Source organism: Empedobacter sp. GD03797 (assembly GCF_029842105.1).
Taxonomy (GTDB): Bacteria; Bacteroidota; Bacteroidia; order Flavobacteriales; family Weeksellaceae; genus Empedobacter; species Empedobacter falsenii_C.
This window is the reverse complement of the sequence record NZ_JAOCFS010000001.1, coordinates 115,344-171,677: the sequence shown is the minus strand read 5'-3', so window position 1 is coordinate 171,677 and position 56,334 is coordinate 115,344. Positions and strand designations below refer to the sequence as shown.

Sequence of the window (56,334 nt, the reverse complement as noted above, 5' to 3'; positions counted from 1 at the left end):
GCCAAGCCGATTAAGATTAATCCCGACATATAATCGGGGGAATTTCTAAAAAACAAAATCGCCAGTCCAAACATCAAAACCGTACCAACAATCCAGTTTAAAACCAAGGAAATCAGCATTAATTTTTTGTCTGAAAATGCCTTTGGAAGCAGCGAATAATCGACTTTTGCGAGCGGTGGAAACATCATCAAAAGCAATCCCATCGCCAACGGAATATTGGTAGATCCAACCGAAACTTGGCTAATGGCGTTCGAGATATTTGGAAAAAAATGTCCCAAGCCAACGCCAATTGCCATCGCCAGAAAAATCCATAAACTAAGGTAACGATTGAGGTATTTTAGTTTTGTTTGCATTTAGTAGCGATTGATTTTTGAGAAAACATAAAACATTTCAGTAGCGATTTCCAAACTGCGTTTTGCGTATAATTCCGTTTGAGACGAGGTATTGTCGGCGATTTTTGGATCTTCGTAGGTAATCGGAATTCTTTTTTCGGCACCTGCAATAAATGGACATCCGCCGTCCGCTTCCGAGCAAGTCATCACCGCCGCAAAGTTGGAAGCGGGATTAAAAGCATGGTCGTATCGCTTCGAAAAACCGATAATCGGCAATGCATTTTCGTCAAATTTTAGGACATAAACTGGATTTTCGTCCTTTGAAATCTTTGCAATAGAAAAGCCTTGCTCAGTAAGTGTTTCAACGATTTTTGGAAAAAGCGCCGTCGTTTCGGTTCCGCCCGAAAAGCAATTCACTTTTGGAATTTGGAAGTGTGCTGCAAAAACCTGTGCCCAAACCTGCGCCAGATGGCTTCGTCGCGAATTGTGCGTGCAAATGAATTGAATATTGACGCTTTCTTTTTGATTTATTTTCTGTTGAATATAATCGATTAATGGCTGTAAAATTTCCTTTCGATCTTCGTTTAGATTCTTCGCAGAAGCAATGCTGGTAATAGTTTCGGCTAAATTTTGATACATGATTTTGAGTTTAGCAACATCCAGAATTTAGTGTGCAGTTAGTAGTATTGAGATCAGATAAATTCACTTTTTGTTTTTGAACGGGAATGCCGCAAGCATCGCCAGCCAAGCAAGCCGTTTGTTTATTTTTTAGTAAAAAATGCTCGCCATTAAAATCCAAATCGTATTTCCCGATGGTTTCACTTTGGTATTCCACCTCGATTTCGGCGTCTTCGATACCCAGTTTTTCCTCAGACAATTGAATGATGTTTAGCAATTTTGTGGGTTTCAAACGATGATCAAAATCGTTGGCATTCCACAACTGAAAATTGATTGTTTTTTCATGTCGGATTTTTCCACCACAATCGATAAAATCTTTAGTGATAATACCGACTTCCGTCACATGAAAATGCTCGGGAACAAAATTTCCATTTTCCAACTGAAACTGTACATTGCCCAATTGAGGCAAGATTTCTTTAATTTTTGATAGTTTCATACAATTTAATTTTATTATTTATATATTGCAATATTACGATATTGAAAGTCAAAAAAAATGCCTTCAACAGCATTGGTTGGTGCTTACATTTTGATTAAAAAATACATCAAAATCCTGTTGAATTTGTTTCCATTTTTCTTCATCAATGCAATAGCAAACGGATTTTCCTTCGATGGAACCTTTAATAATTCCTATATTTTTTAGCTCTTTTAAATGCTGAGAAATCGTTGCTTGCGCCAATCCCAATTCTTCTACCAAATCGTTGCAAATACAACTTTTCTGATTGATAATATGCTGTAAAATCGCCACACGAGCTGGATGTCCCAAAACTTTGAAAAAGCCTGCAAGTTTGTTTTGTTCTTCCGAAAAAATATCCGATTTGGTAACGCCCATTTGTTTTTATTTAACATTGCAATATTACGATGATAAATTTAAAATGCAAAGTGTTTTGTTTGTTTTTTTTGAAATTTAGTTTGAGAATGGCTGTAGCAAATCGTTTATAAATTCAATTTATAAAACTGACAATCAACTATTTATATATAATTTCCACTTTTAAATATTTTTTCTATTTTTGCAACATCTTATACTAAGTGCGCATATCACAACCTCGTTTCTCAGAGGTTTTAACGATTACTTTTTGTAGTCGCGACTTTTTATTTCTATAAATTAATCTTAAAGTGTTTTGCACTAATCTTAGTATGAAAAAACATAATTTAATAAGTTCTGCTATTGAACTTTTCTACAATAAAGCATCCGAAGAAGATAGACTTTCAAAAGGAATGGGCGTTTTCGAATTTGAGCGCATAAAATATTTGATCAGTTTGTATCTTAAAAATTCTTCCACAATTCTTGATATTGGCGGTGGTACAGGCAAATATTCGGAATGGTTGTCCAAACTAAATCACAACGTTTACTTGGTAGAACCTGTTGATAAACACCTAAAAATTGCCCAAAGTAGGTCGCAAAAATTAAAAAACAAGTTCAAAGTCATAAAAGGCGAAACAAGAAATTTGGACTTTCCTAATAATTTTGCAGATTTAGTCATACTTCACGGACCTTTGTATCATTTACAAAACGCCGAAGACCGCATTCTTGTCATTAACGAAGCTAAAAGGGTTTTGAAGAAAAATGGAATTATTTTGGGTTTTGGTATTAATTCTACAGCTTCCACTTTAGTAGGTCTTTTAAATGGATTGATCTACAAACCGCCGTTTTTTGACATGTGTAAATCCGAATTAAAATCAGGTATTCATACGCCTCCAGACGATTTTCCGTGGTTGTTAGCTGAGGCTTTTTATCATAAACCAAGGATTTTGAAAGACGAATTCTTGCAATGCAATTTTAAAATTGATAAAATGTTTGCGGTTGAGGGTTTTATTTGGCTTGACAAAGATTATTATTCTAACATGCTCAATCCTAAGCGAAGAAGTGTTTTAAATGATTTATTGATGGCAACAGAAAATGATGAAACCTTGCTGCCCTTTAGCCCCCACATGATGATTGCGGCTATTAAATAACATATTTTACAAAATTTAAATAGCAAGCGAGGTTCTCTTTTTGGAAAAACCTCGCTTGCTTTTGAAATCAATATTTTATTGGCAATTTCCGTCCAAACTGCAAGATTGCCCTTCAATAATTTCTAAACTATTGGTAGGATTTTCCCTTTGCCATTCTTCAAATGCTTTGGTTATGGTACTAAGGAAAACTTCGGGTGGTTGTGCTCCAGAAATCGCATACTTCTCATTAATCAGGAAAAACGGAACACCGTTTACACCTATTTTTCGGGCTTCGTCGATGTCTTTTTCTATTGCTTCGGAAAAGCTTTTATTTTCTAAAACCAAACGCAATTCCGTTTTATCCAAACCAATTTTTTCGCCTAATTGTAACAAGGTTTCGGTATTAGCAGTGTCTTGTCCATTGATGAAAAAAGCTTCAAACAAAACTTCCTCTGCCTGCTGTCCCAACATTTTTGTTTTAGCAAATTGAATTAGTTGATGCGCTTTATGAGAATTGACCAAAACCGAATGATCAAAATCGAAATGTAAACCAACATTTTTTGCGGTATGCGTAATTCCTGCAATCATTCCGTTGACCTGCTCCAACGCCAAACCTTTTCGCTTCACCAAATAATCGGCGTAACTATCTTCGGCTGTTTCGGGAAGATGAGGATCCAAAACAAAACTTTTCCATGTAATTTCCAATTGATTTCGTTGCGGAAATTGCGCCAATGCAAGTTCCAAATTTCGTTTTCCGATATAACAAAACGGACAAACAACGTCGCTCCAAATTTCTATTTTCATCATTATTTATCGTATTTGTGAAAAACTTTTGAGACAATCTTCCAATCATCACCTTCCTTGATTAAAGAATGAAATTCGGTGAAATTATCGCCCGTTGCATTAGCTTCTACTTCATTTCGTACAACTGCTGTCGTGGTTGTTTTATCCAAAATACTAACATGCGAAATAATGTTGGGCGCTGCACCTGCATGCTTTACCGAGGTGTGCAGATTTTCGATAGAACCTTCCACAAAATGTCCGTTCCAATAGCCATACATCACCGTATCTTTCGTGAAAACGTCATTAAAAATCGTTGTATCACCTGTTCTAAAACCTTCTGTATAGGTTTTCATCGTGTTGATAATTGTTTCGTAATCCGTGATGGAATTCGCGTTTTTATTTTCCATTTGTTTCAATTAATGTTAAACTTTATTTTTCTGTACTGCAAAGGTAAAGCAGCTTTTAGCCGACTACTTTTCCCAACAGTCCAAGTTTCTTTTCTAAAAAGTCCAAATGGATTAAAATGCCCAAAAACTACAAATGATGGCGATAAGAAGATGGCGAAATGCCGTATAAATCCTTGAAAATGCGAGAAAAATGTGAAACGTTTTCGAAACCAACAGTATAACAAATATCACTAATGGACATCGCCGTTGTCTCCAGCAAATCTTTCGCTTTTGCCAATCTTTTCTCTCGAATTAATTGTGCGGGCGGCATATTGAAGATATTTTGAAAATCTCTTTTGAACGCCGAAAGGCTTCTACCAGACAGATACGCAAGTTCTTGGAGGGAAGCTGGTGAGGTATAATTGGCTTCAATCACCGACTGAATGTCCACACGAATTGGTTGATCGAATTGCAATAGTTGTGCATACATCGGTTGCGAGCCAATAGCAATGTTATAAAGCATTTCCATCATTTTGATGTGGATTTGTCCCTCCTGAACAGGATAAGTTCCCGACAAATACATTTTCACAGATTGGGCGAAATGAATTTGACATTCGGGCATCGGAAAAATGGCAGAATTGGCTTCTGCATCTGGCTTTGCAATTGGTTTCATATTCGATGATGTCAAAAAAGATTTTAGCACAGCATCTTTAATGCTTACAATAATGCAATCGTAGGTTGGACCGCTGTTGGCAGATTTTTCAAATTTTAGGAAAGTCGCTTTTTTGAATAGAATCATTTCATTTTTCTTCAATTCAAAAACATCTTTGCCATGCGTTAATTTCAAACTGCCATCCAACAAAAAGAAAAGACTATGTTCTTCCAGAAAGAAGCTGCCATGTTGCGCCGTATTGCTGCATTGCTCCATAACCGAATAACCATCAAAATCCAGCCGCACTTTCGACGAATTTTCATCCAAAGGCGTGGTAGAAATTTTAATTATTTTGTTTGCATTTTCCACTAAAATTCGGTTTAAATTTCCGTTGAAGCATTTTTATTAATCAACACATTTCGGTATTCTATGCCCCATTCTGCAAGCTCCACGATGATGTGCTCCAAAGTACGCCCGAAATCCGTAATTTCATACTCCACAGTGATCGGTTTGGTTTGTTTTACGCTTCTTGTTATCAGAAGATTCATTTCCAAATCTTGCAATTCTTTCGATAGCATTTTTGCGCCAATGCCCGTTACTTCACGCTTTAAATCACTAAAACGCATTTTCCCAAATACGATAAGCGCCGACAAAATATGGAATTTCCATTTGCCAGAAAGTATGCTCATTGCATCATTCATCCCCACCATTCTCAGGCTGCATTGGGTTGGATTCAGAACTTTTTTTTCGTCTTTCAAAATGCATAATTTATAGTTGATAAAGGTAACAAATTTCCGATTTGGTTTCCTACAACACACCAGTTTCCTGTTGGAAACCAATAGTATAAATCGCAAATGACTCCTCTAATTTTGCAATCAAATATTCTGAAAAAGTTTCGGAAAATTCTCATTAAAATAATAGAAAATGATATTAATAACGGGAGCAACAGGCGCTTTGGGACAACAAACCATCAAGCATTTACTAAAGTTAAAAGATGCGAAAGAAATCACAGTTTTGGTTCGAAACGAAAGTAAAGCACAAACTTTTATCGACCAAGGAATCAACGTGAAAATTGGGAGTTACGAAGACATAAATTCTCTGGAACAAGCCATGCAAGGCATCGACCAATTGCTTTTGATTCCGTCGCCAAGCGGAACAATTTTTAGCGAAAACAAAAATGTAATTGATACCGCAAAAAAACACGGCGTAAAACATATTCTCTACACCAGTCTTTTGGTGAAAAATATCGAAAAATCTCCGCTGAAAGCTTTACTACAGCAGCATTTGGATACCGAAAACTATGCAAAGGAAAGTGGAATTCCGTACACCATCTTGAAAAATACGATGTATGCGGATGCAATTCCTCTTTTTGTGGGCAACGATGTTTTGGAAAACGGAGTTTATCTTCATGCTGCGGATGGAAAAGTTCCGTTTGCGCTGAGACGCGAATTGGGTGAAGCGGCTGCCAATGCACTTTTGGACGAAAAACATTTGAACAAAGAATATGAATTGACAGCTTCTGAGTATTACACTTACGCCGATGTTGCCGATGCCTTGTCTGAATTATCGGGAAAGCAAGTGCCTTTTTATGCGCAAACTACGGTTGAAGAATACGAAAATCATTTAAGAAAAAAAGGCGTTCATGAAGGTGAACTGTTTGCTATTTCTGGATTTGTAACCGACAAGCGAAATGCTATATTTCAGCTATTGTCTAACGATTTAGAACATCTTTTGTGTAGAAAACCTTTACCGTTAAAAGAAAGTTTGCGGGAGATTTATAACTTTTAAAACGAATTTTATTTGAGGAAAAAGCTTGTCTATTATTTTAGGCAAGCTTTTTAGTTGAGATGATTTTTTGAGGAAAAATTATTTTTTAATTTTGTTCTTTATTGAGATACGAATTATGGTAAAATATTCGGAAGAAACGGATAACTTAAGATTGGCAAGTCCTATCAAGAATGATTATTACACGGTTTTAATCTGTTCGGAGGGAAATGCTAAGATTAAAATTGGTTTTCATCATTTTGAAATTACTTCTGGAACAATCACAATTTTGCCTCCCGATATACTCATTTCTACTCAAAATGTTTCTGATAATTTCAAAGTAAAACAAGTCCTTTTTACAAAGGTGTTTTTGCAGAAAATCATCCTGAAAGAGGGAATTATTGACGAATTACTTTTGCTAAATACCAAATATCCGCCGATGTATGAACTCAACGAAAGTTTTAATTCGGTGAAGGAAAAGTTTGTCCAAATAAAAAGGGAATTAAACTCAAAATACGCTTATCATTTAGATATTATTCGTTTAATCATCATGGAGATTTTGTACGAATATAACAGGGCTTGTGAGTATTGTTTGTTGGGATTTGAGAAAACCATGAACCGAAATTATCAGCTGACCTACGAATTTAAAAAATTGGTTGATGAGCATTTTACAACGTGGAATTCTATTGGACAATACGCCTCGCATCTCGGAATTTCGGCAAAACATTTAACAGAAGTGATTAAAGAAGAAACGGGAAATACGGCTTTGCAGATTATCCACGAACGGATATTGTTGGAAAGTCAATATCTTCTAAAACATACGACTCGCTCCATTAAAGAATGTGCCGACCAATTGGGCTTTGAAACCACTTCTTATTTTTCACGATTTTTTAAACGCTATTTGATGATGTCGCCCAACGATTACAGAAAAAGCAAGTAAAATGAAGAAATTTCCTGTGATTTTTATCGCAAAGGCGCAAGATTTTCAAACAATGTAAATTAATTAAGGCGCAAGAAAATCAAAGATTTTCCTTTTTTTCAATCGTATAATTTATCGAAGATAAATTCTTTGCGCCTTAATAAAACGTAGTATTTATTGGTTTTTAGCGCCTTTGCGTTAAAAAATATAATGCAAAACAGATTAGATATATCCTCTCAAATCACATAATCCGTAAAAATTGAATCTTTTACCGAAGATTCGATATTGCGCTAATCTCCGGCTCCACCGAATTTTGCATTATTATTTTAATGCAATTTTATATGAACAAAAATGATACAACCTGGAAGGATCTTTTCTCGAACGGAAACGGATTAAAAGCCACAACATTGGCTTTGGGTGTGATGTTACACGCAACAAATGTGTATTTGGCAACAACGATAATGCCGTCAATCATTAAGGAAATCGGCGGTTTGGAATATTACGCCTGGAATACCACCATTTTTATCGTTGCATCGGTCATTGGCTCGGTAGTTTCGGCAAATCAAATGGGGAAATCGGGTCCTCGAAAAGCCTATCAAATCGGGATTTTATTATTTTCGGTGGGCGTTTTACTGTGTAGTTTGGCGCCAACCATGTATGTATTGTTGCTTGGACGCTTTATTCAGGGATTTGGTGGCGGATTGTTATTCGCTTTATCCTATGCGATGATTAGATTGATTTTCGCTGAAAAATTATGGTCCAGAGCAATGGCTTTAATTTCGGGAATGTGGGGCGTGGCAGCATTTTCGGGACCTTTTATTGGCGGAATTTTCGCAGAACATGGACATTGGAGAATGGCGTTTGGCGTGCTATTGATTTTTTGCGTTTTCTTATTCATCCTATCTTCCAAAACTTTACCCAAAACAAAGCCTGAAGAAAAGGTTTCACAAATCCCTTATCTCAAACTTTTGCTCTTGGGATTGGCAGCTTTAACGGTTTCTATTGGTAGTATTCAGAAAAATATAGTCGGAAGTCTCATCGGAATTTGTATTGCCTTTCTTTTATTACTGATTTTAGTTATTTCGGAGAAAAATTCCAAAAACCGTTTACTCCCAACTGGTGCTTATAAAATAACTTCGCAATTGGGCACCATTTACAGCATTATGGCATTGCTAACCATTGCCACATCCATCGAAATTTATGTACCTTATTTTGCACAGATTATCGACGGACTTTCGCCTTTGGAATCAGGCTATCTTACGGTATTAATTGCCATTGGATGGACATTATCTTCCATTCTATTTTCTGGAATTAAAGGAAATCGAGTAAACAAAATCATCCTTTTTGGTGCATTTGTAATGTTGATTGGCATGCTTGGACTTTGCTATTTTTCGATTGCAACTTTACACACATTCACGATGAAACTCATTATAGAATGTACATTCCTGCTACTCATCGGCATCGGCATCGGAATGGGATGGCCACATTTACTGACAAAAGTATTTTCGCTCTCGCCAAAAGGTGAAGAAGACCTTACCTCATCGTCAGTAATGACTGTACAACTGATTGCAACATCCTTCGGTGCAGCGATTGCAGGACTTGTTACCAACTTTGGCGGAATCACCAAACCTGGTGGAATTAGCGGCACAACACAAGCTTCGATTTATCTTTACGCTTCCTTTGCTGTCGCTCCTTTGCTTGCAATTATCCTTTGTTTGATGTTGAAAAAGTCGAAGTAGAATATTTTCAAATCAATTTAATGTAAAAGGCTTGTCTAATATTTTAGGCAAGCTTTTTTTATGATTAATAATTAAACGCATTTTAATTATTTTAATAGACGTTTTCACTAGCTATGAAATTAAATATCACATTTACAAATATTTATTTTTTTTCTTGTACTTTTTTTCTCAATAAAACATTAAAACTCAAGCATTCATTTTAAATAAAAAATTATTTCGCACTTGCGTTTTGCAATTTTATTTATATATTTGCGATTGCAATTTAAAAGTACAAAACAAATGAATACAACAAATTCAATATTTAACAAAACTCTAAAAATCGGAGATTTAGAACTTCCCAACAGAATCGTAATGCCGCCGCTTACAAGGATGCGTGCCAACAAGGATTTTGCAGCAAATGATATGATGGCAGAATATTATGCGCAACGTGCCGACGCTGGACTTATTATCGCAGAAGCGAGCCAAATCAGCCAACAAGCGCAAGGTTATCCAACAACGCCGGCTATTTATAATCAAGAGCATATCGATGGTTGGAAAAAAGTAACCAACGCCGTTCACCAAAATAATGGACGTATCTTTTTGCAATTGTGGCATGTGGGACGCATTTCTCATTCGGCATTTCAGGTGAATAATAGCTTGCCTGTTGCACCTTCGGCTATTCCTGCGATTGGAAACGCATTTTTGCCAGATTGGGGTCGTGTACCTTACGAAACGCCGCATGCATTGAGCATTCCAGAAATCAAGCAAATCATTGAAGATTATCGTCAAGCTGCGATTAATGCGATGGAAGCAGGTTTTGATGGTATCGAAATCCATGCTGCAAACGGCTATCTTATGGAACAATTTTTCAGAAGTGTTTCTAATGTTCGCGATGACGAATATGGTGGAAGTATCGAGAATCGTACACGTATTTTGTTCGAAGTTTTGGATGCTGTATTGAGTGTTGTTCCAAACAAAAAAGTAGGTGTGCGCATTTCGCCGTTCTTTACAGGAACAATCGGCTTAGATCCTCAAACTTTCGAGTTATACGACTACATCGTTAATAAATTGGAAAAATACAATCTTGCTTATTTGCACATCATCGAATCTCAAGAACCGCAGAATTTACAATCGGAAAGCGAAGTCGAAACCTATGTTGAAAGCCTATTGGTAGCACATTACCGTAAATTGTTTAGCAATCCAATTATCACAGCAGGTGGATTTGATCGCGATATTGCAATAAAAACTTTGGAGAAAAATTATGCCGATGCCATCGCTTTTGGGAAAGCTTTTATTTCGACGCCAGATTTAACAAATCGATTGCTTAATGATGTAGAAATTAATCCTTTGGACGATGCAACAGTTTATGGCGGTACCGAAAAAGGTTATACGGATTATGCAACTTTAGCTATTTCGTAGTTAAATTGTGATTTAGTTAATATTTTCTCTTCTAAAAATTGAAACTATTATATTTGCAATTGTAATACGCAAGTAAATGAGCACAACTAAAAATAGATCATCTTGTCCTATTAGCTGCACTTTGGACACTATTGGCGACAAATGGAGCATTCTTATTTTGAGGGATATGATGTTTTCGGATAAAATGACGTTCGGGGATTTTTTGGCATCAAACGAAAAAATTGCATCCAATATTTTGACAGATAAACTTAAAAATTTGGAATGTGCCGAACTTATTTTTAAACATAAAGTTTCGGGAAAAGCTCGTGTAGGCTATACTTTGACCGAAAAAGGAATTAGCCTACTTCCTTTGGTTATGGAATTTGTAAAATGGGGGAATCATCAGAAAGCCGACGAAACACAGCCTGCCAAAAAGACCAATTACAACAAAACCATAGAAAAGATGACGACTCATTTAATGGAACGTTTGAAAATGTATCAGCCCGAGACTTCGGTTTAAATATAGAAAAGTGATTAAATACAAAAGACCTTCGCAATAGCTCGCGGAGGTCTTTTACTTCAAGTTTCTATTTCTCTAATTCTGCATATTCATCCCTCAATTTTTTCGGCAACTTTTTAACGACTTCCTGTACCGAATGTTTAATCCACGTTTTCAAGGTTTCGTCATCCATATCGCCGTTTAGCATAATCGTATTCCAATATTTTTTGTTGAAATGCCAAGCTGCCTCAACACTTTCGTAACGTTCACGAAGTTCGATAGCTTCCTCGGGATTGCATTTTAGCGAAACTTTAAGCTCAGCATCATTTAACGGAATCACCGCAAACCATTTGTCATAAACCCGAAACATCAGATATTCATTCTTAAAAGGCATATCTTCCGTCGCCAAAGGAATGGACAAACAATACTCGCGAAGTTCTTCGATGTTCATAAAAGGTGGTTTTAATTTTTTTAATCTTTGGTATTCGCGATAATCACAGCAAATGAATCCATATAATCTCGCCAATGCACTATTTTCCTGTTTTTTATCGTCACTATGGAACAAAACCTATTGTCATAAGGCTTCCCCGTTGCTGGAATCGTACCGTGAACAGCATATTCCAAAGTGACAATTCCTTGCGCTTGGTCTTTGTAAACATGTAAACCATCTGCTGAATCGAGCTGGGTTTCGTAACCGCCAAACCAATCCATATAGGCTTGCCTCCCTTCTATTCTATTGGGAAAATTCGGGAAATTGTACAAAAACTCGAACACAGCGTTTTCATCCACAGCATCCCAAAAATGTTCGCCATCCACTTCGCCTTTTAAACCTTGCATCACGATATTGTAAAACGCATCTGCATTTTTACGAAAAGCGGGATGATTTCTATCGACTTGATTACTAATTGTATTTTCTGACATGAGATTTATGTTTTAAATAGGAGTTTAAAATTAGAAAAAAACTGCTTTTCAACAAAATCAAAAAGGCTAAAAAAAGTTTGATTTTTGTAAGTTTGCGAATCAACAAAATTCACGATAAATGAAAAAAGAAATCCAAATTGATGGTTCCAAAATTCAGGATTTGACGAGTTTGTATAAAGAGTTTAATGACAAATTGATGCCTAATGAAGATTGGGAATTGGGCGAAAGTTTGGATGCTTTGGACGACTTGTTGTACGGCGGTTTTGGTGAAATTAATGGCAACGAAGCCATTCGTTTTGTCTGGACAGATTTTGAACGAATGAAAGAACTTTTCGGTTATGACTTTACCTTGAATTTCTACCAAAACAAACTGAAATATCCTGAAGTTTTCAATGTAGAGTTAATTCAAAACTCTATCGAAGAACTGCAAAATGGAAACGGAAAAACCTATTTCGAAATTATTTTAGAAATCATTGAAAGTCATTCTAATATTGAGTTGGTGACAAAATAAATGTTCAAAGTAAAATTAAATTATTTTTATCTATTTAAAAATCAGTGCTTTGCAATCTGTTATTGAATTTACTTTCGTTTAAATTTCAAATTCAAAAATACTTATTTTAGCAATTGCTTAAATAATAAAATTAACTACATTTGCCTTATGGAAAAAATTTCGTGTATAAGGCAGCAAGCGGATGCTCAGCAAATCAACCGTTGCAAAGAAAAGGTTTCGGAACTGGATGATACTTTTGATTATTTGTCGCAAGGTTTGGAGTTAATTGGCAACAATGTTAGATTGAAAATTCTTTTTTTATTGAATGAGGAAAAACGTTTGTGCGTCTGCGATTTGAGCGATATTTTGGGAATGACAGTTTCAGCAATTTCTCAACATTTACGAAAATTAAAAGACCGAAAACTCATCGAAACCGAAAGAGAAGCGCAGACCATTTTCTATTCTTTGACCAATGAATACGATAAAATTTTGCAACCCATTTTCAAAATTCTTGATAAATCCGAAATCCTCGAATCAATATGAAATCAGAAAATAAACTTTTAGGCGCTGGACTTTTAACGGCGATTGCTGCCTCGCTTTGTTGTATCACGCCTGTTCTTGCGCTTTTCGCAGGTGCCAGCGGTGTGGCTTCGACTTTTTCGTGGCTTCAACCTGCCAGACCTTATTTTATTGCAATCACCGTTCTGGTGCTGGCTTTTGCGTGGTATCAGAAATTAAAACCGAAGAAAGAAATCGATTGTAATTGTGAAACCGAGGAGAAACCAAAATTTTTGCAATCCAAAGCTTTTCTTGCAATCATCTGTGTTTTCGCAGTTTTAATGCTCAGTTTTCCGCTTTATGCCAATATATTTTATCCCAAAACGGAAAAAGAAATCGTTGTTGTTGAAAAGTCTAATCTGAAAACGGTTGAATTTGGAATTAGCGGTATGACTTGCGATGCGTGTGGCGACCATGTTAATCATGAAGTGAACCAGTTGCAAGGTATCGTAAAATCTGCTGCTTCGTATGAAAACGGGAATGCCATTGTGGAGTTTGATGAGTCCAAAACGACAATCGCCGAAATAGAAAAAGCCATCAATTCTACGGGCTACAAAGTGACTAACAAAACGGAAAAATAAATGGAAATTATATTAAATTCAACAATTACATGTCCTAATTGTGGACACAAAAAGGAAGAAATAATGCCGACAAATGCATGTCAATATTTTTACGAATGCGAAAAATGCAAGTCGGTTTTAAAACCAAAACAAGGCGATTGCTGCGTTTATTGTAGCTATGGCACGGCAAAATGTCCGCCAATACAGGAAAACAAGAAATGTTGCTGATTCCTAACAACTTGCAAAATTTGTCTTTAAAATTATTAAAGACATTTTTTTTGAAATAAAATATACCGATTGGTATATTGTTTGTAACTTTGCCATGTGAAATCGTTTAAGTATCAATTTAAAACTTTGGCATTATGGCAAATAATTTGAAAATAGAAAAATCCTTGCTTCCTTTTAATTCGTTTTTAAAAGCGGATTCCAGCTATGAGTTTATTGATGGCTACAGCACCGATTTTGCAGATGCAAAAGACGAAATTAACATTAAAAAGATTGCTAAATTATTTTTCACTTCCGAGCCAAATTGGGTAAAAACTTTAATGAAACTTAGAGATAAAGCAGTTGGAAAATTAGGATTGAAAACCACGGGAACGACTTCTGGTAAAGCACAAGATTTGAAAAATTTCAATGCTGAAATAGGTCAAAATGTTGGTTTGTTTAAAGTTTTTCATGAATCGGAAAATGAAGTGGTTTTGGGCGAAGATGATAAACATTTGAATTTTCGGGTTTCCCTTTTTATAGAACCAACGCAGTCAGAAAAGAAGAAATTGAGTATTTCGACTTCGGTGAAGTTTAATAATCTCTTGGGTAAAGCTTATTTTATTCCAGTAAAGCCCATTCACAAGCTGATTGTCCCATCGATGTTGGGTCGAATGGTGAATCAAATTCAATCTTTATAAAACACAATTGGATTTTAGAAATTTAAGACAAAATCATGAGTAAAGCAGAAAAAACAAGACAATTTATCATCGAAAAAACAGCGCCTATTTTCAATACAAAAGGATACGCTGCGACTTCGTTGTCGGATATTACCGAAGCGACTGGATTGACGAAAGGCAGTATTTATGGCAATTTCGAGAATAAAGAGGAAGTTGTCATCGAGGCTCTTCGTTACAATGTTTCGAAGCGCAGTGGTGGTTTGGACGAAGTTATTTCTGCCTCCCAAAATCCGTTGGACGCTTTAATCGGTATGCTGGAATATCATCGTGAAAAGTTGATGCAAGTCTTGAAAACCGGTGGTTGTCCAATGTTGAATGCGGCAACGGAAGCCGACAATCATTTGGAATTCCTAAAAAAAACGGTACAGCGACAGTTTCAAGGTTGGCAAAAGAAATTCATTCAGGTCATTGAAGATGGTCAAACGCAAGGTTTTTTCAAAAAAGACATTTCGGCAGATAATTATGCTAAGGAATTCATTATGATAATTGAAGGAGGCATACTATTGTCAGGCACTATGAATGATAAAAAGTATATGGATTTGGCGGTTGACCGCGGTATAAAAATCATTGAAACCGAAATTAAAATTTAAAAATTTTTTAAACATAAATATACCATTTGGTATTTAACAATATTTTCATCCCTAAAAAGATGATGTAATTAAAAACAAAAAGACAATGGAACATTTTGATATCACCGTAATTGGTTCGGGTCCTGGCGGTTATGTAGCGGCAATTCGCAGCGCTCAATTGGGTTACAAAACTGCAATTATCGAAAAATATGACACGCTGGGCGGCACGTGTACCAACGTTGGATGTATTCCCTCAAAGGCTTTGCTGGATAGTACGCATCATTTTTCGGACGCTTTGCACAAATTCAAAGTGCAAGGAATTGAAGTTGGCGAGGTACAATTAAATTTTAAACAAATGTACGACCGCAAAGCTGACGTTGTTCTGAAAAACACCCAAGGTTTGGAGTTTTTGATGAAGAAAAATAACATTACCAAATTACACGGTACAGCCAGTTTTATCAATAATAATCAAGTGAAAATTTTGGACGCTTCTGGTGTAGAAACTCAAATTTCAAGTGATAAATTTATCATCGCAACAGGTTCTAAACCCTCATCCATTCCTGGTATTGAAATCGATAAAAAGCGTATCATCACATCAACCGAAGCTTTGGCATTGACCGATCAACCAAAAGAAATCATCATTATTGGCGGTGGCGTTATTGGTGTAGAAATGGCTTCTATTTTTAACAGAATTGGCACCAAAGTTACCATTTTGGAATACGCTGATTATCTGATTGCGACAATGGACCACGAGTTGGGCAAAACTTTGCAAAAAATATTGAAGAAAGAAGGCGTTGAAATTCAGTTGCAACAATCAGTCTATAAAGTTGAAAATCAAGGCGATTCGGCAAAAGTTTGGTTTAAAGATAAAAACGGAACCGAGCTAACTTTACAAGCAGATTATGTATTGATGGCAGTTGGTAGACGACCTTTCACACAAGGTTTAGGTTTGGAAAATACAAATGTAAAACTGACAGAAAGAGGTTTCATCCAAGTCAACGAAAAACTACAAACCGAAGCTGCTAATATTTATGCCATTGGCGACGTTATCGGCGGTGCAATGTTGGCGCACAAAGCCGAAGAAGAAGGCGTTTTTGTTGCCGAAACCATCAACGGACAAAAACCGCACATCCATTATAATCGTATTCCTGGCGTGGTGTACACTTGGCCAGAAGTGGCTTCTGTTGGCGCAACTGAGGAAGAATTGAAACGTGATGGAATCGCTTACAACGTAGGAAAATTTCCGTTTTCGGCAAGTGCCAGAGCTCGTGCTTCAATGGATTTGGATGGTTTTGCTAAAGTTTTGGTTGATCCAAAATATGGCGAAGTTTTAGGCGCTCACATCATCGGCGCTCGTGCGGCTGACCTTATCGCATCTGCCGTTGTGGCGATGGAATACGAAGTTACTGCCAAAGATATGTTCACGATGTCGTATGCGCATCCAACCTATTCCGAAGTTGTGAAAGAGGCTTATATGCTGGCTTCCGGACAAGCTGCGATTAATATTTAAATTTAAAAATTCAACTAAAATCTTGAATTTCAATCATAAACATAACAACAAAATGACACCAATAGAATTATTACAATCGTATAAAGGCAAAGTTTTCGATATTTCGCCGTCACCTTTCACAAAATGGTTGGCACCAACGGTTATCGACGCTTCCGAAGGCAGAATTATATTCGAATTTACCGTTCGTCCAGAATGGCTGAATCCGATGCACAATATCCACGGTGGCGTTACAGCTGCCATTATCGACGATGTCATCGGAACCATGATGTTTTCTTTGGGCGAAGACAGTTTTTATACGACCATCAACAACACCATCGATTATTTTTCGGTGGCAAAAGCAGGTGACAAAATTACAGCCGAAACCAAAATTATCAAGAAAGGCAAGCAATTTGTGCACGCTGAATGCGAAATCTGGAACCCCGATCATACGAGAATGATCGCCCGCGGAACCTCTAATTTATTTAAAACCTCATTACAGAAATGAAACGTGTTGTAGTAACTGGTCTTGGGACTATTAGCCCTTTGGGAAATGATATTGAAGGTTTTTGGTCGAACATAAAGGCTGGAAAAAGTGCTGGGCAAAAGCTTTCACGCTTTGATGCATCTAAATTTCGGTCGCAAGTAGCGTGTGAAATTCAGGATTTTGATGCGTCCAAATATTTGGATAAAGCGGAAGTAAAACGCACCGATCTTTTCACTCAATATGCCTTGTACAGCGCATCACAAGCGATGGAAGACGCCAATTTTGATTTGAGTAAAATTGATCCTTTTGACTTTGGTGTTATTTGGGGCGTTGGTCAAGGTGGAATGCAAACCTTTGAAAATGAAGTTGAAAACTACGTAAATGGTGATTATAACCCACGTTTTAATCCGTTTTTTATTCCAAAATTGTTGATTAATATGGCATCGGGAATGATTTCGATGAAATATGGTTTGCAAGGAATCAACTATACACCAGTTTCGGCTTGTGCAACGGGAAATACCGCGATAATGGACGCTTTCAACTACATTCGATTGGGAAAAGCTAAAGTTTTTGTGACAGGCGGCTCTGAAGCGGGCATTACACCTGCCTCTTTTGGCGGATTTTCTGCCATGAAAGCCATGAGCCAACGAAACGACGACCCCAAAACAGCAAGTCGACCTTTTGACAAAAACCGTGACGGCTTCGTTATGGGCGAAGGTGCAGGCGCTTTGATTTTGGAAGAATACGAACACGCAAAAGCTCGTGGTGCAAAGATTTATGCCGAATTGGTGGGCGCAGCGATGACTGCGGATGCTTATCACATGACCTCGCCGCATCCTGAAGGATTAGGTGCAGCTAAATCTATGGAATTGGCAATTGAAGAAGCAGGTTTGAAACCTAAAGATGTCGATTATCTCAATCTTCATGCGACTTCTACGCCAGTTGGAGATATTGCCGAACTAAATGCCGTGCAGAAAGTTTTTGGTAACGACCATCAATTGCATGTGAGTTCCACAAAATCCATGACTGGGCATTTATTGGGTGCTGCGGCAGCGATAGAAGCAATTATTGCCATAAAAAGTATCAACGAAAATATTATTCCTGCAACCATCAATGTTGAAGAATTGGACGACGAAATCCCTGCGGACATCAATGTTGTCATCAATCAACCTTTGGAAAAACCCGTGAAAGTTGCGATGAGCAATGCTTTTGGTTTCGGTGGACATAATTCGACAGTGATTTTTAAAGAGTTTGTTGAGTAAGTAAAAATAAATAATTGTATTAACTAGCTTGCAAGTAGTTTTGATGAAGTTTAAATAGTATACAAAACAAAAAACCACGGAAAATAAAATTCTCCGTGGTTATATAATTCTTCTGAAAGAAAATTTACAAATTCATACCGCCAGAAACCTCGATGCGTTGACCTGTAATCCAACGTGCATCATCGCTGCATAGGAACGCAACTACACCGCCGATATCATCAGGCAAACCAACTCTTCCCAAAGCTGTCACTTGCGCCACATGGTCGTTAATTTCTTTATTGTCACGCACTCTGCCACCACCAAAATCTGTTGCAATTGCACCTGGCGCAACGGTATTTGCAGTAATTCCACGAGAACCTAATTCTTTTGCTAGATAACGCGTTAAAACTTCTACAGCGCCTTTCATTGCAGCATAGGCAGAAGATCCAAGATTAGAAAAACGAGCCAGACCAGTTGAAATATTCACTATTCTACCGCCATCATTTAAGAAAGGTAGAGCTTTCTGCGTCAGGAAAAATACGCCTTTGTAATGAATGTTCACTGCATTGTCGAATTGCTCTTCCGTAGTTTCTGCAAAAGGTGCGTACAAAGCTGTCCCTGCATTATTGACCAAATAATCAAAATTCGGTTTTCCTGTTTTCTCGGTTAAATGATTCGTAACTTCCATTATAAAAGCATCGAAAGATTTTACATTTCCAGCATCCAACTGAAACGCGGCAGCATTTTGTCCTAAATTTTGGATTTCAGCGACCACTTTGTCCGCTTCTTCCTTGTTGCTATTGTAAGTCAAAACCACGTCTACACCTTTCTTAGCTAAACTTAAAGCCATATTTTTGCCTAAACCGCGACTTCCACCAGTTACCAAAGCAATCTTATTTTCTGTACTCATATTTTTGTTTTATTTAATGATGCAAAGTTGCACGAAAATCAGCAATTCAATATTGCGTGAATCAATGAATGATTTGTAAAATTCAAATCATTTAGTTTCGATAAGCCAAAGGTGTTAATTGTGTATGTTTTTTGAAAAAGTTAGAGAAATGTGCTACCTCTTCAAAACCTAAACTGTATGCGATTTCAGAAACATTCCAATTGGTTTGTTTCAATAAATATTTAGCTTCCTGAACAATGCGATTGCCAATAACTTCTGTCGTTGTTTTGCCAATGCTTTCTTTTAAAACTTTGTTCAAATGATTGACATGAACCGATAATCTTTCCGCGAAATCCTTTGCTGTCCGAAGATTCAGTTTTTGATTGGTAGATTCAATCGGAAATTGTCGCTCCAATAATTCAATAAAAAGTGAAGTTACCCTTGCAGCCGCATTATGCGAAGAATTTTGCTCGTCTAAAGGTTGCAGTTTTTGTCCGTAATGAATCAATTCCAAAACATAATTTCGGATTAAATCATATTTGAAACGATAATCGGAATGCAGTTCTTGTTGCATCTTTCGGAAAATTTGCAATACTTCTTCTGCCTTTTCATCGTCAATTTGAAATATCGGATAAGCACCCGTTTGGAAAATGGGTAAATCGTCCAACACAACCCCCGTTTTATTCCGCACTAAAAAATCATCCGTAAAAACACAGAAAAACCCCGACTGATGCTCATCTTGTGGTAACCAGTGATACGGAATTTTGGGTGTTGCAAAAAGCAAAGCATTCTTTTTGATTTCGAAAGTTTTATCTGCATATTCCGCTAAATTATGCCCACGAATCATACTGATTTTGTAGTACATCCGTTTGTTGTAAGGCATCAATTGTGTGCGACGCGTTTCGTTAAAAGTTTCGGCGATATCAAAAATATTGAAATGCCCAATATCCTTAGAAATATCGGGTGGCAAAAAACTATAGATATTTTGCCCCGTTGCATTAGACATTTCCTGATAAAATTGGTCGATGCTGGTTTTCTTTTCCATGACAAAATTTGCAAGAATCAAATGTACGCAAAACTTTCAATCGATATTTATTGCGTTTAAATCTTTGCTAAATCTGAAATAGCATTCACGATTTTTTCATTCAAAGGCAGTGGAATTTCGTGTCCCATTCCTTCAATTTTTAAAAACTCTGATCCTTTGATTCGAGCGTGCAAATCCTCTGCACAAGCCAAAGGAAAAATTGGGTCTTCGGTTCCCTGAATAATCAAAGTCCGTGCATTTATTTTTTCAAAACGTTCAGGATTAAAACCAGTCAAAGTCATCGCCGTAATATGTCCTAAAGTTTGCGCTGGAGCAGCACGCTGATTTTCCTCGACAAGCGTTTGCCATTCTGCATCTTCATCAAATGGAATCAAACTTCCCGAAATTCGTTTGGCAAACTTCAAACGGTTTTCACGAAAAGCTTCTTTATCCATTTTAAAATCTGGTGCTTTTTGCATCATCATTTGCATAACATCTGGCGCAGTTTGCGGAAGTTCGGGATTTAATGAAGTGGACATAATGATTGTCGCACTAAAAACTCTTTCAGGAAATTCGGCTGCCAAAACCTGAGCAATAATTCCACCCATTGAACGACCGACGATATGGGCTTTCTCAATATTCAAGGCGTCCAACAATCCTATTGCATCTTTTGCCATATCCAAAAGTGAGTACGCATTTTCAGGAATTATTCCTTGCTGTAAAAGTTGCATTAATTGTCCAAGGTCCGAAACTTTATGTTCGATAAAAGTACTTTTCCCAGCATCGCGATTATCAAATCGAATCACACGAAATCCTTTATTCACCAGCTTTTGACAAAAATCCAAATTCCATCGCGTCATCTGACTTCCCAATCCGGAAATCAACAAAATACATTCTTTATTTTCCTCGCCAAACTGTTCGTAGCAAATCGAAATACCGTTGACATTTATATATTTTGAACTCATTTTTAAATAATTTAAACTTTACAAATACTTGATTACTCAAATAAATATTTTGCAAATGTAATTAAATTTCAATTGATTATAAAAATACTAATTTTATTTTATTTAAATTTTATATCTTTGCAAATTACTTGACAACTCAAATAATAATCAACAATGAATGACAAGCTTTTAAGTGCTTTTTCCTTGATGAAAGCTCAATCGATTTTGGCTCGAAAATTTGATAAACTGCATCTTCACGGCTTGGGACTAAGTGACTTTATGGTTTTGTATGTTTTAGTAAACAGCCCAGAAAACAAATGCCGAAGAATAGACCTTGCTGACCAATTGGGAATTACCGCATCAGGAATTACACGATTGTTAGCGCCTTTGGAGAAAATTGGCTTAGTCGCTCGTGAAGCGCATTTGCGTGACGCTCGCGTGAGTTTTGTGGTGATAACCGAAACGGGAAAGGAAATATTCGAAAATGCCAAAACTACGGCAGAGGAAGTAGCAGACGATATTTTTCCAAATTTCAAAGTCAAAGAATTAGCAACATTAACGAAACTTTTCATCGATTTGGATGTCAATTTTAAATAAAAAACAATGGATAAACAACAAAAGAAATTAATGCGAGAAGCCTTCAACAACCGAAAAGTGTCGATGGGCGTTTTCTCGATTCGCAATTTGGAAACGGATAAAACATTTATAAAATCAACGATGAATGCGGAAGCTTGGGAGAACAAAGCCAAATTCATTTTGAAAATGGGACAATTTGAAAATGCCGAACTTCAAGCCGATTGGAAACAATTGGGCGAAAATCGATTCCAATTTGAAATGATTGAAGAACTGGAAGAAAACGAAAATCCATATTTCGATTATCAAAAGGAACTTCAGAAAATGGAAGCGAGGATTCGTGAATCTTATAGCAAAAGTGAAAAGATTTTGTACTAATAAAGTCAAGTTTTAAAACTTCGAAATAATGACAATCCTTTATCTAAACTGTATTCCAAGGTTTTAATTTCAATACTATCAAACTTGAAATAAGGACATAAATCAAGAAAATAACTTGAAGATAAATTTTGTAATCGTCGTCATAACCGAGTCTGTCGAATTTAAAAAAGTTGGTGTTCACCAAAACATCCGCAATGATAATGATATTGGCAAACAAAAGCCCCAATTTCAGCTTTGTTAAAAGTAAAACAACAATTAAAAAATCAAAAAAAGTAAGTGAAACCCAAAAGATATTTTTCCATTTTGGAACTTCTGGATTTAATATCCAACCGTGATTTAATAAGTCAAAAATATGCGTAGTCGTTCCTACCGCAAAACCCAATAGCATTACGGAAAGCAGAACTTTGACTTTTGTCGGATAACTTTGGAAAGTTAACTTCACGGTTTTACTGACTTAATTAGAATTTATTTTTTTGTTGAATTGATTTGAATGTCGTAAAACAATTTTTCAAAGATAAATTTTTGTCCATTAAGTCAGGCAATTTTATTTAAAACCAATTATTTGCAAATAAATCAATATCCTTGAGAAAACGAAAGCATCGTTTCCAAAGCGTCATGAGTTGTATTTATCTAAGATGTATGCTTGATTATAGTTACTATTAGTAATAAACTATCAGGAAGTTCAAGATTTATTCAGGACAGATTATCTCAATTATACGCATTAACAAAATTGTCCCAAATCTGTACAATTAACCTTAACTTTTCAGATAACAACTTTTAATCCAGATTCACAAACTAAAATCAAAATTCCCAGCCTTACTATATTGATAGTGATTACTAACAAAGTAAACTCTTTTTAGAAATTGGGTTTAAAGGCTATGTCCATACAACTAGTGATACACAAAATTTTAAGAAATCAATCGAGAAAGTTTACATTGAAAAGAACTATTTTAGTAAGAAACATAAAAAAATGCAAGAGAATATTATGGTAATAAAGTAAACGCATAATTCTTCTTTTCACTAAATAGATTTTAGGCGATAATAAATTTTGTATATTTGCAATGAGCGAAAGGAAATACGTTGAAAAACAAAGCAATAATCACCGTTACCAAATCGTTACCTAGTTTTTACGATTATCTTATAAAAACTTATTATTCAATCAATACAATTTTTTCTAAATACTTAAATTCAAAATTTACACAAATGGAATTCAATGTTAGCAATGCTTTGAAACAATTAAATAATGATTATTCTGAAGATAAAGCGTCAGAAATTATCGAAAATCTATTGTATAATTCGACTGATTTTTCTGATGAAGACCATGAAATAATCGATCAATTGGGCGATAAATTTCTACGAATTGCTGCACAAATTTTTGTGGAAGATTTGGCGTATGATTTCAATACTTTGGTGAATTATTGGGAAGCTTTTATTGGACAATTAACAGAAGAGCAATCTCAAAACTTATTGAATTTCGCGATCGAACAGACTGATACGGAATTTGTAGAGGATTTTATTATTGGATACCGAAAATTTTATTCAAATCCGAAAGAAAGTATTACGTTTTTCAATAAATTAAATGAAGACGAATTTTATGAAATTAAATTCTTCAAAGCACGTTGTTATGAGGTTTTAGGTGAAAATGAAAAAGCTGTGGAAGCTTATAATAATTATTTAAATTCTGCACATTTCAAAAAAGAAGAAAATGCTGAACAAGCTGCTGTAAACGAGTTTTATATCAGTCATAGCATTGCGCCTTTGTTGGTAAGTATGAAAAAATATGATGAAGCCAAAGTTTACTTTGATCGTGTTTTAGGTAATATCGAATTTGAAGATTATTTAGCTAATTTCGAAGGTTCTAATCAACAAGAAATCAAAAGTTTCTTAGAAGATTATGTGACAACTTTAGAAGAAACTGGCGATAAAAAAACTGCTGAAACAATTTCAAAAAAAATAATGCAATATTTTTCTTAGAATTACAACATTCGGAAATATAGTATTGATGTAGTACGAAATACTCATAAATAGGTAGATTTAATATTTTCTTAACATTAACATAAATCCTATCTATCTGAGTATAAAAAAATAAATATTAATTTATTTATCAAAATAAGAAATCCACCTACCTTTGTACTATAAATAATTTATTCATAGTTGTTAAGGATAATGAAGTTGATTTTCTGAAGAAGAATATCCTTAATCAAATAGAGTTTTTTTATAGTATTTTTAGGTTGGTTAGTGGTTCAATGCAAGTTGAACCATTTTTTATTTCTTATAACCATAAGCGCAATGTCTGCAACCATTTTGGCAGCATTTCCCTTTCTGATAATGGAAAAATTCTGTAAAAACCCAATACCCATTTTCGATATAATAATGTATATGAGGAACAAATTCCGAAGGCATTGTTGGATGCGGATATTGTTGATCTAATTCTACAAAATAATTCAGTTTTTCTATACAAGAATTACACAAACATTTATAATGCGTTTTCTTCAAAAACTCTTTTATTTCGTCTTTTATAACAATTGTAGTACAAGCACAATTTGCAATATCATCTACCCTACAATCCATTGTTTCGTTACAACGCGAACAATTTTCGATCATTTTTTTTTGGATTATTTATTTGATTTTTCAAAATACGAAAAATTCATAAACTTATCTTAAATCATCTGATTAAAATTCTCTATATCCATCATAAATAAATAGTTATAAATTAATTCTATCTAGACATAAAAGAAATCATTTAAGAATAATTGATTTAAAGTCAAAACTTTAAGAAATTTGTAAAAGAATAAAAGATAGACATTATCATTATTCAATTAGTGTTTTTATAGTAGTTTTGATTGGTTAAAATCCTCGGAATAATTTTCCGAGGATTTTTTATTTTCTTAATCTATCAACTAATAAACCTATTACAAAACCGATAATCGATGGAGCAATCCAACCTAAATCATATTCGAAAAATGGAATTTTATTCAAGTTTTCTATTGTTGATTCATCTAATTTTCCTAACAATTTTAATAAGCCAAAAATAGCGATAATTGTAGACGCAATTAATGCAAAAATATAAGGTGTTTTACTTTTAATTGTTTTCCCAAACAACACAATATAAATAACTAACGTGATTGTAATTGGATATACGAAAGCCAAAGGAGGATATGCAAAATTGATAATTTCGTCTACTCCTTTTATCGATAAACCAAATGAAATTACTGTACATAAAACCACTAAAACAGTATAACTTACTCTTCCGTTTGTTAAACGCCCGAAAAATGTACCTACCGCAGATGTTAATGCGATTGCTGTGGTAAGACAAGCAAATGCCATACATAACGCAATTGCAATTACTCCGTATTGTCCTAATGTATTTCGAGAAATTTCGATTAATAATTCGGCACGAGAAATTTCTGGATTTGTAATCCCAGAAGTTGCTCCTAAATAAATCAATCCACCATAAACAAATAACAAGCAAGTCGTAGACAATAAACCTGATACGATTACAATTTGAGATTTACTTTTTGTATCAGTATACCCTTTATCTCGCGCTGCAGCTATGATAATTCCAGCAAAAATAACAGAAGCCAAAACATCTAATGTTTGATAACCCTCTATAAAACCTTTCGAAAAAGATTGCATCATTGTTAAATCTGAAGGCAAAAAGTCAGCGGTTGGATGTATAATTCCAAATCCAATTAATAGGGTTAATAAAATCAATAATACCGGAGTTAAATAATTTCCAATAACATCGACCACTTTAGAAGGACGAATCGCTAAAATAAGTGTTACTGTAAAAAATATTAATGAGCCCCATATCGGATCCAATGTTGGAAAAAATGGTTTTAATCCGACTTCGAATGTTGTGGCTGCAGTACGTGGAATCGCAATTAATGGTCCGATACAAATCATAATAATTGTACCTAAAATAGCCGCCAAATGCTTGTTCACACGATGTCCTAAGTCATTAAAATTATCGCCCGAAAAAACAACAGATAAAATACCAGTAAATGGCAATAAAATACCAGTTAATCCAAATGCAATCATCGCGACGAAATAATTTGAGCCTACTTCTAATCCAATCAAAGGAGGTAAAAGAAGATTTCCTGCGCCAAAAAACATCGCAAACAACGCAAATCCAAGCGTTAATACATTGGTTAACTTTTTACTTTTCATATATTTAATAATTCTATCTATTTTAAAAAACGGTTCGCAAATTACTACAATTGCATTTTGAAGCCTTAAACTTAGTAGAATTATTCGATAATCACACAGCCAATTTATAAATTCGACAGATTTGAATAACAATTTTTATATTTATCAAAATTTAAACTTTATATATTATGAATGTTTTAATCATCGATATCATCAAATCTCAACTCATTTGAAATTTTATCTAAAGAGACAATTCGTCTTTGTAAAATAGATTGATTGAAATATAAACAATCGCTAAAACATAAAAAATAATAGAATAATTAGCTGTTTTCTTATTAAAATATTTTTTCACAACACCGTAAATAATGTAACCTATAATAATCAAAAATACAATGCTCGTTACTAAAATAAATAAGATGATAATTCCGAAGTAAACATTCATAATAGAATATTATTAAACTTTTGATTTTAAAATTTTTGCGATAATATTTATGAGATAAATATTAAACATCATAAAACAAATTGATATTGAAGGATATTCAAAAACAGCGAAAAGTATTATAATCAAACTAAAAAATAGTATTAAAACAACCGCTAAAAAAATCGAAAAATAATTAAGATAACTAAAACCTATCGTTTCTTCATCATCGAAATTAGTGTAGAATATTGCAGCAAAAAAATTGACTATAATTAAAAGAAACAATAAATAACCTAAAAACGGCAAATAAAAACTTAAATCATGAAATCCACGAATGATTGTTTCATCCAAAACAAAAGCTACTGAAATACAAAGCCATGTCATGTTGGTCCAAACAAATATTTGTCCAGAATTGGAGAAAATTTTTCCTAAAAACAACTCCGAAATCTTATCAATTTTCAAATAAAATGACATTGCAAATAGGCAAATCACAAGCTCTAAAATAAAAATAGAAAAGCTGAAAATTGTATCATTATTTTTAACCACAATATCCGTAAAGGAAATTGCCATCAGTACAAGACCGATGACAAAAATCCCCAAAAATAAGTGTGCAAATGTTATTTTGTTTTGTTCCATTCGATGTTTTTTGAATAGTACATTAAGATTGCAATAATGATAAATAATCCTATACTTCCCACTAATAACGCATGTTCTTTGAGTTGTAAAACACTGTAAATAAATGCGTATAATAAGATTAACATTAATGTAATTTTGAATGTTAATCCAAATGATTTTAGGAAAGAATTGACGAAAAATGTAATCAATAAAATGGTTGCACCAGATGAAATAAAATAAGCAATATCAAATCCTAAATATTCTGACAACGATAACAATAACACAAAATTGACACAGATTGCAAAGCCAACTAAGGCATATTGTACCAAATGAATGTTGAAATTATTTCGACTTTCGATAAAGAAAAACGCTACAAAAGTTAATCCAATAAACAAAATTGCATATTTTGTCGAACGATATGTTTTGTCATAATGATCATTCATTTGTAAAAAATTAACGCCAAAACTATAATCAGAAAAGTTAGAAGCGTCTTGCCAAATCTGCCCTTGCAATGGATTTTGTTGATAAATAGACCATTTTACATTGGTTTTTCCATTCTTTGTTTCAGGATCAGAATTAGGTAAAAAATTCCCATCATATTTCAAATCTTTCCAATTTGTAGTCAGATCAACTTTTGTATTAATCGCCGATGGAATAAAATTCAACATTTGCGAACCTTTCATCACCAAATCGATCGAAACTTGATTAAAATCGAATGTAGAAGGATCAATTTTTTGAGACATCATTTGTACAGGCATTACTTTTTTAGTGGTAGTCGTTTGTTCCGAATATTCTCCATTTTCTGCTCTAACTTCTGGTTGAATATCAATTGTAGAAGTCGAATTATCCATATTCAGCGGATAATTTTTATTGTTAGATTGTACAATTACTTTATTCTCATATCCTTTAGAATCAGAGATTCCGAAAACAATTTTAGTCGAAACTACATTCTCTGCACTTACTTCCATTTCTGCAAGCATATCCGAATAATTCTTAAATTTCGAATTGATATTCAGCTTCGAATTGTAAACAACAGCTTCATAAATACTACGACTTTTTAACTGCGTATCAATCGTTCCATTAATGTTTAAATCATTTGCAGAAATATACTTTTTCATTTGTTGTTTCACAACTTTTCCTTGTGCATCATTTACATTTTCCATGTAAGTAACTTCGATAAAAGGACCATAAATTGTCTGTTTTCCACTCCACTTATCCGAAATTTCGGTAATTACTTTTTCTTTGTTTCCTTGTCGTTCTTCAATTAAATTTAATATGAACGGAATCGGAATTAAAAGTCCTAAAACTAAAAGACATACCAAAAATCCTTTTATCATTGTTTTGTTTTGTGAATAAACTGATTGATTTTCAGTTTGATATTCATTTTCTAAATCATTGTTTTCCATAAGTTTGAATTTTATTATTTATTTTAAAAAGTACTTTGTTTTTCAAAGTTTAAATACAAAAAAATTTACTTTATATTCTTTATTAATTTTTCAAGATAGTTCAAATGCTCCTGAAAAGCTTGTTTTCCAAGTGCTGTTATCGAATAAGTTGTATTCGTTTTACGACCTATAAATCCTTTGTGCACAGTAATATAATCGTTTTCTTCTAGATTTTTTAAGTGCGAAGCCAAGTTACCATCAGTCAAATCTAAAAAGTCTTTCAAATCCTTAAAAGAAATTTCTTCATTCATCACCAAAGCACTCATAATTCCCACACGAATACGATTATCAAAGACTTTGTTTAATTTATTAAGATTAAAATCCATGTTGCAAATTTAAGCTTTGTAATCATATTTTCGCACCATCCAAACTCCAAAAATCAAATGCAAAAGTCCGAAACCGATAAACCAAAACAATAAACCATTGAAAATAAAATAGAAAGCTAATAATCCTAAAAATATTTCGCACATTGCCAAATATTTTATCTCAACAATCGTGTCTCGTTCCACTGTATACAGCGCCAAACCATAAAACAAAAGCGTTGCTGGAGCCACATAAGCAAAACTAAAATTATTGATAAAGATTAAACTTACTAATCCTCCAACGATTAAAACAAAAAGAAATTTACGTAAAATTCGTTTGGTTACTGGATTGATAAATTTAACGCCATCTTTTGTCGATTTTTTGGTCATAAAAAAGAAACCTCCAATACAAGCAACTATTAAAGTTACAATTCCTAAAATGAATAATTTAATTTCTAAATTTTTCATTAAAATAGGCGTCAATGTTCCTCTGTAATTTACTTGAAGCGTATCTTGTAAAATTAAAACATATGCGATAAAAGCAGAAATCATTCCCACTACTCCAACCCAAACGCCGCTCCATCCACTAATACCTGTGAATTTTGAGGTGCGTTGCATCATCGATTTGATTTCGTTTAAACTTTCTACAGGATTATTTGTGCTCATATCAAAAGTACTTTGTAATTCAAAGTTAATATAAAAAATGATTCTACAAAATATTTTTCAAAAAAAATCCAATTTCATTTAGAAATTGGATTTTAAAATATAATGAATCAAATTATTCTTAAGGATTTGTAGACCACAAAGATGCTGAAGCCAACATTGCACGTTTATCTAATTTTAACAAATCGACAATTAATTGCGCGAAATCTTCTGGTTGAAGCACTTTTTCTGGATTTCCGTCTGTGATTTTCAACACATCTTTTGACATTTCAGAAGCAATTGTACTTGGAGTTAAGGTCGTAACACGAATGTTTTTCTTTCTCAATTCGAACATCAACGATTCTGATAAACCTATCAATCCCGCTTTTGATGCTGAATAAGCAGAAGTAACTGCGTTTCCTTTTAATCCTGCTGTTGATGAAACATTGATAATATCTCCGCTTCCTAATTCTACCATCGAAGGAATTACTGCTTTTGAAACATAATACGGACCAAATAAATTGGTACGCACAATATCTTCCCAATCATTTTCTGGCATTTCCAAAAAACTTCCGAAAGCCGCTATACCAGCATTATTAATCAAAATATCAAACGCTCCAAAACTCTCAATTAATCGCTCAAGTTGCATTTTCACTTCAACTTTTTCGGCTACATTAAAAATAGAATAATCAGCTTTTACGCCAAAACTTCTAATTTCCTCTACAGTTTCTTCTAATGTTTTTGTATTACGTCCTGTCACAGCTACATTAACACCTTCTTTAGCTAATGCCAAAGCAACAGCTTTTCCTAAACCTCTACTACCTCCTGTGACTAATGCATTTTTTCCTTTTAAATCTTGCATAATTATTTCCTAATTAGAATTTTACAATTTATTTTTTGAAGATTTTTTGTAATTTTGAAGTACAAAGATAAACAACATAGATTTCTAGTGAAAATATTTTTTATCTACTTAATTATAAGTATTTTTATTGCTTAATTACACACTGAATGGATAAATATTTATTTTTTACTCTCCTCCTTATCAACGTCCTCTCTTTTTTTTTATTCAAAATAGATAAAAAAAATTCAATTATTGGTAAAAGGCGTATCTCTGAGTTAGCACTTTGTTTTGTGACTTTGATTGGCGGGACAATAGGTTCTCTTATGTCAATGCAGATTTATCGTCATAAAACAAGAAAAAAGTCTTTTATTTTTAAAATAGTAATGATTATAGCAATACAATGTAGTATATTAATTTTTTTAGTTGATCGAATTTAATTCTTCTAAAATTTAAACCTACGACCATCTTTTTTCTCAGCTTGTTGTTTCTTTTGATTCAATCTTTTTTGTTGAGAAGCTTTCGTAGGTTTGGTCTTTTTTCTAAACTTTGGAATAATCAATGCTTTTTCGACCAATTCTAACATTTTCTTTGTGGCAGATTCTTTATTGTCCAATTGAGAGCGAGATTCTTGTGAATTGATTTGTAGAAATCCTTCTGAATTAATCTTATTTTTTAGCTTTTCTGTAATTAATGCTTTTTCTTCCTCCGAAAAAAATAGAGAAGATTCAATGTTCCATTTTGCTAAAACCATTGTTTCAACTTTGTTTACATTTTGTCCTCCAGCTCCACTACTTCTTGCTGTTTTATATGTTATTTCAGAAGAAAAATCTTTCATCACTTATTATTTTTATTGAATAAAATATGAGATATCAAACAAATTAAAGTAAAAAATACGCCAACAGCAACCACTCCATTCCATTGAAATTTATCCCACGCATTTGCTGCAATAAATGTTCCTAAAGATCCGCCAATAAAATAACTCGTCATATAAACTGTATTCACTCGATTTCCTGCTTTGGCATCTAATCCAAAAATAATGGTTTGAATAGAAACGTGCATTGCTTGTAAACCTAAATCGATCAAAATTACGCCAACAATTAACCCCCAATATGTATAACCAAACTCATAGAAAAATCCCCAAGAAATTAGCATGATCATGATGGAGTAAAAGATAATTTTCGAGGTTGATAATACTTTCGAAACTTTTCCAACTAACGCTGCAGCCAAAGCACCTACAGCTCCAATTAATCCAAATGCGCCAGCAACATCGCTTCCTACAAAAAATGGAGCTTCTTCTAAATGAAAAACCAATGTTGTCCAAAATGCACTGAATGCTGCAAAACCTGTTGCTCCACGAAAAGAAGCTAATCTTAATTGCGGTTGAGTTTTCACTAATTCCACAATAGATTTCATCAGATTACCATAAGTTCCTTTGAAATTTGGCTGTATTTCTGGTAAAAATATATAGATGAATATCCATAGTACAAACATTAAAATTGCACCTATCAAATAAACTTCTCGCCATCCTAAATATTCGCCAATAAAGCCACTAAAAACGCGAGAAAGTAGAATACCAACAAGCAAACCACTCATAACCATTCCGACAGCTTGTGCTTTGTTTTGAGGTTCTGCTAATTCAGATGCCATTGGCACAAAAACTTGCGGAATAACTGAAGTGAAACCGATAAGGAAACTTAATGGAAAAAGCCAACTTACAGATGGTGCAAAATACATTCCCAAAAGAGCTGCAATAATAAAAACAAAATCGATTAAAATCATTCGTTTTCGTTTCAATAAATCTCCTAAAGGAATAATAAATAACAATCCACAGGCATAACCTATTTGTGTTAGCATTGCAATATTAGAGACTTTACTTTCGGAAACATTAAAATCTTTTGCAATTAATGACAATAAGGGCTGATTGTAATAATTATTCGCCACAACCAAACCACTCCCAATGATCATTATCCATAAAATGATTGGAGTTAATTTGGGTTTCATTTGTAAATTTTCCATTCTAATATTCGCTTGCTTCGGTCAAAAGTTTCACATCATCATGAGATAATTGCACATTTACAGCTTCTACAAAAGCATCAAGATGTTGTTCCTTAGTCGCACTCGCAATAGGAACTACAACTGTTTTCTGATCCATTAACCAAGCCAAAGCAACTGCTGAATAAGAAATATTATATCGCGTAGAAATAGTTTGTAAAGCGTCCAAAATTTTGAATCCTCTTTCGTTCAAATATTTTTTGATTCCTTCTCCTCGTAAACTTTGTTGTAAATCTTCTTCAGTTTTATATTTACCTGATAAAAATCCACTCGCTAAACTATAATAAGGAATAACAGCTAAATTGTATTTCTCAGCAACAGGTTGCAAAAATTCTTCAAAATGCTGACGATCATACAAATTATATTCAGGTTGCAAGGTTTTGTATTGCGGCAAATTGTAAAGTTCTGATTTATCCAACGATTCAATCAATCGCTCCGAAGAAAAATTAGACGCACCAATATATCTCACTTTCCCTTCTTTTATCAATTGATTATAAGCGGATAAAGTTTCTTCAACAGGTGTATTTACATCATCATAATGTGTTTGATACAAATCAATATAATCTGTTTGTAAACGGATAAGTGATTCTTCTACTTCTTTTAAGACATGAGCTTTTGTAGTATTTGGCTTATCTTGAATCATATTTCGTCCACCAACTTTCGTTGCCAAAACGATTTGATCTCTCACTCCTCTCGATTTTATCCAATTTCCGATAATTCGTTCAGATTCTGTTCCAACGTTACCATCCACCCAATACGAATAGTTATTTGCAGTGTCTATCGCATTAAATCCTCTGTCCAAAAATCCATCTAAAATTCGAAAAGATTCTTCTTCATTCAATGTCCAACCAAAAACATTTCCTCCGAAAAAAATTGGTTTTATCTCTAAATCTGTATTTCCTAATTGTACATTTTTCATGGGTATAAAGATAAAAAAAAAGCTACTTTGCAGTAGCTTCTTGTTGTAAAATTTTTTGACTCACACGTCGAAAAATGTAACTTTTAAGATACTTTATGGTGTCTTCATAGGTTTAGAAAACAAAGCATCAAAGTTTAATACTTAGTTTGAAATCGATAGTGCAAATATATATACTGAATAATATCTATCATCAAAATAGAGTTTAGATTTCGTTAATTCACGTTTCAGCAAGGTGAATTGTAAATTTATTCAGGTGAAATTTTAATTAACTTTCAAAATCATCCAAACTTTTGTTCCTTTTTCATGAAAATCTATAAAAATATTTTCTTCAATATTATGATTAAGCAATTGTAAACGCTCATTAATTATCTTAAGTGCTTTCGAATCGTGAGTTTTATTTTGCGTAATTTGTGTTGTATTTCCCTTTCCATTATCTTCAATAATTATTTCTAAATAATCAATTTTTATTCTAATAATCAATTTGATAATCGGTTGCAAATGGTTTTGATCAAATGCGTGAACAAAAGAATTTTCGATAATTGGCTGAATCAACATTGGCGGAATTTTGATACGATAAATATCCAATTGGCTATCAATTTGAACATCAAATTCTATTTTATTTTTCCATCTAAAATTCTCAACTTCAACATATAATTTCAAAAAATCAATTTCATCTTTCAAACTAATTTCATCTTTTGTTGAAAGATTTAACATCTGACGAATCAAATGAGAAAAACGTCCCAACGAATTTAACGCATTATCAATATCATTATCCAAAATATAAAACTGAATAGAATTCAACACATTGAAAATAAAATGCGGATTCATTTGAGATTGTAAGGCTGTTAACTTCGTTTCGGTTAATTGTCGCTCTAATTGCAAACGTTGATTTTCTTGTGTATTTTTCTCATTTAATTGACTAATTTTTAATTGATTAAATTTATTTAACGTCTTGATTTTATTTGTATTATAACGATAAATAATCAATCCTAAAGTTAAGACTGACAACAAAATAAAATAAATATTCAAGTAAAAAGGTTCTTCAACATTCAACGAAACCAAATCAATAATTTGTTTTTGTCCGTTGCTTGTATCTGTTATTTCTAATTGAATACGATATTTACCATATGGTATATTCCGCAAATAAATAGATGGGTTATAAAAATACTCATTCCACTTTTCATCAGGATTTACACGATATCTGTACTTATAACTTTGAGCGAAATTAGCATCAACGACAGCAAAATTTAGTGTAATATTGTTCTCATTATTTTTTAAATTCAAATCTTTATCAATCAAATCAAACCACATAAATTTCTCTACTCCAAAAGATTGATCATTAATTTTAAAACTTGTAATAATAATCTCTTTCGACTGATTTTTTTGCTTTAATAAATTCTCAAGATTTAGCTTATAATAACCATTTTCAACTCCAATTGTAGCCGTTTTTCCGTCAAAAATAGACGAATGTATATCCTTATTTACAAAACCTTGTTCGTTGCTAATCATATACGTTTTATCATTATTGAAAACAAGTAAATTACGATTTGTTCCAATCAGAATTGAGTTCCCAAAAATGTCAATTGAACTGATATTTTCCCCGCCAATTTCACGAATATTAATTATTTTTTTTGTGATTAATTCTTCTCCTTTTACCTCTAAAATATAGACTTTCGCAAATTCTGTTGCGACCATCAACTGATTTTCACCAACGCATTTTATCATTTTAATTTTCGATTCATTAAACTGATTATTTTGCAAATACGAAATAAAATTTCCATTTTCATATTTGAATAATCCATCCAATGAAGAACCAAAAAACACAGCTTTTTTATTTTGAGAAATTGACACTACATCTTTCGGAACATTGGCTTGCGCAGCCGAATATGAGTGATATTTTAGATTATTTAGATCATCAAAAACTAAAATTCCACCAAAAGGATTTGTCTGAATAAATTGATTATTAAAATACGTAAATTGACTTGTTCGATTAGGTAAATAATCTTTGAATTCTCCATTAAAATCTAACTCGAAAAGTCCTAAATTAGTTGCTATAATGAACGAATTGTGACGAATAATCATTTTATAAAAACGAAGGTTTTTTTCTTTCAAATCAAAATCAATTTCATAAAAATCTTTATTTGATTGACTTAAAAAATCTTTGAATTTTGACTTATTTCGAAGCATATATTGATAAAAAGCATCTCTCTTTATCTGCTTATTAAATACATTATTCTCTTGAAAATAAAGTCCATCTGGCGTTAAAAAATATTGTGTATTCGCAACTTTTAGAATTTCAATAACTCTTTTATTATCAATTGTTGAAAAATCTAAAAAATGATTAAAATGAACTTCAAAAAGTCCTTTATCAGCACTTCCAACATAAATTAAATCATCCGTTTTACTACTAAAAACTCGATAAGGATAATCCGAAGTGATTTTAAAATTTTCTGTTTGATCTGTTATTTTATTATCCTTTAACTCTGCAACCATGCCATTTCCCGCACCCGTTTCGTAACCTGCTAATAAAAGCGAATGACGTTTATCTGAAATGTTATGATTTCTAAAAACTGGAAAATCGTACGTTTTAAAATTCAATTTTTGATTCAAAAAATCGTTTATCGGAATGACATTAAGACCTTTAGACGATGACAAATACAAATCATTGTTATAAAAAAAACTATAATTAATTCGATTGAAAGGATTGACCAACTTCAACTTATCGCGATGAACTTCATAAACACCATGATCGATTGTTGCAACATAAACCTTATTTTGATATTCGAAAAAAGATACTGCTTCGAACACAATATTGTTATTTTTCTCGAAAGAAGGATTGTAAATTTTCTTTGATTTTGTATCAATAATTGAAACGCCTCCTTGCGCTGCAACATATATAAAATCATCTAAATAAAATAAATTTCGAACGCGATCCGAAACCAACCCTTTCGCTGTATTAATTTGTTCAAAACGTTGACCTGTAAATTTCAATATTCCTTGTCCATAACTTCCAAACCAAATATTATGCTGTCTATCTTCTATTATTGTCCAAACATTATTGTATTGTACTTTCTCGAAGCGTTTCATCATTTTGAAATTGTCCATGTCTTTCACAAACACGCCAAAACGAGTTCCAACCCATAAAATTTTGCGAGAATCTTTGTAGACACTCAAAATCTCATTGGCAGGCAAACCATTTTCGTACGTGTATTGTTTTGTCAAAACATATTGCGCAGAAAGTTGATGTGAGCAAAGAAATAAAAGAAGTAAAAAAATGAAGTTACGCAACCACATTCGATAAAATTTTATACCCCAAAGAAGTCACAGGCAGATTTGATTCGCCGTCTTTTGGATGACAATTCAGAATCAATAAATTGTTTCGTTTATCAAATTTTTTAGCAAAATTAATATTAACTAAATATGATCTATTTACACGGAAAAAATTGGTTTGATCAATTAAATTTTCTACTTCTTTTAGTGTTTTAGTTACCATGTACGCCTCTTTTTCAGTAAAAATTGTACAATAACTATCATCCGCTTTACAGTAAATAATATCTTCAATTTTCAGTACCAAAACCTCTGTTATAGATGGAATAAAAATAATTCCATGTTCATTTTTGAAAACATCTTTCAGATTATCTGTTTCTACCTCATCTTCAAAATCATCTGAAATATTAACAACCTCCTTCGTTGTTTTTTTTTGATTTTGACGTTCTACAAAACGATTCAATAATACTTTAAGGTCAGAAATTGAAATAGGTTTCATCAAATAACCCAAACATCCCCATTGATTTACAGCTTCTAAAATATAATCTGAATGAGCTGTTGTAAAAATGACATCAAACGTAATATCATCAAAATAATCAAATAATTTAAACCCAAATTCCTCTGGCATCTGAATATCCAAAAAAACTATATCTGGTTGATTTTCCTTAATTTTTTCTACACCTTCTTTTACAGAATTTGCCGTATCAATGGAAACAAAAAAATCTGGCAAAGCATGTTGAATAATTTTCTTTAACCCTTGTTGAGCAAAGTGTTCATCGTCTATAATAAGAGCTTTGTAATGATTCATTTGAGTTTAATTTGTTACAAATATAAACTAAAAAAGGATGCTCCGTAGAACATCCTTTGATTATGATTGAAGTAATATTTTTAAACTCTTTTCGATTTTAATTGTAAAAAGATTGCTGCAATTATTGATCCGACCGAAGCCATAATAAAGCCAACCCACAATTGCGAATTATATCCTAATCCCATTGCAATCGGAATTCCTCCTAAAAATGCACCTAAAGCATTTCCAATATTAAAACTTGCTTGACCAGCCGCTGCTGCCAAAGTTTCTGATCCTTTTCCATTATTAATCAACATCATTTGAATTGGTGAACCAATTGTAAACGCAATTAACCCTGTAATAAACGACATGATATAAGCCATTATTTGTATATGAGATGTGAAATAAACAATCACTAAACAAATCGCCATCGACGCAAAAGAGATAATTGCAGCTTTATTTGGCGACATGGTATCTGCTAATTTTCCACCAATAAAATTACCTACAAACATTCCTAGACCAATCAAAGTCATAATAATTGGAATTTTTGTTTTGGGTAAATCTGCTACGTTTGTCATTAACGGAGAAATGTAACTTATCCACGCAAATAATCCTGAAGTTCCGATAGAAATCATCACAATTAATACCCAAGCTTCCCATTTTTTGAAGAAACTTAATTGTTCTACCAAACTTCCTTTGTTTGTATTTTTAAGATTCGGAACCCAAAGAGAAATCGCTAACATCGTGATTAATCCTAAACTTGCAATAATCCCAAATGTTAATCGCCACGAAAAAACTTGTCCTAATTTCGTCCCTAATGGAACACCGACCAAATTCGCAAACGTTAATCCCGCAAACATAATCGAAATGGCTTGCGCTTCTTTTCCTTTTGTTGCTAATTGTGCTGCCACAACAGATCCTACACCAAAAAATGCTCCATGAGGTAAACCAGACATGAAACGAGCAATTAATAAGGTATTGTAACTTGGTGCAATAACAAAAAGTGAGTTAAAAATAGTAAACAATAACATAAAAAAGATTAACACTTTTTTTGGAGAATATTTACTTGTAGCCATAATTAATGTTGGAGCTCCAACCATTACACCCATTGCGTACATTGATATAAAATTCCCTGCTGTTGGAATTGAAATATTCAAATCTTTTGCAAAATCTTCTAAAACTCCCATCATCGAAAATTCCGTCATTCCGATGGCTAAACCTCCCATTGCTAAGGCAAGTAAACTCTTTTTTACCATTTATTCTTCTATTCTTCGTATAATTCTATCGGCAAACCATCGGGATCTTCAAAAAAAGTAAACTTCTTTTGCGTGTATTCATCCACACGAATTGGCTCTACCGTCACATTCAACTGCGTTAGTTTTTCTACTTCATTTTCTATATTTTCCACAGCAAAAGCAATATGTCTCAATCCAGAAGCTTCTGGTCGAGAAACACGTTTTGGCGGATTAGGAAAAGAAAATAATTCGATGCAGTAATAATTTTGCAAAGCTAAATCTAATTTATAAGAATCACGTTCTTTTCTATAAACTTCTTGCACAATTTCGAATCCTAAAATTTCTGTATAAAAGGATTTCGATTTTTGATAATCTGAACAAATGATTGCAATATGATGGATTTTTTTTAATGCTAACATGGTTTATGCGTAATGATTATTTTTTGCTCTTTCATATTGTGGCAACCACTTTATATCTTCGTCCAACTCTTTTGCAGCACGCAATGCAAAATATGGATCACGTAATAATTCTCTTCCTAAAAAGATTAAATCAGCTTCATTATTTTGAAGAATTTCTTCGGCTTGTTTTGGTTCAAAAATTAATCCAACAGCTCCAGTAATTATTTCAACTTGATTTTTAATTTCATTTGCGAATGGGACTTGATAATTTTTTTTGACATCAATTTTTTGATGACTCACTCCTCCTCCAGACGAAACATCAATCACTTCTACTCCATTTTGTTTTAATATTTTACACAATTCAATTGTTTCATCTAAATTCCAACCATTTTCTGCCCAATCCGAAGCTGACAAACGAACCCAAAGCGATTGAGTTGTAATATATTTTTGCATTTCAGCAACAATTTCTAACACAAAACGAATTCTATTTTCGAAACTTCCTCCATATTCATCTATTCGATTATTAATTAAAGGCGAAAGAAATTGATGAACCAAATAACCATGCGCACCATGAATTTCTAAAATTTCAAAACCAGCTTTTATGGCACGTTCAGTTGCTTTTCCCCATTCTTCTACAACATTTTCAATTTCAGAAATTGTTAATTGATGTGGAATTTCATCCGATTCATTAAAAGGTAAATTAGAACTCGAAACTGTTTTCCAACCATTTTTTTCGTCAGATTTTATTTGATTGTGTCCCAACCAAGGTTTTTCTGTACTTGCTTTTCGTCCTGCATGCGCTAACTGAATCCCAGGAACGCAATTGTATTTTTTGATTTCAGAAGTTAATTTTTGATACGCTTCGATATGTTCATCTTTCCAAATTCCTAAATCACCATATGAAATTCGACCTTCTACAACAACCGCGGTAGCTTCTTGTATAATCGCCGAAACATTACCTACTGCACGCGAAACATAATGTTGAAAATGCCAATCATTTGGAAAACCATCTTCCGAAGAATATTGGCACATTGGCGACATAATAATTCTATTTTTTAATGAAATAGATTCATTTATATTAATTGATTCAAATAATTTGCTCATTACTTGTTTTTTTGATTTGATTAATTTGGAATAAAATTCGTGAATTTGATTGATTTCTTAAAATGATTCAGCTTAAAAATAGTTTAAATTCTAATCTTTCAGAAAAATTAAAAAAGCGTCGAAATACACAAAATCATAAATAATTTTAACAATTTATTTAAAACTGACAAAAAACATAAATTTAAAAAAATCTAATAATCAATCCGATATCATAGTAAATATCTAAGGTTCAGAATAATTTTTAATAAATCTTTCATTGTTTCTTAGTTTGTTCGTAATTTTACAAAAAAGTGAATTTTGGAAAAGAAAAAGATTGTCATTTTAGGTGCTGGATTTGCCGGACTTAAATTAGCCCGTAAATTAAATAATAACCCACACTTTTCTGTTACACTTATTGACCGCTATAATTACCACCAATTTCAACCCTTATTTTATCAGGTTGCAACTGCAGCGATTAACGCAAGTGATATTTCGTTCCCTATTCGAAAAGTATTTCAAGGGAGTAAAAATGTGAGCGTTCGTTTAGCCGAAGTTACAGCAATTAAGAAAGATCAAAATATTGTTGAAACCACAATCGGGGATTTTTCCTACGACTATTTGGTTGTTGCCATGGGATGTACCACAAATTTCTTCGGGAACAAACAAATTGAGGAATTATCATTCCCAATGAAATCGACAAATGAAGCTTTAACGCTTAAAAATCGATTATTAACAAACTTCGAGAGTGCATATTCTGCAGAATCTCCAGAAGAATTGGAAGAAATTATGAATATTGTCGTTGTAGGTGGAGGACCAACAGGAGTTGAGCTTTCAGGTGCAATTGCGCAAATGAAAAAATTCATTCTTCCGAAAGATTATCCAGATTTAGATTTCTCTAAATTGAATATTTATTTGATTGAAGGAGGTCCAAATTTATTAGGTCCAATGTCTGAATTGGCGCACAAAAAGTCTTATGAATATTTGACAAATATGGGCGTAAATGTTTGGACAGAAGGTCGCGTAACTGACTACGATGGAAAAACAATTTCTTTGGCTGATGGTCGTACAATCAATACTCGAAATTTGATTTGGGCTGCTGGAGTTATGGGAAATGTGCCTGAAGGAGCAGTAAAACAAGAAGATTTGCAACGAGGAAATCGTTTGAAAGTAGATCGTACTTCTAAAGTTTTAGGAACTGAAAACATTTATGCAATTGGAGATATTTCTTCGATGGAAACACCGAAGTATCCTCATGGACATCCACAATTAGCACGTGTTGCAGGAGATCAAGCTGAACAATTGGCGAAAAACTTTGACAAATTAGGACAAGGTTTATCTGAAGATAAATTGACATTGTTCGAATACAAAGATCCAGGTTCTATGGCAACAATTGGTAAACGCAAAGCAGTTGTCGATTTACCTAAATTCTCTTTCTCTGGACGTTTGGCATGGTTTACATGGATGTTTTTGCACTTGATGTTAATCTTGACTGTACGTAACAAATTAGCTATTTTCTTAAACTGGGCACAAACTTATTTTACAAATGATTCATCATTACGTATTATTGTTCGTCCAACGAAAAAAGATTTTAGATTTAATTTGAAAGGTTATCGCCGTTTCCCAAAGAATCGTGATAAAGAAGTAGAAGCTTAATCAAAAAAGTATATCAATAAAAAACACCGCTAAAAATTTAGCGGAGTTTTTTTTATCTATAAATTGAAATTTTATTTTCTTGCAGAAGGTCTTCTCACTCCTGTTTTTACTCTTTCTGTTGTTGCTGATTTTGCATTTACAGCACCTTTTGCAGATTTGTTGTATAATTGAATGAAATCAAACAATCCGTCAAAATCACCCGTCAATGTTTTACCATTCGAAACTCTCAAAGCAAAGTTTGTAGACAATAAACTTCTGTTATAAGGATCAAAATAATTTTTTAAGTTAATAGATCCTGAAGAGAAATCTGTATCTAATAATGCAAATGTTCCTGAATTAAGAACTGGTACATAATTTTGCATAATAGGATCTTCGTAATATTCGATATAATCCAATCCTCTATCATTATTTTCTGTTACGTAAGTTCCATTAAAATTTAAATCACCTCTTTGAAAGATTTCTAAATACAAATAAGAGCCATATAATTTTCCATTTTTAGGAACCGGATTCGTCGATAACTCTACACTATAATAATATCCTCCATCTGCTTTTTCAATATCAGCTACAACTGCATTTCGAAGCGGAAAAGAAACGCCATCATAATTGATTTGTCCAACATTTACAATTTCTGGTCCGTTGTCATAGTATCCATCATCATTATTCACACAAGATGTTAATGATATAGACGAGACCGCTAACATTGCTAAAAATATAATTTTTTTCATAATTTCTAAATTTTCAAACTAATTATAATGCCAATATTACAAATAGCGTGCTAAAAAATAACAACAACCAGTTTTGGCATAAAAAAAGTGTCACACAAACGTGCAACACTTTGATATTAAATAAAATATTTTTTTAACAGAAAATTATCCTTTGATAACGATTTCCATTTTTTCTTGCTCTTCTAAAGCCAATTCCAAATCAACCAAGATACGTCCTGAATGTTCGTCAGCGATAATTTTTTTACGTTGAGCGATATCCATTTGTCTTTGTGGTGGAATTGTAAAGAAAGATCCCGCAGAAGCTCCACGTTGTACCGGAACAACAGCTAAACCATTTTTCACAGAATTTCTGATACGGCTGTAAGCGTCTAATAATCTTTGCTCGATTTTAGCAGAATATTCAGAAGATAATTTCAATAAATTACTTTCTTCTTTTTCTGTATCTTTTACAATTGTATCCAACTCAGCTTGTTTGTGAGATAAATGCTCTTTCATTGAATCTAATTTTGTATTAAATTCTTCAACTTGTGCATTTTTTTGAGAAATTTTAACTGTAAACTCGCGAATACGTTTCTCAGATAACTCAATTTCCAAACCTTGATACTCAACTTCTTTCGCTAAAGCATCAAATTCTCTATTGTTACGTACGTTATCTTGTTGTTTCGTGTATTTTTTAATTAAAGCTTCAGCATTTTTGATTGCTTCTTTCTTCAATTTAATTTCTTCATCCAAACCTTTAGTTTCGTCAACTATTTTTTGGATTCTCGTTTCTAATTGTGCAACATCGTCGCTCAAATCTTCAACTTCTAAAGGTAATTCACCTCTTGTGTTTCTGATTTCATCTAAACGTGAATCAATTAATTGCAAGTCGTATAACGCGCGAAGTTTTTCTTCTACGCTTAGTTCTTTGATATTTTTTGTTTCAGACATAGTTAACAATAATTAACAGGATTGGTATTAATTCCAGAATTAAAGACCACAAAATTAGTAAATTTTTCTTTAAGATACGAAGTTATTAAGTTTTTTGTAAACTGTTCCGATTCAAAATGTCCAATATCTGCCAAAACAAGCTTATTTTCAGCTGTAAAAAAATCGTGATATTTCAAATCAGCCGTGATATAAATGTCCGCTCCAGCCGAAATTGCATTTTTTATTCCAAATGCGCCAGAACCTCCAAGTACAGCAACCTTCTTTATTTTTTTGTTTAATAATTTCGAATGACGAATAACGGGTGTATTCATTTGAGTTTTTAGATAATTGAAAAAATCGAGTTCTTCCATTTCATTTTCTAACTCTCCAATCATTCCAATTCCAATATAATTGTTCTGATTATTCAACGAAATAACAGAATATGCAACTTCTTCATACGGATGATTTTTGAACAAAGCATTCATTACATCACCTTCCAAATGTTGCGGAACAACAACCTCTATTCGCGTTTCGTTTACTGTTTCCAGCTTACCAACTTCTCCAATAAAAGGATTTGCACCAGCAATTGGTCGAAAATTCCCATTGCCTTCTATCGCAAAACCACACGAATCATAATTCCCAATTTTTCCTGCACCAGCTTCATATAACGCAGCTTTCAATTGCTCTGCATGTTCTGTTGGCACATAAGTAATTAATTGTTTGATTGTTTGCGATTTCGGAATAAGAATTTTAGTATTCAATAAAGCTAATTGCTCAGAAATTTTGAAATTAACACCAACTTTCGAATTATCTAAAGCCGTATGCGTCGCATAAATACTAATTCCATTTTTGATTGCCGTCATCACTGCTTTTTCAACATAATTTTTTCCGTTCAATTTCTTTAAACCAGAAAAAATAATTGGATGAAAACTCACAATTAAATTACAATTTTTCTCAATCGCTTCTTCCACAACTTCTGGCGTTGTGTCCAACGTTACCAAGATTCCTGTTACCTCATCATTGTAATCTCCAACTAGCAATCCTACATTGTCAAAATCCTCTGCATACGCCAAAGGCGCTATTTCTTCCATCGCCAAAGCGACATCTTTTACTCGTATCATTTATCTTTTAAAAGCAATTTTTCTGTAGGCAAATCATTTTCGATGCCTTTCCAATACGATTCAAAATTAAACTTTTCTAACAACTTTCTCGAAGCAACATTATCAGGATCGATGACAGCCATTACTTGCAAATCAGGAAATTTTTCTTTTGATTCTGCCAATAAATGTTCGCAAATCATTGAACCAAAACCTTTTCTCCAAAATTCTTTTTTCAATAAATAACCAATTTCAAGTGAATTTTCGATGTGTTTGTTGTAAACCAATTTACAATCACCTAAAAGATTATCATTTTCATCATAAACTTTGAAAAAACCTAAGTTTTCATCAGCTTCTCCTTTTTCTAAAATTGAAGTAAATTTATGATTTGCTTGCTCTTCGTTCAGACCTTTACCAGAGATGTATTTCATCACTTCGTCGTCCTGAACAAGTTTAAAAAAGTTATTAAAATCTGTAGGTTTATATTTTTCGAACCGAATTTTCTTCATGAAATTTTGTTAATGCTTTTAATAAATTGATTTGATTAATCGTACGATTTAGATTTTGTTTTGGATAAGAAATCGAATAATAAATATCGTTTTCTAAATAATCAGCCAAAAATCTAACCGCTTGAATATAAATCACAATATACGCAACAAAATCCATATTATCAAGCTCGACAGGCGTCAACACATTTTTCAGGTGTTCTTGAAAACCTTTTTTAACAGCCAAATAATAATCTGCCGAAAAACCATTTTCTCCATTTGGATCGTCTTCAGCTTTCAGGTTTGCATATGTACGAATCATATCTCCAAAATCGCACAAAATATTTCCTGGCATTATTGTATCCCAGTCTATCACAGCAATTACTTGCGAATGATTATCATTATTGAATAAGAAATTACTGATTTTTGCATCGGCATGAACGACACGTTTTGGGAAATCTATTTCTAAATATTTTTCTACTTGATATAGATTATCCAAAATATAAGCAACTTCTTCTTTCGTTTCTTCTAAACGCTCTGTTGAAGCATTTTTCAATGCATTTTTGAAATCATTTACACGTTTATGATAATCTAAAAACCCGACAATCGAAGGATGAATTTCATCAACATTAACATCTAACAAATACGAATGAAATTCACTAATTGTTTTCGCCGCTTCATACGCTTGTTCCGCAGATTCCACTTTCTCAAAACAAATAGAATTTGGAATAAAAGAAGTCATTCTCCAAATTTCTCCATCTTCTTTTGCTAATAAATTTCCTTGCAAATCTTTTACAATTTCGATTACAGAATTTTGATAATTCTTTGCTTTTAGATGACGAGAAATGATGTCAATATTGTTCGAAATTACTTCTGGTTGAGGAAAAACGTGCGTATTTATTTTTTGTAAAATATATTTTTTTCCTTCATAATCAACTTCATAAGTAGAATTAATCCAACCAGAACTGATTGGATTAATACTAACTTGATCTATATTTTCGAAATAATGTTTTAATATTTTCTCCATTATATTTTATGTCCAAAGTGAATTTGGATATTTTTGATCATTGATTAAATTGTGAATAGAATTTACAACTACTTCTCTATCTTCTGGATATGTCATTCCAAACCAATTGTCATCCGATTTTTCTACAATCACTTCCAATTGATCTTCTTTGATCATATCATTTACAACTTTCGGCAAGAAAAATTCTGCTTTCAATTGAGAAGCATTTTCGTGAAGAAATTCCTCAAATTTATCTTCTAATTTTCTGAAAATAGAAGGATGTAAAACAAAGAAATTCATCGATACAGCCGTATCTCCGTCCAATGGTAAAATGTTATCATCTTCTTCAAAAACAATTTCTCCATTTTCGTTAGAATAGATATTTGTACGCTCTACAACATTCTCCAAATGACCGTTAGTTACCGTGCAAACTCCGCGAGAAACAGAACCATTTTCGCTGATCGTATTCGCCAATTTGTACGCAACCATACCATAAGTATTTGCAGTGATTTTTTCGTTTTGAACTAATTCATTCGCCTTTTCATAAGCTTTACGACCATAAAAATCGTCAGCATTAATCACAATAAATGGATTGTTTAAATGATTTTTTGTAATCATTAACGCATGTCCAGTTCCCCAAGGTTTTTCACGTTTTTCTATTGTATCGTAAATTCCTCTCGGAACAGATGTATACGTCGTTTGAAGAACAAATTCTACTTTACCTCCATTTTTTTCAATTAAATTTTGAAAATATTTTTTAGTTTCTGCATTAAATTGTTCATTAATAATGAATACAAAATGTTTTATTCCACAAGAAAAAGCATCGAAAATTGAATATTCCATCAACGTTTCTTTACTTGGTCCAATTGGATCAATTTGTTTTTGTCCTTTGTAGCGGCTTCCCATTCCACCTGCTAAAATGACTAATGATAAGGTTTTAGAATCCATAATCTTCTGTACCAAAAACTGGTTTTCTTGTTTTATATTTTCCTCTTGTAAAGTCTGGCATTTCTTGAGAACTACCATTTCCTTCGATAGATTTTTCACTTAATGGTGTTACTGCATACCAAGTTGCTAAATCATATACATCGAATGGGAATTCTTTGTTTGCTTTAATACATTCGATAAAATCATTCATTAAGAAGAAATCCATTCCTCCGTGCCCAGCACCTTCTGCCTGAGTTTCGTATTTTTTCCAATATGGATGATCGTAAGTTTTTAAATGATCTTCTGAACTTGCCCATTTGTGAGAATGTCTCATTTCATCTTCGAAATAAATGAAACCTTGACTAAATCCTCCTGAACCGATATCTTGCCAAATACCATCAGTTCCTTGAATACGGAAACCTAAGTTATATGGACGTTGTAAAGATGTATCGTGCGTTAATAAGATTGTTTCTCCGTTCTCACATTTTAACATTGTTTGAACGATATCTCCTTGTTTGAATTTAACCTTTGCATTTGGGTGATCTGCTCCTCCATTTTTTACGATATAATCAGTTAAACCAGCTTGTTGAGAAGCCATAGAAGTTAAATGTGTAATTCTATTTCCACGGTTAACATCCATCATTGTACCGATTGGTCCTAAACCATGCGTTGGATATAATTCTGCATTACGTTTTACATAATGATTTGTACGCCAAGCAGCTTCAGAGAAACCTTTGTCTCCAAATTCAACTCCACCACCATAAGGTTGTTTACCATCGTTAAATAATACATTTCTTAAATCGTGTTGGTAACCACCTTGTCCATGAACAATTTGTCCAAACATTCCTTTACGAACCATATTCATTACAGCCATAACATCGCGACGGTAACAAACATTCTCCATCATGAACACAGGAACTTTCGTTTTTTCGTATGTATCTACGTAATCCCAACATTCTTGTAAATTCATCGCTCCACACACTTCTAAACCTACAATTTTACCCGCATTCATTGCTGCAATTGTTTGCTCAGCGTGAAATTCCCATGGCGTAGCTATAATTACAGCATGAATTTTCTTATTCTTATATAATTTTTTATATCCATCTAAACCTTTAAAATACTCTACAGGTTTTTTATTATGTTTTGCAAAAATTTTGTTTGAACGATCAATCATTCGTTGATCTGGTTCAGCGATCCCAACAACTTCTACATCATTTCTTTTTAATAACTCATCTAAATGTACCTGCCCTCTCATTCCACAGCCAACAATTCCTACTTTCACCTTATCAATTTTTGATGAAAAATCAAATAATGAATCTGGTGATACTAATGCTACCGTAGATGCTGCAGCAGTCGATTTAATAAAATTTCTTCTGTCCATAGTTGTATTTAATTGTTTGCTTTATTTTTTAAAATGCAAAATATGAAAAATAATCAATAAAACTTTCTGCTTATCAGTAAAATTAGTAGGTTTTAGGCGAATCCTTAGCAAATACTATAATAAATTCTGTCGTAGTAACATTTTCGTTTTTAGATTTAATTACAGATAATTTTTCATTTAAATCTTCACTTTCTAGAATTTCAATTACGGCGATTTTGAGCTCAGGTCGAAAATATTTCAAATACCAATAAATTCCGCCATAATTTTTAGAATGATAATCACCATTGTAATGAATGAATAGATTATTTTTCTTCAAATTATTCAAAATTGATTCTGCCATTGTTGCATCCTTTGTAGCTTGCGCTGCAACAAACTGTTTTGCCTTCACTCCAGCATGATCTCCCATCATTTTAATCATTTCAGGATAACCAGGCGCATCATAATCTATCGTAATAGGAAGTTTCGCAATATAAGCTTTCTCATTATTTGGAACTGTATCCAAAGCTTCAAGTCCATTCTTAGCGACATACGAAGCATATTTGCGTGATACGTTAGTCGCTACAAAATCCAAATTCTTTTCTTTCGCAAAATCAACAAGCGGTTTATAATCTGTTTTATAATTATTCCAAAGCTTTGTACTTTTTTGAAATTCTTCATCCGTCGTTTTGCCTTTCAAATAATTCGTTAAATCATTTTGTTGATGGCGCTCGAACATTTCTGCTCCGAGTATCAATTGATTTCCTTTTATCTTATACAATTCTTTTGTCGTTTGCAATTGCAACCAATGATTTACCGCATTATTATGATGTTCACCAAATAAAACAACATCATATTTTGCTAACTCTTTAATCATTTTATCAAAATCAACTTTCTTTTCTTGTTGATTATAAATTTGATAAGTTTTTCCGTTTTGCGCTTTAGCCTGAATTGTAAGTACAATTAATAAGGTATAAAGTATCGTTCTCATGTTATTTAAATTAATTCTAAATTGTAACAAATTAACAAAAAAGTCTACATATAAAGAAAACAAATTCAACTACTATGAATAAAGTTCTTGAAATTAATCAACTTACTAAAAAATTTGGCAGTTTTACAGCGGTCAACAATGTCTCTTTTTCGGTAGAAAAAGGAAACGTTTATGGATTACTTGGTCCAAACGGAAGTGGAAAATCGACAACATTAGGAATGATTCTTAATGTAATCAATCCTACAGCGGGTTCATGGAAATGGTTTGATAAAGAACCAGATAACGATTCGTTGAAAAAAATTGGAGCCATTATCGAAAGTCCAAAATTCTATCCATATTTATCAGCAGAAAAAAATCTTGAAATTGTTGCTGATATTAAAGAAGTTAATTATGCGAAAATTGACGAAAAACTTGAATTAGTTGGATTACTTTCTCGTAAAAAAGATAAATTTCAACAATATTCGTTGGGAATGAAACAACGTTTGGCAATTGCAGCGGCGTTGTTAAATGATCCTGAAGTGTTGATTTTAGACGAACCTACAAATGGTTTAGATCCACAAGGAATTATTCAGATTCGAGAATTGATTATTAAAATTGCGCAACAAGGGACAACAATTATTTTGGCCAGTCATTTATTAGACGAAGTCGAAAAAGTATGTTCGCATGTGGTGGTTCTTAATCAAGGAAAAATGCTTTATGCGGGTTCTGTAGATCAAATGAATTCAAGTTTTGGAAGCATCGAAGTTGCTGCGCAAAATATGGAAAGTTTGGAATATACATTAAAAACGTTCTCATTCGTTTCGAAAGTTACTAAAGAAAATAACAAACTTTTTGCTGTTTTATCAGAAGAAAAAGATCCTGCAGAAATCAATAAAATGCTTTATGAACAAGGAATTATCGTGAATCATTTGGTAAAACGTAAAGAATCTTTAGAGCAACAATTTTTCCAATTAATCCAAAAACAGAACTAACATGAAAAGATTATTTAGCATAGAATGGAATAAATTATTCTACAACAAAGGAACACGAATTTTTATTATTTTATACTTCGTGATGATTCTGTTAATGGGAATTACGTTGCCGAATTTCAAACCAAATATGAATGGAATCGAAATTGATTTAATCAAATTAGGCGCGTTAGAATTCCCTGTAATTTGGCATAACATCACATGGTTAATTGGTTTTGGAAAATTCTTTTTAGCTATTATTGTCATTAATAATATTACCAACGAATATTCTTTCGGAACTTTCAAACAAAATACAATTGATGGTTTATCAAAAACTGAATTTTTAAATACAAAAGTTTTGATGAACGTTGTTATTACACTTATTTCTACATTTTTAGTTGGTGTTTTAGTTTTTGCATTAGGTTCTATTTTTAGCGAAAATTTTGATTTTGTAAACGGAATCGAATTCTTAGGTGGATATTTCGTCGAAATCTTCGCTTACATTGTTTTTGCAATGTTTTTATCATTTCTATTAAAGAAAAGTGCTTTTGCAATTTTGTCTTTAATTGTTTTGAATATTATAGAATCTGTTGCTAAAGTTGTTGAATTTTTAGTTCGATTTGGTAAAAATCCTCCAAAAAATCCTGAAGAAATTAAAATCTTAACTAATTATTTACCACTAAACTCAAACGGAAAAATAGTTGATTATCCTTCTGTAGATATACAAAAAGCAATTATGGAAGGTAAGTTATTTGTTGCCGATCATGTACAATGGGATCATTTTGCGGTAAATATTTTCTACATCATTTTATTTCTTGGTTTATCCTTATTAATTATCAAGAAAAGAGATTTATAATTTATTATAATAAATTATCAAGTTATAAACTAGAGTTTGAAATTACTTCATGCTCTAGTTTTTTTTACATTTCTACTACGTTAATATTTATTTTATTTTTTTTAAATTATTGTTTTTTATTTAAATTAGTTATAATCAATCATCTAATAAAATTAAAATGAAAAATAACTTTAGAATAGTCGCCTTAGATAATGAGCTTTTTAGTGATTATTTTAATCTAAGTGATAAGGAATTGTCAAAACAAAATATCTCGAGAATGATTGTAGATAAATTCCCAGGATATCCTTGCCGAGTTAGTTTAACAGATGTGCAAGTTGGAGAAGAAGTTATTCTACTTAATTTTGAACATCATTCGGTAAACTCTCCTTACAAGGCATCTGGTCCTATTTTTATAAGTAAAAACGCACAAACTTATAAATCTTCTATTAATGAAATTCCAATAATGTTTAACCATCGGTTTTTGTCTATTCGTGCTTACAACAAGAATTCAATAATGATTTTTGCTGATGCAATAAAAGGAGGTTATTTAAAAGAAAAATTAAATGAAATCTTAGAAAACCAAGAAGTCGAATACATTCATATTCACAACGCAAGACCTGGTTGTTATAATTGCTTAGTAGAAAGAGCTTAAAGCTAATTAGTATTTTTGTTAAAAAATTAAATCTGAATTTTAGTTTACAAAGGTTTTTATTTTTTTATTACCATTAATCAATTCAAAAAAAATAATTAATTCATCTAAAATTTGCAGTTTTCTTCTTCAAAGCAATTTACAATTTCACTTGTTTGATTATCTTTGCAACTATGCAAATGACAAATTTCGAAGAGTTAAAAACTCTTTTAAAATCAACACCAAAGAAAATTGCAATTCTACCGCACAAAAATCCTGATGGAGATGCGATAGGTTCTACATTGGCGATGTTTCATTATTTAAATAAATTGGGACATACGTGTAACATTGTTTCACCAAACGATTTTCCGAAGTTCCTAAAATGGATGCCTTCAGCAAAAGATATTGTAATTGCAGATTACCGACCAAAAGTTGCCGAAGCAATTATACATCAAGCTGAGTTAATTTTTATCTTAGATTTTAATACCGTAAAACGAATTGACGACTTAGGAAACTGGGTTGAACGTTCAAAAGCACCAAAAATATTAATCGATCATCACCGTGAACCAGATACATTTGATTTTATGTATTCGGATATCGAAATGCCAGCGACTTGTCAAATGGTTTATAATTTTATCGAAGCGATGAATGATTTGGATAAAATTGACAAAGGCATTGCTGAATGTATTTATACTGGAATAATGACGGATACAGGCGGATTCCGTTTTCGTAATACATCGGCAGATACGCACAGAATTGTTGCAGAATTGATTGATAAAGGTGTAGAAGTTGACAAAGTGACTTCGTATGTAAACGATTCGCAAACGCAAGGACGTTTAAAATTGTTATCATTAACGCTAAATAATCTAACTTTTTTACCAGAACATCGTACAGCTTTCATGTTCTTAAAACGTGAAGATTTATTAGCAAATGGTTTTCAGAAAGGAGATACAGAAGGTTTTGTAAATTATGGTTTGAGTGTAGAGAATTTTATCTTTTCTGTAATTTTTATTGAAGATACACATCATAATTTCATTAAAATTTCGTTACGTTCTAAAGGTGATTTTGATGTGAATGAATTTTCTCGCAAACATTTCAACGGCGGTGGTCATATGAATGCTGCTGGAGGTCGTTCGGACATGAATATGGAAGAAACAATTGCTTATTTCCAATCGCTTTTACCAGAATATCAAGAAAAATTAGCCAGTATCGTTATCTAATGAAAAAAGTTATTTTATTCACTTTCGCTATTTTTGCGTTGATGAGTTGTGATCAAAAAGTGATACAATATCCCGTTTCATATTCTAATGATGATTTTATGAAACGTTCGCAAGAGCGTGGAAAATTATTGCATCAAGAAGAATTGCAATGGTTTGATGATTATATGAAAACATCTGACCTAAAATTTGTTAAAACGAGTTCGGGATTTTGGATTTCGAACAGTGGTCAACGAACAGCTCAAACAGCTAATAATGGAGATTATATCGAATTTGAATACCAAGTAACTGATCTCGAAAACAACATTTTATATTCGTTTAACGATAATAAAGTTCAGAAAATAATTTTAGGAAAAGCTGATATTGTGAGAGGTTTACAGGCTGGTTTACAATTAATTCCTGAAGGTGAAACTGCTAAATTATTGTTACCTTCGTTTTTAGCTTATGGAGGTTATGGTGATACGCAAAAAATTGCGCCAGACTCGCCTATTATTATGGATGTAAAAGTCTTAAAAATTAAAAAACACTAATAAACACAAAGACTGTAAAGTTAAAATGAGAAAAATATTATTAATCTTAACTGTCATCACTACCCTTGTTAGTTGTGGCGTTAAAATTCCAAAATCGATGAGTAAAGAAGAATTTAAAAGTTTAGAAGACGGATTGTATGCAAAAATGACAACAAATCATGGTGCAATGACAATCAAATTATACGAAGAAGAAGCGCCAATGACGGTTGCTAACTTTGTTGGATTAGCAGAAGGTACAAAAGAAAATAAAGCAAAAGCAAAAGGAGTTCCTTTTTATGATGGAATCATTTTTCACCGTGTGATCAAAGATTTCATGATTCAAGGTGGTGATCCAGATGGAATTGGTACAGGTGGACCTGGTTACGATTTCGAAGATGAGTTTGAACCAACTTTAAAACACGATAAAAAAGGTGTTTTATCTATGGCAAATTCAGGACCAGCTACAAACGGTTCTCAATTCTTCATCACAGAAGTTCCTACACCATGGTTAGACGGGCGTCACACTATTTTCGGACAAGTTGTAGAAGGTTTAGATGTTGTTGATTCTATTGCAAATGTAGAAAAAACGCCAAGTGATAAACCAGTTGTTCCAGTTGTAATTGAAAAAGTAGAAATCGCTCGTAAAGGTGATAAATATGCTAAATACAACGGAGCTGAAGCATTTGAAGCTGCAAAAGCAAATCACGCAAAAAAACAAGCTGAAGCTGAAGCGAAAGCAAAAGCTGAAAAAGATGCTGAAATTGCTCGTCAAAAAGAATTAGAAGCAAAAGCTCAATCAACTCCTTCTGGATTAAAATATGTAATTTTAGAAGAAGGTAACGGAGCAAAACCAGTTCAAGGAGATCCAATTCAAGTACATTATACTTTACGTTTAAACGACGGTGAAAAATTAGATTCATCTTACGATCGCAATCAACCATTAGACGCAACAGTTGGTGTAACAGGATTAATCCAAGGTTGGATGGAAGCATTGACAATGTTCAACAGAGGTTCTAAAGTTTTCTTAATTATCCCTGCTGAATTAGGTTACGGATCAAGAGGTGCTGGAGGTGTTGTTCCACCAAACGCAACTTTATATTTTGATATGGAAGTTTTAGATAAATAATTTATCTATTCAAAATAAGTAGAAAAGCCACTCAAATTGAGTGGCTTTCTTTATTTATTCTCTAAAACAGTTTCATTCTCTGCTTCAACTTTCTTCTCGTATTTTTTTCGGATATACTCTGCTGCCAATGTCACAGCAATCCCTCCAATTATTCCATAAATAGACCTTTTTCCTAGAAATTTAGCAACGGTTACGCCTGTTGTAGCTGCAGTTGTTAAAAGACCTATTTTAGTTCCTTTCTCGGTGTGATTTTTTGTTAATGCTTCTAAAATTTTCATAGCTTTTTATGTTTAGTTTTAGAAATACTAACAATTATCAAACCAATTTTATTTAATAAAATCTTCTACTAATTCTTTTGGACGACCTACTACTCCATTTTTTTCATCTGTTACAATCGGACGTTGAATCAATTTTGGATATTCAACCAAAGCATTCAAAACTTCATCATCAGAAAGTTCTTTTCCTTTGAAATTTGCTTTCCAATCTTCCTCATTTGTACGCACAATATCAATTGGTTTTAAATTTAGTTTAGTCAAAATTTCCTTCAATTCATTTTTCGTTAAAGGTTCTTTCAAATATTCTCTTACTACAAAATCTTTTCCAGATTCTTCTAAAACTTTCATCGCATCTCTGCTTTTCCCACAGCGAGAATTATGTAATATTGTGTACATTTTAATTATCTTTTTTAAAAGATAAAGTTAATGAAATAAGATTTACAAGTAAGTATCATTAGAAAAAAACAGATAAAAGCTGTCTATAAAGTTTTCTAATCCTTAAAATCTTTATCTTCTATTCTTAATACTTGTGGATAATTTCCTGCTCCTTTTATTGGTTCGAGAATATAACTTGCTCTTTGAGATTTTGTAGAGGAAACAGTTCTGTAAAAATCAATAGGTTGAAAGAAGTTCTTCGCAAGATAAAATCTTTTTGTAACAATTCCTTTTTCAAGAATTTGATAATCATTATTTTGATAATGATTCATATTTGTAGTTCCTTGACTTATTAACAACGGAAAAATAGTTGTATTCTCTGTATTAATCGTAATATCACAAGGATAGAGTCTTATAAATGAATGATTGTAGGTAAAAGATTTTCCAATATTATTAATCACTACATCACGGACATCTCCAAAATAATCTTGTGTTAAAATTGGAGCTCCAGTAATACTTAATCTATATTCTCTACCTGCACCTGTTGTATAAAACGTTTTCTCGTACTTTCCTTCAGAATTTGTAAATACAGAATCAACAATTTTTACAAATTCACCCATTCCCATTACGCCTCCTTTTTTATATTCATTCACGAGAATTCTAACATTTACAAAAGGTTTATTTTCTTCGTCTGTTATTTCTCCACTTATTTTAGTCGCAATTCCAGCTTTCAAATTGTATTTATTATCATCATCTTCACATGAGAAACAAACAACAAATAAGGTAAGTAAAAGTAATTTTTTCATTAGAATGTATATGTTTTAAATATGTAATAAAAATAGTCGAAAATATCAAAAGCAACATTGGACAAATGTTACAAATAGTTTAATTTTCTATTATTCCTCTGAGTTCATCGAAGTATAATTACTTATTTTACAGAACATTATATTTATGTAAAATATATAAGACATTATACAAACCTTCGATAAATCTG

At 32.9% G+C, this 56,334-nt stretch carries 68 protein-coding genes (2 of these 68 running past the window's edge); 26 read left to right on the top strand and 42 right to left on the bottom strand.

The window, feature by feature from the left end; genetic code table 11:
* From arsB to N5D90_RS00980, 4 genes are all read right to left on the bottom strand, one after another.
* A protein-coding gene (gene arsB / locus N5D90_RS00995) for an ACR3 family arsenite efflux transporter (RefSeq protein WP_280061259.1) crosses the window boundary here: on the bottom strand, positions 1-353 show its 5' portion. 682 nt of this gene lie to the left of the window's left edge; 353 of the gene's 1,035 nt are visible here — the first part of the coding sequence; the start codon lies at positions 351-353; the stop codon falls past the left edge of the window.
* The gene (locus N5D90_RS00990) at positions 354-971 is read right to left on the bottom strand and encodes a protein-tyrosine-phosphatase (RefSeq protein WP_280061258.1); all 618 of its coding nucleotides are present in this window, start codon (positions 969-971) and stop codon (positions 354-356) included.
* Positions 972-981: 10 nt separating this feature from the next.
* Positions 982-1,446 (bottom strand): DUF6428 family protein, encoded by a 465-nt coding sequence (locus tag N5D90_RS00985; RefSeq protein ID WP_280061257.1) that lies wholly within the window; start codon positions 1,444-1,446, stop codon positions 982-984.
* A 63-nt stretch (positions 1,447-1,509) separates the two neighbouring features.
* On the bottom strand, positions 1,510-1,839 hold the full coding sequence (locus tag N5D90_RS00980; protein WP_280061256.1) for a metalloregulator ArsR/SmtB family transcription factor: 330 nt from the start codon (positions 1,837-1,839) through the stop codon (positions 1,510-1,512).
* A gap of 305 nt (positions 1,840-2,144) precedes the next feature.
* On the opposite strand from N5D90_RS00980, the gene N5D90_RS00975 reads away from it, so the two are divergent.
* A complete protein-coding gene (locus tag N5D90_RS00975) occupies positions 2,145-2,963 on the top strand; it encodes a class I SAM-dependent methyltransferase (protein ID WP_280061255.1) in 819 nt (272 codons plus the stop codon).
* 75 nt (positions 2,964-3,038) lie between these two features.
* Here N5D90_RS00975 and N5D90_RS00970 read toward each other — a convergent pair whose 3' ends face one another.
* The 4 genes from N5D90_RS00970 to N5D90_RS00955 form a co-directional block, all read right to left on the bottom strand.
* Positions 3,039-3,749, bottom strand: a complete 711-nt coding sequence (locus N5D90_RS00970; protein WP_280061254.1) for a DsbA family oxidoreductase — start codon at positions 3,747-3,749, stop codon at positions 3,039-3,041.
* A complete protein-coding gene (locus N5D90_RS00965; RefSeq protein WP_280061253.1) occupies positions 3,749-4,132 on the bottom strand; it encodes a nuclear transport factor 2 family protein in 384 nt (127 codons plus the stop codon). Before N5D90_RS00965 ends, N5D90_RS00970 begins: the two co-directional genes overlap by 1 nt.
* Positions 4,133-4,259: 127 nt before the next feature.
* Positions 4,260-5,132, bottom strand: a complete 873-nt coding sequence (locus N5D90_RS00960; protein ID WP_280061252.1) for an AraC family transcriptional regulator — start codon at positions 5,130-5,132, stop codon at positions 4,260-4,262.
* An 11-nt stretch (positions 5,133-5,143) separates the two neighbouring features.
* Positions 5,144-5,521 carry a helix-turn-helix domain-containing protein gene (locus N5D90_RS00955; RefSeq protein WP_347881100.1) on the bottom strand — a complete coding sequence of 126 codons (378 nt, stop codon included), beginning with the start codon at positions 5,519-5,521 and terminating at the stop codon, positions 5,144-5,146.
* A 166-nt stretch (positions 5,522-5,687) separates the two neighbouring features.
* On the opposite strand from N5D90_RS00955, the gene N5D90_RS00950 reads away from it, so the two are divergent.
* The 5 genes from N5D90_RS00950 to N5D90_RS00930 all read left to right on the top strand — a co-directional run bounded on the left by N5D90_RS00950 (position 5,688) and on the right by N5D90_RS00930 (position 11,082).
* Positions 5,688-6,551: an SDR family oxidoreductase gene (locus N5D90_RS00950; protein WP_280061251.1), complete on the top strand. Its 864-nt coding sequence runs from the start codon at positions 5,688-5,690 to the stop codon at positions 6,549-6,551.
* Between the two features lie 115 nt (positions 6,552-6,666).
* Positions 6,667-7,467 (top strand): AraC family transcriptional regulator, encoded by an 801-nt coding sequence (locus N5D90_RS00945; RefSeq protein ID WP_280061250.1) that lies wholly within the window; start codon positions 6,667-6,669, stop codon positions 7,465-7,467.
* Between the two features lie 320 nt (positions 7,468-7,787).
* Positions 7,788-9,185: an MFS transporter gene (locus tag N5D90_RS00940; protein WP_280061249.1), complete on the top strand. Its 1,398-nt coding sequence runs from the start codon at positions 7,788-7,790 to the stop codon at positions 9,183-9,185.
* A 279-nt stretch (positions 9,186-9,464) separates the two neighbouring features.
* Positions 9,465-10,583: an alkene reductase gene (locus N5D90_RS00935; protein ID WP_280061248.1), complete on the top strand. Its 1,119-nt coding sequence runs from the start codon at positions 9,465-9,467 to the stop codon at positions 10,581-10,583.
* 76 nt (positions 10,584-10,659) lie between these two features.
* Positions 10,660-11,082 carry a helix-turn-helix domain-containing protein gene (locus tag N5D90_RS00930; RefSeq protein WP_280061247.1) on the top strand — a complete coding sequence of 141 codons (423 nt, stop codon included), beginning with the start codon at positions 10,660-10,662 and terminating at the stop codon, positions 11,080-11,082.
* Between the two features lie 67 nt (positions 11,083-11,149).
* Here N5D90_RS00930 and N5D90_RS00925 read toward each other — a convergent pair whose 3' ends face one another.
* Entirely contained in the window at positions 11,150-11,512 is a 363-nt protein-coding gene (locus N5D90_RS00925) for an MmcQ/YjbR family DNA-binding protein (RefSeq protein ID WP_280061246.1), read from the bottom strand.
* A gap of 20 nt (positions 11,513-11,532) precedes the next feature.
* Positions 11,533-11,982, bottom strand: coding sequence for a nuclear transport factor 2 family protein (locus tag N5D90_RS00920; RefSeq protein ID WP_280061245.1), 450 nt, complete (start codon positions 11,980-11,982; stop codon positions 11,533-11,535).
* A 118-nt stretch (positions 11,983-12,100) separates the two neighbouring features.
* On the opposite strand from N5D90_RS00920, the gene N5D90_RS00915 reads away from it, so the two are divergent.
* The 9 genes from N5D90_RS00915 (at position 12,101) to fabF (ending at position 18,338) form a co-directional block, all read left to right on the top strand.
* On the top strand, positions 12,101-12,493 hold the full coding sequence (locus tag N5D90_RS00915) for a ribonuclease inhibitor (RefSeq protein ID WP_280061244.1): 393 nt from the start codon (positions 12,101-12,103) through the stop codon (positions 12,491-12,493).
* Between the two features lie 147 nt (positions 12,494-12,640).
* Positions 12,641-13,015 (top strand): metalloregulator ArsR/SmtB family transcription factor, encoded by a 375-nt coding sequence (locus tag N5D90_RS00910; protein WP_280061243.1) that lies wholly within the window; start codon positions 12,641-12,643, stop codon positions 13,013-13,015.
* A complete protein-coding gene (gene merTP, locus N5D90_RS00905; RefSeq protein ID WP_280061242.1) occupies positions 13,012-13,611 on the top strand; it encodes a mercuric transport protein MerTP in 600 nt (199 codons plus the stop codon). Before N5D90_RS00910 ends, merTP begins: the two co-directional genes overlap by 4 nt.
* Positions 13,612-13,818: a GDCCVxC domain-containing (seleno)protein gene (locus tag N5D90_RS00900; protein WP_280061241.1), complete on the top strand. Its 207-nt coding sequence runs from the start codon at positions 13,612-13,614 to the stop codon at positions 13,816-13,818.
* A gap of 134 nt (positions 13,819-13,952) precedes the next feature.
* A complete protein-coding gene (locus N5D90_RS00895; RefSeq protein WP_280061240.1) occupies positions 13,953-14,495 on the top strand; it encodes a DUF2867 domain-containing protein in 543 nt (180 codons plus the stop codon).
* A 35-nt stretch (positions 14,496-14,530) separates the two neighbouring features.
* On the top strand, positions 14,531-15,124 hold the full coding sequence (locus N5D90_RS00890; RefSeq protein WP_280061239.1) for a TetR/AcrR family transcriptional regulator: 594 nt from the start codon (positions 14,531-14,533) through the stop codon (positions 15,122-15,124).
* Positions 15,125-15,209: 85 nt separating this feature from the next.
* Positions 15,210-16,613: a dihydrolipoyl dehydrogenase gene (gene lpdA, locus N5D90_RS00885; protein WP_280061238.1), complete on the top strand. Its 1,404-nt coding sequence runs from the start codon at positions 15,210-15,212 to the stop codon at positions 16,611-16,613.
* A 52-nt stretch (positions 16,614-16,665) separates the two neighbouring features.
* Positions 16,666-17,097: a PaaI family thioesterase gene (locus N5D90_RS00880; protein WP_280061237.1), complete on the top strand. Its 432-nt coding sequence runs from the start codon at positions 16,666-16,668 to the stop codon at positions 17,095-17,097.
* The gene (gene fabF, locus N5D90_RS00875; RefSeq protein WP_280061236.1) at positions 17,094-18,338 is read left to right on the top strand and encodes a beta-ketoacyl-ACP synthase II; all 1,245 of its coding nucleotides are present in this window, start codon (positions 17,094-17,096) and stop codon (positions 18,336-18,338) included. The genes N5D90_RS00880 and fabF overlap by 4 nt, the downstream gene beginning before the upstream one ends.
* A gap of 124 nt (positions 18,339-18,462) precedes the next feature.
* Here the strand turns inward: fabF and N5D90_RS00870 are convergent, their stop codons facing one another.
* The 3 genes from N5D90_RS00870 to N5D90_RS00860 form a co-directional block, all read right to left on the bottom strand.
* Positions 18,463-19,227 (bottom strand): SDR family NAD(P)-dependent oxidoreductase, encoded by a 765-nt coding sequence (locus N5D90_RS00870; RefSeq protein WP_280061235.1) that lies wholly within the window; start codon positions 19,225-19,227, stop codon positions 18,463-18,465.
* Positions 19,228-19,318: 91 nt separating this feature from the next.
* Positions 19,319-20,251: an AraC family transcriptional regulator gene (locus tag N5D90_RS00865; protein ID WP_280061234.1), complete on the bottom strand. Its 933-nt coding sequence runs from the start codon at positions 20,249-20,251 to the stop codon at positions 19,319-19,321.
* Between the two features lie 56 nt (positions 20,252-20,307).
* A complete protein-coding gene (locus N5D90_RS00860; RefSeq protein WP_280061233.1) occupies positions 20,308-21,195 on the bottom strand; it encodes an alpha/beta hydrolase in 888 nt (295 codons plus the stop codon).
* Positions 21,196-21,348: 153 nt separating this feature from the next.
* On the opposite strand from N5D90_RS00860, the gene N5D90_RS00855 reads away from it, so the two are divergent.
* Positions 21,349-21,771, top strand: coding sequence for a MarR family winged helix-turn-helix transcriptional regulator (locus N5D90_RS00855; protein WP_280061232.1), 423 nt, complete (start codon positions 21,349-21,351; stop codon positions 21,769-21,771).
* A gap of 6 nt (positions 21,772-21,777) precedes the next feature.
* Positions 21,778-22,125 (top strand): GIY-YIG nuclease family protein, encoded by a 348-nt coding sequence (locus N5D90_RS00850; RefSeq protein ID WP_280061231.1) that lies wholly within the window; start codon positions 21,778-21,780, stop codon positions 22,123-22,125.
* A 43-nt stretch (positions 22,126-22,168) separates the two neighbouring features.
* Here N5D90_RS00850 and N5D90_RS00845 read toward each other — a convergent pair whose 3' ends face one another.
* On the bottom strand, positions 22,169-22,567 hold the full coding sequence (locus N5D90_RS00845) for a hypothetical protein (RefSeq protein ID WP_280061230.1): 399 nt from the start codon (positions 22,565-22,567) through the stop codon (positions 22,169-22,171).
* Positions 22,568-23,328: 761 nt separating this feature from the next.
* Here N5D90_RS00845 and N5D90_RS00840 point away from each other — a divergent pair.
* Complete coding sequence (locus tag N5D90_RS00840; protein ID WP_280061229.1) at positions 23,329-24,099, top strand: hypothetical protein; 771 nt, start codon at positions 23,329-23,331, stop codon at positions 24,097-24,099.
* A 291-nt stretch (positions 24,100-24,390) separates the two neighbouring features.
* On the opposite strand, the gene N5D90_RS00835 is transcribed toward N5D90_RS00840, so the two are convergent.
* The 8 genes from N5D90_RS00835 to N5D90_RS00800 form a co-directional block, all read right to left on the bottom strand.
* Positions 24,391-24,729, bottom strand: coding sequence for a cysteine-rich CWC family protein (locus tag N5D90_RS00835; RefSeq protein WP_280061228.1), 339 nt, complete (start codon positions 24,727-24,729; stop codon positions 24,391-24,393).
* Between the two features lie 276 nt (positions 24,730-25,005).
* Positions 25,006-26,295 (bottom strand): branched-chain amino acid transport system II carrier protein, encoded by a 1,290-nt coding sequence (gene brnQ / locus N5D90_RS00830; protein ID WP_280061227.1) that lies wholly within the window; start codon positions 26,293-26,295, stop codon positions 25,006-25,008.
* A 220-nt stretch (positions 26,296-26,515) separates the two neighbouring features.
* Positions 26,516-26,716 (bottom strand): hypothetical protein, encoded by a 201-nt coding sequence (locus N5D90_RS00825; protein WP_125349284.1) that lies wholly within the window; start codon positions 26,714-26,716, stop codon positions 26,516-26,518.
* Between the two features lie 12 nt (positions 26,717-26,728).
* The gene (locus tag N5D90_RS00820; protein WP_280061226.1) at positions 26,729-27,328 is read right to left on the bottom strand and encodes a hypothetical protein; all 600 of its coding nucleotides are present in this window, start codon (positions 27,326-27,328) and stop codon (positions 26,729-26,731) included.
* Positions 27,310-28,713, bottom strand: a complete 1,404-nt coding sequence (gene creD, locus N5D90_RS00815) for a cell envelope integrity protein CreD (RefSeq protein WP_280061225.1) — start codon at positions 28,711-28,713, stop codon at positions 27,310-27,312. The genes N5D90_RS00820 and creD overlap by 19 nt, the downstream gene beginning before the upstream one ends.
* A 65-nt stretch (positions 28,714-28,778) precedes the next feature.
* Positions 28,779-29,078, bottom strand: a complete 300-nt coding sequence (locus N5D90_RS00810; RefSeq protein WP_038331250.1) for a transcriptional regulator — start codon at positions 29,076-29,078, stop codon at positions 28,779-28,781.
* Between the two features lie 9 nt (positions 29,079-29,087).
* A complete protein-coding gene (locus N5D90_RS00805; protein WP_115000875.1) occupies positions 29,088-29,720 on the bottom strand; it encodes a hypothetical protein in 633 nt (210 codons plus the stop codon).
* Between the two features lie 118 nt (positions 29,721-29,838).
* Positions 29,839-30,558, bottom strand: coding sequence for a 3-ketoacyl-ACP reductase (locus N5D90_RS00800; protein WP_280051155.1), 720 nt, complete (start codon positions 30,556-30,558; stop codon positions 29,839-29,841).
* A 146-nt stretch (positions 30,559-30,704) separates the two neighbouring features.
* Here N5D90_RS00800 and N5D90_RS00795 point away from each other — a divergent pair, with 146 nt between their 5' ends.
* Positions 30,705-30,974 (top strand): DUF1294 domain-containing protein, encoded by a 270-nt coding sequence (locus N5D90_RS00795; RefSeq protein ID WP_115000878.1) that lies wholly within the window; start codon positions 30,705-30,707, stop codon positions 30,972-30,974.
* Positions 30,975-30,979: 5 nt separating this feature from the next.
* On the opposite strand, the gene arfB is transcribed toward N5D90_RS00795, so the two are convergent.
* The 8 genes from arfB to N5D90_RS00755 form a co-directional block, all read right to left on the bottom strand.
* On the bottom strand, positions 30,980-31,372 hold the full coding sequence (arfB, locus tag N5D90_RS00790; protein ID WP_038331233.1) for an alternative ribosome rescue aminoacyl-tRNA hydrolase ArfB: 393 nt from the start codon (positions 31,370-31,372) through the stop codon (positions 30,980-30,982).
* On the bottom strand, positions 31,372-32,553 hold the full coding sequence (locus N5D90_RS00785; RefSeq protein WP_280061224.1) for an MFS transporter: 1,182 nt from the start codon (positions 32,551-32,553) through the stop codon (positions 31,372-31,374). Before N5D90_RS00785 ends, arfB begins: the two co-directional genes overlap by 1 nt.
* A gap of 1 nt (position 32,554) precedes the next feature.
* Positions 32,555-33,508 (bottom strand): aldo/keto reductase, encoded by a 954-nt coding sequence (locus N5D90_RS00780; protein ID WP_115000882.1) that lies wholly within the window; start codon positions 33,506-33,508, stop codon positions 32,555-32,557.
* A gap of 261 nt (positions 33,509-33,769) precedes the next feature.
* Complete coding sequence (locus N5D90_RS00775; RefSeq protein WP_280061223.1) at positions 33,770-36,802, bottom strand: histidine kinase; 3,033 nt, start codon at positions 36,800-36,802, stop codon at positions 33,770-33,772.
* Entirely contained in the window at positions 36,789-37,583 is a 795-nt protein-coding gene (locus N5D90_RS00770; protein WP_280061222.1) for a LytTR family DNA-binding domain-containing protein, read from the bottom strand. The genes N5D90_RS00775 and N5D90_RS00770 overlap by 14 nt, the downstream gene beginning before the upstream one ends.
* Positions 37,584-37,663: 80 nt before the next feature.
* Entirely contained in the window at positions 37,664-38,818 is a 1,155-nt protein-coding gene (locus N5D90_RS00765) for an MFS transporter (RefSeq protein WP_280036172.1), read from the bottom strand.
* 8 nt (positions 38,819-38,826) lie between these two features.
* Positions 38,827-39,216: a VOC family protein gene (locus tag N5D90_RS00760; RefSeq protein ID WP_280061221.1), complete on the bottom strand. Its 390-nt coding sequence runs from the start codon at positions 39,214-39,216 to the stop codon at positions 38,827-38,829.
* A 3-nt stretch (positions 39,217-39,219) separates the two neighbouring features.
* Entirely contained in the window at positions 39,220-40,299 is a 1,080-nt protein-coding gene (locus N5D90_RS00755) for an NADH:flavin oxidoreductase/NADH oxidase (protein WP_280061220.1), read from the bottom strand.
* A gap of 297 nt (positions 40,300-40,596) precedes the next feature.
* On the opposite strand from N5D90_RS00755, the gene N5D90_RS00750 reads away from it, so the two are divergent.
* On the top strand, positions 40,597-41,931 hold the full coding sequence (locus N5D90_RS00750) for an NAD(P)/FAD-dependent oxidoreductase (protein ID WP_115000890.1): 1,335 nt from the start codon (positions 40,597-40,599) through the stop codon (positions 41,929-41,931).
* 71 nt (positions 41,932-42,002) lie between these two features.
* On the opposite strand, the gene N5D90_RS00745 is transcribed toward N5D90_RS00750, so the two are convergent.
* From N5D90_RS00745 to N5D90_RS00710, 8 genes are all read right to left on the bottom strand, one after another.
* Entirely contained in the window at positions 42,003-42,656 is a 654-nt protein-coding gene (locus N5D90_RS00745; protein WP_280061219.1) for a hypothetical protein, read from the bottom strand.
* A 144-nt stretch (positions 42,657-42,800) separates the two neighbouring features.
* Complete coding sequence (locus N5D90_RS00740) at positions 42,801-43,586, bottom strand: zinc ribbon domain-containing protein (RefSeq protein WP_180904601.1); 786 nt, start codon at positions 43,584-43,586, stop codon at positions 42,801-42,803.
* A gap of 2 nt (positions 43,587-43,588) precedes the next feature.
* The gene (locus tag N5D90_RS00735) at positions 43,589-44,686 is read right to left on the bottom strand and encodes a Nif3-like dinuclear metal center hexameric protein (RefSeq protein WP_407932331.1); all 1,098 of its coding nucleotides are present in this window, start codon (positions 44,684-44,686) and stop codon (positions 43,589-43,591) included.
* Positions 44,683-45,171: a GNAT family N-acetyltransferase gene (locus N5D90_RS00730; protein WP_280061218.1), complete on the bottom strand. Its 489-nt coding sequence runs from the start codon at positions 45,169-45,171 to the stop codon at positions 44,683-44,685. The genes N5D90_RS00735 and N5D90_RS00730 overlap by 4 nt, the downstream gene beginning before the upstream one ends.
* Positions 45,143-46,174, bottom strand: coding sequence for an aminoglycoside phosphotransferase family protein (locus tag N5D90_RS00725; protein WP_280061217.1), 1,032 nt, complete (start codon positions 46,172-46,174; stop codon positions 45,143-45,145). Before N5D90_RS00725 ends, N5D90_RS00730 begins: the two co-directional genes overlap by 29 nt.
* Positions 46,175-46,180: 6 nt before the next feature.
* On the bottom strand, positions 46,181-47,101 hold the full coding sequence (locus N5D90_RS00720; RefSeq protein ID WP_280061216.1) for a sugar phosphate nucleotidyltransferase: 921 nt from the start codon (positions 47,099-47,101) through the stop codon (positions 46,181-46,183).
* Positions 47,091-48,461, bottom strand: a complete 1,371-nt coding sequence (locus N5D90_RS00715) for a Gfo/Idh/MocA family protein (protein WP_280061215.1) — start codon at positions 48,459-48,461, stop codon at positions 47,091-47,093. Before N5D90_RS00715 ends, N5D90_RS00720 begins: the two co-directional genes overlap by 11 nt.
* Positions 48,462-48,543: 82 nt before the next feature.
* Positions 48,544-49,428: a ChaN family lipoprotein gene (locus tag N5D90_RS00710; protein ID WP_280061214.1), complete on the bottom strand. Its 885-nt coding sequence runs from the start codon at positions 49,426-49,428 to the stop codon at positions 48,544-48,546.
* A gap of 74 nt (positions 49,429-49,502) precedes the next feature.
* Here N5D90_RS00710 and N5D90_RS00705 point away from each other — a divergent pair, with 74 nt between their 5' ends.
* The 6 genes from N5D90_RS00705 (at position 49,503) to N5D90_RS00680 (ending at position 54,690) form a co-directional block, all read left to right on the top strand.
* Positions 49,503-50,399, top strand: a complete 897-nt coding sequence (locus N5D90_RS00705) for an ABC transporter ATP-binding protein (RefSeq protein WP_280061213.1) — start codon at positions 49,503-49,505, stop codon at positions 50,397-50,399.
* Between the two features lies 1 nt (position 50,400).
* Positions 50,401-51,231, top strand: coding sequence for an ABC transporter permease (locus tag N5D90_RS00700; protein ID WP_280061212.1), 831 nt, complete (start codon positions 50,401-50,403; stop codon positions 51,229-51,231).
* A 256-nt stretch (positions 51,232-51,487) separates the two neighbouring features.
* Positions 51,488-51,862, top strand: a complete 375-nt coding sequence (locus tag N5D90_RS00695; protein ID WP_280061211.1) for a DUF1203 domain-containing protein — start codon at positions 51,488-51,490, stop codon at positions 51,860-51,862.
* A 170-nt stretch (positions 51,863-52,032) separates the two neighbouring features.
* Positions 52,033-53,058 carry a bifunctional oligoribonuclease/PAP phosphatase NrnA gene (locus N5D90_RS00690; protein WP_280061210.1) on the top strand — a complete coding sequence of 342 codons (1,026 nt, stop codon included), beginning with the start codon at positions 52,033-52,035 and terminating at the stop codon, positions 53,056-53,058.
* Complete coding sequence (locus N5D90_RS00685; RefSeq protein ID WP_280061209.1) at positions 53,058-53,585, top strand: FKBP-type peptidyl-prolyl cis-trans isomerase; 528 nt, start codon at positions 53,058-53,060, stop codon at positions 53,583-53,585. Before N5D90_RS00690 ends, N5D90_RS00685 begins: the two co-directional genes overlap by 1 nt.
* Before the next feature lie 25 nt (positions 53,586-53,610).
* Positions 53,611-54,690 carry a peptidylprolyl isomerase gene (locus tag N5D90_RS00680; RefSeq protein ID WP_244957946.1) on the top strand — a complete coding sequence of 360 codons (1,080 nt, stop codon included), beginning with the start codon at positions 53,611-53,613 and terminating at the stop codon, positions 54,688-54,690.
* Positions 54,691-54,740: 50 nt separating this feature from the next.
* On the opposite strand, the gene N5D90_RS00675 is transcribed toward N5D90_RS00680, so the two are convergent.
* The 4 genes from N5D90_RS00675 to N5D90_RS00660 all read right to left on the bottom strand — a co-directional run.
* A complete protein-coding gene (locus N5D90_RS00675) occupies positions 54,741-54,968 on the bottom strand; it encodes a hypothetical protein (protein WP_038331196.1) in 228 nt (75 codons plus the stop codon).
* A 48-nt stretch (positions 54,969-55,016) separates the two neighbouring features.
* The gene (locus N5D90_RS00670; RefSeq protein WP_038331194.1) at positions 55,017-55,361 is read right to left on the bottom strand and encodes an arsenate reductase family protein; all 345 of its coding nucleotides are present in this window, start codon (positions 55,359-55,361) and stop codon (positions 55,017-55,019) included.
* 95 nt (positions 55,362-55,456) lie between these two features.
* Positions 55,457-56,146, bottom strand: coding sequence for a hypothetical protein (locus tag N5D90_RS00665; RefSeq protein ID WP_038331193.1), 690 nt, complete (start codon positions 56,144-56,146; stop codon positions 55,457-55,459).
* Positions 56,147-56,310: 164 nt separating this feature from the next.
* Positions 56,311-56,334 carry the 3' end of a hypothetical protein gene (locus N5D90_RS00660; protein ID WP_280061208.1) on the bottom strand. The gene runs 462 nt beyond the window's last position, so 24 of the gene's 486 nt are visible here — the last part of the coding sequence; its start codon lies beyond the right edge, outside the window; it ends in the stop codon at positions 56,311-56,313.

Excerpts from the sequence above, each read along its gene's own strand:
- N5D90_RS00755 (WP_280061220.1), bottom strand. The coding sequence starts at position 40,299 with ATGAGCAAATTATTTGAATCAATTAATATAAATGAATCTATTTCATTA.
- N5D90_RS00920 (WP_280061245.1), bottom strand. The coding sequence starts at position 11,982 with ATGTCAGAAAATACAATTAGTAATCAAGTCGATAGAAATCATCCCGCT.
- N5D90_RS00870 (WP_280061235.1), bottom strand. The coding sequence starts at position 19,227 with ATGAGTACAGAAAATAAGATTGCTTTGGTAACTGGTGGAAGTCGCGGT.
- N5D90_RS00710 (WP_280061214.1), bottom strand. The coding sequence starts at position 49,428 with ATGAGAACGATACTTTATACCTTATTAATTGTACTTACAATTCAGGCT.
- N5D90_RS00760 (WP_280061221.1), bottom strand. The coding sequence starts at position 39,216 with ATGTTAGCATTAAAAAAAATCCATCATATTGCAATCATTTGTTCAGAT.
- creD (WP_280061225.1), bottom strand. The coding sequence starts at position 28,713 with ATGGAAAACAATGATTTAGAAAATGAATATCAAACTGAAAATCAATCA.
- N5D90_RS00695 (WP_280061211.1), top strand. The coding sequence starts at position 51,488 with ATGATTGTAGATAAATTCCCAGGATATCCTTGCCGAGTTAGTTTAACA.
- N5D90_RS00675 (WP_038331196.1), bottom strand. The coding sequence starts at position 54,968 with ATGAAAATTTTAGAAGCATTAACAAAAAATCACACCGAGAAAGGAACT.
- N5D90_RS00855 (WP_280061232.1), top strand. The coding sequence starts at position 21,349 with ATGAATGACAAGCTTTTAAGTGCTTTTTCCTTGATGAAAGCTCAATCG.
- N5D90_RS00810 (WP_038331250.1), bottom strand. The coding sequence starts at position 29,078 with ATGGATTTTAATCTTAATAAATTAAACAAAGTCTTTGATAATCGTATT.
- N5D90_RS00975 (WP_280061255.1), top strand. The coding sequence starts at position 2,145 with ATGAAAAAACATAATTTAATAAGTTCTGCTATTGAACTTTTCTACAAT.
- N5D90_RS00865 (WP_280061234.1), bottom strand. The coding sequence starts at position 20,251 with ATGGAAAAGAAAACCAGCATCGACCAATTTTATCAGGAAATGTCTAAT.
- N5D90_RS00770 (WP_280061222.1), bottom strand. The coding sequence starts at position 37,583 with ATGAATCATTACAAAGCTCTTATTATAGACGATGAACACTTTGCTCAA.
- N5D90_RS00930 (WP_280061247.1), top strand. The coding sequence starts at position 10,660 with ATGAGCACAACTAAAAATAGATCATCTTGTCCTATTAGCTGCACTTTG.
- N5D90_RS00730 (WP_280061218.1), bottom strand. The coding sequence starts at position 45,171 with ATGAAGAAAATTCGGTTCGAAAAATATAAACCTACAGATTTTAATAAC.
- N5D90_RS00745 (WP_280061219.1), bottom strand. The coding sequence starts at position 42,656 with ATGAAAAAAATTATATTTTTAGCAATGTTAGCGGTCTCGTCTATATCA.
- N5D90_RS00690 (WP_280061210.1), top strand. The coding sequence starts at position 52,033 with ATGCAAATGACAAATTTCGAAGAGTTAAAAACTCTTTTAAAATCAACA.
- N5D90_RS00805 (WP_115000875.1), bottom strand. The coding sequence starts at position 29,720 with ATGAGCACAAATAATCCTGTAGAAAGTTTAAACGAAATCAAATCGATG.
- N5D90_RS00990 (WP_280061258.1), bottom strand. The coding sequence starts at position 971 with ATGTATCAAAATTTAGCCGAAACTATTACCAGCATTGCTTCTGCGAAG.
- N5D90_RS00840 (WP_280061229.1), top strand. The coding sequence starts at position 23,329 with ATGGAATTCAATGTTAGCAATGCTTTGAAACAATTAAATAATGATTAT.
- N5D90_RS00705 (WP_280061213.1), top strand. The coding sequence starts at position 49,503 with ATGAATAAAGTTCTTGAAATTAATCAACTTACTAAAAAATTTGGCAGT.
- N5D90_RS00740 (WP_180904601.1), bottom strand. The coding sequence starts at position 43,586 with ATGTCTGAAACAAAAAATATCAAAGAACTAAGCGTAGAAGAAAAACTT.
- N5D90_RS00895 (WP_280061240.1), top strand. The coding sequence starts at position 13,953 with ATGGCAAATAATTTGAAAATAGAAAAATCCTTGCTTCCTTTTAATTCG.
- N5D90_RS00860 (WP_280061233.1), bottom strand. The coding sequence starts at position 21,195 with ATGAGTTCAAAATATATAAATGTCAACGGTATTTCGATTTGCTACGAA.
- N5D90_RS00940 (WP_280061249.1), top strand. The coding sequence starts at position 7,788 with ATGAACAAAAATGATACAACCTGGAAGGATCTTTTCTCGAACGGAAAC.
- N5D90_RS00850 (WP_280061231.1), top strand. The coding sequence starts at position 21,778 with ATGGATAAACAACAAAAGAAATTAATGCGAGAAGCCTTCAACAACCGA.
- N5D90_RS00685 (WP_280061209.1), top strand. The coding sequence starts at position 53,058 with ATGAAAAAAGTTATTTTATTCACTTTCGCTATTTTTGCGTTGATGAGT.
- N5D90_RS00935 (WP_280061248.1), top strand. The coding sequence starts at position 9,465 with ATGAATACAACAAATTCAATATTTAACAAAACTCTAAAAATCGGAGAT.
- N5D90_RS00970 (WP_280061254.1), bottom strand. The coding sequence starts at position 3,749 with ATGATGAAAATAGAAATTTGGAGCGACGTTGTTTGTCCGTTTTGTTAT.
- N5D90_RS00880 (WP_280061237.1), top strand. The coding sequence starts at position 16,666 with ATGACACCAATAGAATTATTACAATCGTATAAAGGCAAAGTTTTCGAT.
- N5D90_RS00765 (WP_280036172.1), bottom strand. The coding sequence starts at position 38,818 with ATGGTAAAAAAGAGTTTACTTGCCTTAGCAATGGGAGGTTTAGCCATC.
- N5D90_RS00720 (WP_280061216.1), bottom strand. The coding sequence starts at position 47,101 with ATGGATTCTAAAACCTTATCATTAGTCATTTTAGCAGGTGGAATGGGA.
- N5D90_RS00780 (WP_115000882.1), bottom strand. The coding sequence starts at position 33,508 with ATGAAAAATGTACAATTAGGAAATACAGATTTAGAGATAAAACCAATT.
- N5D90_RS00945 (WP_280061250.1), top strand. The coding sequence starts at position 6,667 with ATGGTAAAATATTCGGAAGAAACGGATAACTTAAGATTGGCAAGTCCT.
- N5D90_RS00820 (WP_280061226.1), bottom strand. The coding sequence starts at position 27,328 with ATGGAACAAAACAAAATAACATTTGCACACTTATTTTTGGGGATTTTT.
- N5D90_RS00910 (WP_280061243.1), top strand. The coding sequence starts at position 12,641 with ATGGAAAAAATTTCGTGTATAAGGCAGCAAGCGGATGCTCAGCAAATC.
- merTP (WP_280061242.1), top strand. The coding sequence starts at position 13,012 with ATGAAATCAGAAAATAAACTTTTAGGCGCTGGACTTTTAACGGCGATT.
- arfB (WP_038331233.1), bottom strand. The coding sequence starts at position 31,372 with ATGAAAGATTTTTCTTCTGAAATAACATATAAAACAGCAAGAAGTAGT.
- N5D90_RS00665 (WP_038331193.1), bottom strand. The coding sequence starts at position 56,146 with ATGAAAAAATTACTTTTACTTACCTTATTTGTTGTTTGTTTCTCATGT.
- N5D90_RS00825 (WP_125349284.1), bottom strand. The coding sequence starts at position 26,716 with ATGAATGTTTACTTCGGAATTATCATCTTATTTATTTTAGTAACGAGC.
- brnQ (WP_280061227.1), bottom strand. The coding sequence starts at position 26,295 with ATGAAAAGTAAAAAGTTAACCAATGTATTAACGCTTGGATTTGCGTTG.
- N5D90_RS00950 (WP_280061251.1), top strand. The coding sequence starts at position 5,688 with ATGATATTAATAACGGGAGCAACAGGCGCTTTGGGACAACAAACCATC.
- N5D90_RS00785 (WP_280061224.1), bottom strand. The coding sequence starts at position 32,553 with ATGGAAAATTTACAAATGAAACCCAAATTAACTCCAATCATTTTATGG.
- N5D90_RS00775 (WP_280061223.1), bottom strand. The coding sequence starts at position 36,802 with ATGTGGTTGCGTAACTTCATTTTTTTACTTCTTTTATTTCTTTGCTCA.
- N5D90_RS00795 (WP_115000878.1), top strand. The coding sequence starts at position 30,705 with ATGGATAAATATTTATTTTTTACTCTCCTCCTTATCAACGTCCTCTCT.
- N5D90_RS00700 (WP_280061212.1), top strand. The coding sequence starts at position 50,401 with ATGAAAAGATTATTTAGCATAGAATGGAATAAATTATTCTACAACAAA.
- N5D90_RS00980 (WP_280061256.1), bottom strand. The coding sequence starts at position 1,839 with ATGGGCGTTACCAAATCGGATATTTTTTCGGAAGAACAAAACAAACTT.
- N5D90_RS00915 (WP_280061244.1), top strand. The coding sequence starts at position 12,101 with ATGAAAAAAGAAATCCAAATTGATGGTTCCAAAATTCAGGATTTGACG.
- lpdA (WP_280061238.1), top strand. The coding sequence starts at position 15,210 with ATGGAACATTTTGATATCACCGTAATTGGTTCGGGTCCTGGCGGTTAT.
- N5D90_RS00670 (WP_038331194.1), bottom strand. The coding sequence starts at position 55,361 with ATGTACACAATATTACATAATTCTCGCTGTGGGAAAAGCAGAGATGCG.
- fabF (WP_280061236.1), top strand. The coding sequence starts at position 17,094 with ATGAAACGTGTTGTAGTAACTGGTCTTGGGACTATTAGCCCTTTGGGA.
- N5D90_RS00680 (WP_244957946.1), top strand. The coding sequence starts at position 53,611 with ATGAGAAAAATATTATTAATCTTAACTGTCATCACTACCCTTGTTAGT.
- N5D90_RS00900 (WP_280061241.1), top strand. The coding sequence starts at position 13,612 with ATGGAAATTATATTAAATTCAACAATTACATGTCCTAATTGTGGACAC.
- N5D90_RS00725 (WP_280061217.1), bottom strand. The coding sequence starts at position 46,174 with ATGGAGAAAATATTAAAACATTATTTCGAAAATATAGATCAAGTTAGT.
- N5D90_RS00890 (WP_280061239.1), top strand. The coding sequence starts at position 14,531 with ATGAGTAAAGCAGAAAAAACAAGACAATTTATCATCGAAAAAACAGCG.
- N5D90_RS00985 (WP_280061257.1), bottom strand. The coding sequence starts at position 1,446 with ATGAAACTATCAAAAATTAAAGAAATCTTGCCTCAATTGGGCAATGTA.
- N5D90_RS00800 (WP_280051155.1), bottom strand. The coding sequence starts at position 30,558 with ATGCAAGATTTAAAAGGAAAAAATGCATTAGTCACAGGAGGTAGTAGA.
- N5D90_RS00735 (WP_407932331.1), bottom strand. The coding sequence starts at position 44,686 with ATGATACGAGTAAAAGATGTCGCTTTGGCGATGGAAGAAATAGCGCCT.
- N5D90_RS00835 (WP_280061228.1), bottom strand. The coding sequence starts at position 24,729 with ATGATCGAAAATTGTTCGCGTTGTAACGAAACAATGGATTGTAGGGTA.
- N5D90_RS00925 (WP_280061246.1), bottom strand. The coding sequence starts at position 11,512 with ATGAACATCGAAGAACTTCGCGAGTATTGTTTGTCCATTCCTTTGGCG.
- N5D90_RS00715 (WP_280061215.1), bottom strand. The coding sequence starts at position 48,461 with ATGGACAGAAGAAATTTTATTAAATCGACTGCTGCAGCATCTACGGTA.
- N5D90_RS00965 (WP_280061253.1), bottom strand. The coding sequence starts at position 4,132 with ATGGAAAATAAAAACGCGAATTCCATCACGGATTACGAAACAATTATC.